This is a genomic window from Thermaerobacter subterraneus DSM 13965, assembly GCF_000183545.2.
GTDB lineage: Bacteria > Bacillota > Sulfobacillia > Thermaerobacterales > Thermaerobacteraceae > Thermaerobacter > Thermaerobacter subterraneus.
In genome coordinates this window covers 1,609,508-1,667,178 of the sequence record NZ_JH976535.1, presented here as the reverse complement: position 1 = coordinate 1,667,178, position 57,671 = coordinate 1,609,508, and the positions used below count along the sequence as shown (strand labels likewise).

Genomic DNA, 57,671 nt, shown 5'->3' with positions numbered 1-57,671 from the left:
GATCCAAACTTCGGGATCTTCCCTGGTCGCGGGATCCGCGAGACCCCGGGATGGCGGGATCTTAGGACCCCAGAGCCTCAAGACCTCAGGGCCTCAGGGCCCAGGGCCCCGGAAGCCTTGCCCCAACCCTGAAGCCCCGGTGCGGCGCCGCAAGGGAGGCGCCCGTTCGCCGTGGACCGTGGTTAGCTTCTCCCCTCAAGCCTTGCCACCGCGCAGGGGAAGAACGGCCGCCGGGCCGCGCGAGTCGCTGCCGCCGTGGCCAGGCGGGCCTACCGGCCCGCAGGGTGCAGGGGAGGCGGCTCGCTCCTGGCCCCTCAAGTAACGCTGCGGGTTGCCCTGCGGTTTGACCTCGCGCCGCGGGCCACGGGGCATCCCCGGGCCATGCGGCAGCGCGGGCGGCCGGTTCGTCCGGCCGGGCCCGGGGCCTGATGGTGGCTCGGCCTCAGGCCGGCCGCGAGGGCGCTGGGTTCCCGGTACAATGCCATTGAGAGGGCGCGCCAGGTACCCGGCGAGCCCGAGGAGGGACCTGCCCGGCCAGAGCCAAGCGGGCGTTGGCCCGCGCCGGGTGGCCCGCCGGCGAGACCCGGCCTGCGCGGCTGGCCCTGGCGGTCGAGGCCGCGGTTCCCGGTCACCCGCGCCGGTTGGCCCGCCGGTTCGCCAGGCGGCTCGCCAGGGCGCTCGCCGGCCCAAGGAGGGACCACCGTGACCCCAGAGCACCCGAATCCCGCTCCCGAGGTGGACGAACCCGCCCTGGCCGCAGCCCGGACCGCCCTGGCGGACCGGCGGCAGGGGATCCGCCCGCTCGGGGGCTTCGACGCCTGGCTGCACCTGCTGGCCGCCCCGGTGCCGCTTCCGCCGGGAGCCGGCGGGGCGCGGGAGGGGGCGGTGCGGGTAGCCACCGCCAGCCTCACGGCTCCCAACGACCCGGAGGATCCCCTGCCCCTGTTCTTCATCGCCCCGGCCCGGGTGGAGGCGATCCTCCGCCGGTGGCTGGAGGAGCTGGCGGCGGAGGGGGGTGGGGCCGGCCATGGGGATGGCAAGCCGGCCGGTGGCCGCGGCCTGGCGGGCCGGCGCCCCCCGGCTGGGCGGCCCGTGCCGGCGGCCGGGACCGCACTGGCGCTCGGGCCCGCACCGGAAGGCCCCCTTCAGCCGGCGGTGGGGGGCCCCCGGGGATGGCTCTTGCAGGTGGGTGCCAGCGGGATGCAGCTCCGGACCTTCGCTGAGCCCCCGGCCGGGTTCGTCCCCCGGTACCGGCTGCCCCACCGGGACGGGCCGGAACCGGTCTGGGCGCCGGGCGAGCCCCTCTGGTGCCCCCAGCCGCAGCTGGCGGCCGCCCCGGGCGAGGCGGCCCGGCGGCTGGCGGAGGCGCTGGTGGCGCAGCTGGGCTGAGCGGGACCCGGCGCAAGGGCCATCTGGGCACCCCCTGGCGGCCACCGGTGGCGTGGTGGCGGCGCCTGAACGTGCCGGCCCGGAATCTCGCGGCCCGGTTCGCCACGTCGCCGGGAGAGGTGCGAAGACGTACAACACCCGCGGGCGGGATGCAAGACCTGCCGCCGGGCGGGCCGTCCCCGAGGCCTCGGGCAACCGGCCCCCGCCTCTGGACGGGTGAGACCGGGACCGCCGCTCCAGGCGGGCCGGCCGCCGGAACCGGCCACGACGTTTCGGGTGACGGCTACCGCCGCCCGCGGCGCCATGGTAGGCTAGGCAGCGGTGAAAGCCCGTGAACCCTTCCTCTGCTTCGCCCCGCCGCTCAGGCCCGCAGGATCCGAGCGGCAGGAAAGGACGGCGCCGGCGGGACGAACCGGCCCGCCCCGTGGCGAGCCCGCGACGCCCTGCCCATGGCACGGCCGCGGCACCGGAGACGCAGGGTGGACCCGTCGGTAAAAAGGCACCGGCCCAGGCCACTGCCGGACCGGTCCGGCCGGCGACCGCCGGTGTTCGGGCCCCGGATCCGGCCCGTGCTGTGCTGGCGACCGCGCCCGAGGCCGGGCCCGAGGACGGGGATGCCGCAGCGGCCGAGGCGGGCCGCATCGCCCGGATCCGCGCCACCCTGGCCCGCATGTACCCTCAGGCGACCACGGCCCTGAACTGGAGCACGCCCTTTGAGCTCCTGGTGGCGACCATCCTCTCGGCCCAGACCACCGACGCCGCGGTCAACCAGGTGACCCCGGCCCTCTTTGCCCGTTGCCCCACCCCCGAGGCGATGCTGGAGCTCAGCGAAGACGAGCTGGGGGCCATGATCCGCACCATCGGCCTGTGGCGGAACAAGGCCCGCAACCTGCTGGCGGCCTGCCGCATCCTGGTCGAGCGGCACGGCGGCCAGGTGCCCCGGACGCGGGAAGAGCTGATGCAACTGCCCGGTGTCGGCCGCAAGACGGCCAACGTGGTGCTGAGCAACGCCTTCGGGATCCCCGCCATCGCCGTCGACACCCACGTCTTCCGGGTGGCCCGGCGGCTGGGGCTGGCCACGGGGACCACCCCCGAGCGGGTCGAGCAGGAGCTCATGGAGAAGTTTCCTGAAGCCGAGTGGTCCCGGGCCCACCACTGGCTGATCTGGCACGGGCGGCGAATCTGCCATGCTCGCAACCCGCGGTGCCAGGCTTGCGCCTTGCGGCCCGACTGCCCGGAGGGCCGGGCGCGGGCAGGGGGCGCGTCCCTGGAGGCGGCAGCGGAGGTCGAGCCCGGCCGGCGGCCGGCCGGCGAGGCGGGCGGCGCCGGCCGCCGTTCATCCCGGGAATGAGGACGGCAAAGGACGGCCGGCCCGGTCACCCCGGAGGGTGCCGGGCCGGCCGGTTCCACCCCAGGCCCGCCGCCAGCCGGCGTACGGGTCCGGCCGCCAGGCGGCGGCGCGCTGTCGGGTGACAGCTGCTGCGCTGCTGCTGGCCGGTTCTTTAGGCAACGGCCGCGGCGGCGGCGCAGGCGGGCCGGTTGCCGCGGGCCGCGGATCCTAGCGGGCCACGGCTTCTGGCGGGCCGCGGATCCTAGCGGTGGTCGTCCTGGTCCTCGCCGGCCTCGCAGACGAAGCACCTCACCCGGAAGGGCCGCTCGCCCGCTGCGCCCACGAAGCTGGTGATCCCCTCCAGATAACTGGCCAGGGTCGTGCCGGTGAACTCCCCCTCCAGGGTGAGGGCCAGCCGCGGCCGGCCTTCCCCGGCTTCGAAGGGGACGACCGGGTCGGACGGCTCCACCCCCCGCATCCGGATGGGTTCCAGGTGAACGTTGCCACCCCGGTCCTTCTTGATCCCCAGGCGGTAGCGCAGGTTGCGCACCTGCCACTGGCTCAGGCCGAACATCTCACCGATTTCCTCGTCGTTGCGGCCGTCCCGCACCAGTTCCAGCAAAGCCTGGCGTTGCTCCTGCGGGCTCAACCGGTGGAAGTCGACCCGCCCGGGAGCGGCCCCGGCCGGGCCGGGCGAGCCGGCTCCCTGGGCGCCGCCGGGCATCGAGCCGGCGGCCACCGCCGTCGCCGGGTGACCACCGGGTGCGGCGTAAGCGGGTGTACCGGTGTGGGTCACGGGTTCCTGCATGCGTCCTCCTCCTCCCGCAGCATGGAATCCTGAACCGGCAGCCGGGCGGACCCGATGGGCGTGGCGGGCTTGCGCCGTCCCTACCGTCCCCGCCTGCACCTGGGCATGGCCGGCCGGGCGTGGGCTGCCCGGTTCCTTGCCGCCCGCCGGGGGCCCCGCGGGCGGGTCCGCCGACGGGCCGGCGGCCGGTGGGGCCGCCGCCAGGGCCTGGTCGTCGAGGCGGTAATGGATGACGGGGCCCGACCGCGGCCTGCTGGGTCCGGCCTGGCCCACCAGATCGGACGGCATGATGACGCGACGCGGCCTGATCTTGCCGACCAAGCTGCTTCCTCCTTCTGGTGCCCGGGCACGTTCCAGTATGGCCTGTACGCTGGCGGCTCATACATGCCCGATACACGCCCCAGGCCGCAGCCGCGGCTCATCTTTCCGTTGCATTCCGTCAGCAGCCGGTGCCTAGCCGCCCGCGGCGGAGAGCGGGGGGTGTCGCGGCAGCTGCGGGCCGGTGGGAGCGACCAGGAAGGGACGGGCGCCGCGCTGCGGGGTGCGGGAAGAACGCAGCGGCGGGTGCGAGGCCGGCAGGCGGCAGGCCTGGCGGTGGGGACCATGGGGCCCGCCTGGGAACGCTGCGGACCGGGCGCCGGGCCGGGAGCCGGCCGGCCGCGACGACCAGCGCCCCGCGGGAGCCGCCGGCAGGGTGGCGCAAACTAGGGCCGCAGGCCATTGCAGAGGGGGCGACGACCGTGGACCAGAGGATGGAGGAGGTTGCCTCCAGGATGGGGGAGGTCGCCGGAGGCCGCCGGGACCGCCCGCAAACCGGTACGGGGATCCCCGCGGGTCCCGGCGGGGACGCAGAGACCGTCGCCGGCCCCGGGACGGGGTCCGGCACCGGCCCCGGTGGTGGGACCGGCCGGCGGGCCCTGGAGATCCTTCGTGATCAGCACCGGCGGCTGTCATCCCTGCTGGACGACCTCCGCCGTGGGGACCTGCGCGGGGACCGCCAGGCCCCCGACCCTGGCCTGGTGACCCGCTTGCTGGATGAGCTGGACGCCCACCGCCGGCTGGAACAGGAGGTGTTCTATCCCGCCCTGCGCCTCCACGGCGGCCACGACCTGGCTGGGACCCTGCAATCTCGCGTGGCGGAACACCGCCGCCTGGACGAACTGGCCCAGCGCCTGGGCAACGCCCTGGAAAGGATGCAAGGGCTGGAGGGGGAATCGCCGCCGTCCTCCGATGGCAATCCCGGCGCCGCCCGCCTGGCCATGGCGGCCGGCGGGCTGGCGACTCCCGCTCCTGCCGGGGCGGGGGGCCGGTACGCGGCGGGCGGTGGCCCCGGGGACGAAGGCACACCGGCTCCGGCAGTGCCCGCGGAGGTTCACGGGCCGTGGGCAGGGACCCAGCCCGGGGGGGATGCTGGCGCCGCAGGTGACGCCACGATGGCGGGCGTCGCAGCGGGTGGTGCGGCGGCGGCAGACGGCACAACGGGCGACGCCAGGGCGGGGGCGCCCGGGCTGCAGCGGCTGGTGGCCGAGCTGGCGGCCGCCTTCGAGCGCCACCGGCAGGCGGAGGAGGGCGAGCTCCATCCGCTGGCCGGGCAGCGACTGCACAGCCACCTGGGTGGCGTGGCGGCGGAACTGGTGCGGGGCATGGAGGAGTTCCGCTTCGACTACGACGACGTGGTCGAAGGGACCTTCCCCGCCAGCGATCCCCCCGCCACCATGGCCGCTCCGCGGGTACGAACGCCCAGGCTCTACGCCCGCAGCCGCCACTGAGCCCGCTGAGGCCCTTGGAGCATGGCCCGGTACGGGACCGCGCGCCCCTGCACTCACGTCGCCGGGCCGGAGGGCATAGAGTACGCCTAGCCCGGCGGGATGAACGCCCAGGCAATCCGGGCCGGTGACCCGATGGGCCGGCCGGCCCGCGACGGCCCTTAGGGGCTGCCCGTCGCCCAGGGGCCAGGGGCCGGCCTGCGGGCCCCGGCTGCGAACGGCACCGGACAGGTGCCCCGCCGGGCGGGGAGGAAGGCACCATGGGAAGCGGGATCCGGACACAGCCGCCCGCCTGGGGGGCCGGGCCGGCGTCCCTGGGACCGGCGCTCCCTCCGGCAGGAGAGCACCGCCGCCGGTGGCGGCGTGCGGGGTGGCGGAGGCTGGCCGGGCTGGCGGTGCTGGGCCTGATCCTGGCCCTGGCGGGCTGCAGCGCTGCCGGCGGAACGGGCGGTGCGGCCCCGGGTGGAGGAGCCGCCGCAGCCGGTTCGTCCCCGGGCGGCGGGGGCGCCGGTTCGGGCGGTGAGGCCGCGGGCGGTGCCGGAGCGGGCGGCGCCCGCGGGCCCCTTACCTATCTGGTCTGCTTCGATCCCGGCGGCCAGTCGGACATCGAGGCGCGGCGCCAGCAGCCTCACCTGGAGCGGCTGCTGGGACGCCAGGTGGCCATCGAGTACAAGGTGGGCGGCGGCGGCGCCCTGTGCTGGAGCGAGCTGGTCCGCAGCCGGACCGACGGGTCGGTGGTGGCCGGGATCAACCTGCCCCACATCATCCTGCAGCCCCTGCAGCAGCAGACGGGCTACCGCACCGAGCAGATCGAGCCCGTGGTCCTGTTCCAGTCGACCCCACTGGGTCTGGCGGTACCGGCCTCCAGCCCCTACCGGACCCTGGACGAGTTCATCGCCGCGGCCAAGGCGAACCCGGGGGCCATCACCGTGGGGGGATCGGGCACCTTCTCCGGCCACCACGTGGCCACGGTGCGGCTGGAGAAGCTGGCCGGGATCGACCTGACCTACGTGCCCTTCAGCGGGGCGGCGCCCCAGATCACGGCCTTCCTGGGCGGCCACGTGGTGGCGGTCTTCGCCAACTCCAACGACCTGGTGAGGTACCGCGACCGCATCCGCGTGCTGGGCATCGCGGCGGACGAGCGGTTTCCCGGGCTGCCCGGTGCACCCACCTTCAGGGAGCAGGGCATCGACCTGGTGGAGCGCATCGACCGGGGCGTGGGGGTGCCGGCGGGAACGCCGCCCCAGGTGATCGCCGAGCTGGAGAAGGCGTTCTTGACCATCGCCCGCGACCCCGCCATCCGGGCCCAGATGGAGGAGCAGGGTTTCGTGCCGCTGGCCATGGGCCACGCCGAGAGCAAGGCGTACATCGAACAGGTGACCGCGACGTACAAGGCGCTGGTCCAGGATCTTCAGCAGTGAGCAAGGTGATCTCCAGCACTGAGCGCGGCCGTCGCCGGCAGGGGGCAAGGTGGCCGTGCCCCTGACCCCCGGCCCCCCCGCCCCTCCGCCACCCGCCCGCGGGGCGGACCATGAGAGGCTGGGACCGGCGGGGGCCGGGGGCCGGGCGGCGGCCACGGTCCGTTGGCGGGAAGGAGGAACGGGCGATGAAGCGGGATGGGGCGGCGGGGATCGTCCTGGCCCTGCTGGGGCTGGTGGCTCTGGCCGGCGCACCTTCCCGGGAACCGGTGGCCGGTGTGATGGGGCCCGGTGTGCTGCCGTCCCTGGTGGCTCTGGGGCTGGTGCTTACCGGCCTGGGGCTGGTGCTGGTCACCGCGGTTCAAGGCCGGGCCCGTTCCCGGGCGGGAGGGGCTCGCGGCCCCGCCCAGGCGGCAGCGATGCCGGCGACCGTCACCGGTACTCCGGCCGGCTCCAGGGCCGCGGCGGGCCCCTGCCCCGGGGCACCGCAGTCTGCGGCGGCCGGGGTGAGGGTGGGTGCTACGGCCGGGGCGCCGGCGGCTGCGGCGGCCGGCGATAGGGCGGGTGTCGCAGCCCGGGTGGCGGCGGGCGGCCTGGAAGCAGCGGGAGAGGGTTCGTCCACCGTGGCGGCGGCTTCGCCCGCACCGGCTTCCCCGAAAGCGGCTTCGCCTGCACCGGCTTTGCCTGCGGCGGCTTCGCCCGCGGCGGCTGTCCGGGAGGGGAGGGTGCGGCTGCTGGTGACCCTCGGGGCCCTGGGCGCCTACACCGCGGCGCTGCCGGTGCTGGGCTTCCCCGTGGCCAGTGCGGTGCTGGTTTCTGGACTCACGTGGTATCTGGGCGAGCGGCGGCCGCTGGCGGCCCTCCTCTGGGGTGTGCTGCTGGCCGTGGCCCTGTGGGCCGGGTTCGTCCGGGGGTTGGGGGTGCCCCTGCCCATGGGGGTGCTGGGCCGTTGACATCCTTCGAATGGCTGGTCCGCGGGCTCGATCTGGCCCTGGACCCCCAGACCCTGCTCTGGGGGCTGGTGGGTTGCCTTTTGGGGACCCTGGTCGGGGTCCTGCCGGGGATCGGTCCGACTTCGGCCATCGCCATGCTGCTGCCGCTGACGGTGGTGCTGCCGCCGGGGCCCGCCCTGGTGATGATGGCGGCCATCTACTACGGCGCCATGTACGGCGGGTCGACCACGGCCATCGTGGTCAACATCCCCGGGGAGGCCTCATCGGTGCCCACGGCCCTGGACGGGTTCCAGCTGGCCCGGCAGGGCCGGGCGGGCCCGGCCCTGGGCATGGCGGCCCTGGCGTCCTTCGTGGCGGGCACCCTGAGCCTGGTGGGGCTGACCTTCTTCGCCCCGGCGCTGGCGGAGGTGGCGCTGGCCTTCGGGCCGCCCGAGTACTTCACCCTCACCGTGCTGGCGGGCGCGCTGGTGGCCAGCCTCTCGGGCGGGCACGGGCTGAAGGGCGTCGCGGCGGCCTTGCTCGGGCTGCTGGTGGCCATGGTGGGCCTGGATCCGGTGACGGGAGCGGCCCGCTGGACCTTCGGCTGGCTGCCCCTCATGGCCGGCTTCCCCTTCGTGGCGGTGATCATCGGGCTCTTCGCCGTCAGCGAGGTCCTGCTGGCGGCGGAAGAGCGGGTGACCCACCTGTACGGGACGCGGATCCGGGGCCTTTTGCCCACCCGGCAGGACCTCCGGGCGGCGACCCCGGCCATGCTCAGGTCCAGCGTGATCGGCTTTTTGCTCGGGCTTTTGCCGGGATGCAGCCCCTCGGTCACCACCTTCGTGGCCTATGATGCCGAGCGGCGGCTGAGCCGGCACCCTGAGCGGTTCGGGAAGGGCGCCATCGAGGGGGTAGCGGCGGCCGAGGCGGCCAACAACGCCACCTCCACGGGCGGGTTCGTCCCCCTGTTCTCGCTGGGGTTGCCGTCCGGGCCCGTGCCGGCGGTTCTGCTCGGCGGGCTCATGATGTACGGCCTGGATCCCGGGCCGGGGCTCTTCCAGGAGCACCCCGACCTGGTCTGGACCATCATCGCCAGCATGTACGTGGGCAACGTCATCCTGCTGGTGCTGAACCTGCCCCTCATCGGCCTGTGGGTGCGGGTGGCCCGGATCCCCTTCGCGCTGCTGGGGCCGGCCATCCTGGTGCTCTCGGCGCTGGGGGCCTACAGCCTGCGGTACTCGCTCTTCGACGTGGGGGGCGCCATGGTCTTCGGCCTGGTGGGCTACGGGCTCCGCAAGCTGGATTTCCCCATGGCGCCCCTGGTGCTGGCCAACGTGCTGGAGCCCATGCTGGAGGAGTCCTTCCGCCAGTCCCTGACCATGGCGGGCGGCTCGGCGGCCATCTTCTTCACCCGGCCGCTGGCGGCGACCTTCCTGGTGCTGGCCGCGGCGGTGCTGGCCCTGGGCATCCTGCGCCGGCCGGCGGCGCCGGCCGGCCGGGCGCAAGCAGTAGGGCAGGATGCGGTGGCCGGCTAGGGCGTCTGGAGCCTGGGGATGCAGGCCAGGGCCCCGAGTCCTGCGGCTGGCGGGCTGCGGTTTGGGCGGAAGGACGCCGTCCGCAGGCGGGGCGCCGTCCGCAGGCGGGACGCGGTCTGCAGGGACGGGGCCCGCAGGCGGGACGCAGTCCGCAAGCGGGACGCGGTTCGCAAGCGGGACGCCGGTGCCGGACCCTTCAGGGCCGGCACCGGGCGGGGTCACTTGCCTCAGCCAGGGCCCCGCGGGCCGGGGGTCGATCTCCGGCAGCCGCCCGGCGGGAACTGGGCCTTGGCCGCCACCGTGGCAGGGGGCGAGGGAGTCTGCAACAATGATAGGTGTGTCCCGCCGGGCCGGCGCCGGGCCGGCGGGCGGGGCGCCCTCCGGTCACCCGCGCCGGGCGGCGCGGGTTCTTACTGGGCGCGGGGTCCGGATGAACAGGAGGGTCCGGCATGCTGGATGCGGAGTCGTTGCGCAACGCGGTGGTCGACGTGGCCCTGCGGGGTGGGGAGATGTTGCGGCACCACTTCGGCGCCGCCCGGGGCGTGCGGGCGAAGACCTCCCGGTATGACCTGGTCACCGAGGCCGATGAGGCCATCGAGGCCGAGCTGGCCCGCTACATCCAGCGCCAGTTCCCGGGGCACGCGGTGGTGGGCGAGGAGGACATCTCCCGCCGTGTGCTCTCGGGGCAGGCGGGCTCGCGGGAAGGGGCCGTGGCCCAGGCCGCGGGGGAGCGGGAGTGGGAATGGCTGATCGACCCCATCGACGGGACCACCAACTTCATCCACGGCCTTCCCATCGTGGCCACCTCGGTGGCGGTGATGTACCGCAATGAGGTGCTGGCCGGGGCCGTGTTCAACCCCATGCAGGACGAGCTCTACGTGGCCGTGCGCCGGCATGGCGCCGCCCTCAACGGCAGGCCGTTGCGGGTGTCGGCGGAGGACGAGCTGGCCCAAAGCCTCCTGGCGACAGGCTTCCAGTACGACGCCGTGGAGGGCAAGCGGGTGAACCTGGATCTGTTCCGGGCCGTGCTGGCCGAGGCGCGGAACGTGCGGGCCATCGGTTCGGCGGCCCTGTCGCTGTGCTACGTGGGGGCCGGCCGGCTGTCGGGCTTCTGGGAGCTCCGCCTGGGGCCGTGGGACCTGGCGGCGGGGACCCTGGTGGTCCGGGAGGCGGGAGGTCGCGTGACCCGCCTCGACGGCGGCGCCTTCGACGTGTGGCAGCCCTCGGTGGTGGCCACCAACGGGCGGATTCACGACGCCCTGGTGACCCTTCTCAAGGAAGCCGGCCGCGGGCTGTGACGCCGGGCTGGCGGCGCCCGGGCCGCACCGGCCGGCGGCGAGGATCCGTTCTACCGGGCGAACCCCGCCTCCTGGGCGGCCCGCCACGCCGCCAGCACCTGGCGGGTGCCTGGGACCAGCCGGAAGCGGTCGACCTCCTCCCACGGCACCCAGGCCGCCTCCGCGGCGTCGTCGGCCGCCTGGAGGGTGCCGCCGACGGGACGCGCTGCGAAGAACAGGATGACGTAATGGAAGCGGATGCGCTGGGCCTCGTCGCGGTTGACCGCATCCTTGTAGGTCAGCAGTCCCTGCACCTCGACCTCGAGCCCCGTCTCCTCCCGCACCTCCCGGCGAAGGGCCTCTTCCACCGTCTCGCCCAGCTCCACCGCACCGCCGGGCAGCCCCCACCACCCGCGGAAGGGCTCGCCGCCCCGCCGGACCAGGACGACCCGCCGGCCGTCGCTGACCACCGCGTGGCACGAGGGCCTGGGGTGGCTGGGATACTGGAAGGTCGCCAAGCGGTCCACCTCCCGGGTCGGCTTGCCTTGCCTGGGTGTAGCATACGCCCCCAGCTCGGGAACGGCAAATCACTCAATACGGCGCGAGATTTCGCGAAATGCGGTGATTCCTGACGACAATCCGCGGACAAGCCCCAAAACAACCTCTAGTGAGTCGAAACTCTGTCACGGGTGGGGGAAGAACCGGCCCCGTGGCCCTGGCGGGCGCGGGCCGGCCGGCCGGGATCCTCCGGCCGGGCCGCCGGCACCGGCCCCGGCCTCGCCGCGATCCGGGGAGGGGGCGGCAGGTGGGGGCCGGTGCTGGGTGGTGGGTTGCGAGGGCAGCGGGGGATTCGGGCCGGGGAGGGACAGACAGGAGGTGGGTTCCAGCGGATGCGTCTCCGGCCGAAGGCGAAGGGATCCTCGATCTTGTTGACGGTGGCGCTGGTGCTGGCTGGCGCCCTTGTGGCGACGCCCCTGCTGGCTGCGCCGGGAACCGGTACAGCGGCGGGGACCCAGGGGCAGGTGGCCCCCCGCGCCCAAGTGCTGGCCGAAGCGGCCGCCGTCTTCACAAGCCAGGGCGTCGAAGCCGCAGCGGAGGGGAGCGGGGAAGCCCAGGTTACGGCGACAGGCGCCGGTTCGGGGTCACCAGCCTTTGCCGGCGGGGTGCTCCAAGGGGAGGGGCGCCTGGCCGCGACCGCCGGAGAGGGTGCTGCCGGGCAAGGTGGCCCTGGACCGGTGGCCGGGATCTGGCAGGCCGTGCGCGGCTGGTTGACCTCCCTCTGGCAGCGGGTCGAAAGGGTGCTGGCCCCGGGCTCCGGTGGGGCGGAGGGGACTGCCGGGCGGGCTGGACAGGTGCTGGGAGCGGCTGCTGGTACCGGGAGCGGGCACGTCGCCGGGCGGGCGGCCGGCAATGCGTCGGCGGCCGTGGCGGGCCAGGGGCAGGCGGCCGCCACGGCGGTGAGCGCCGGCGGCCACGGCGGGGGCCGGGCTGCCGAAGGGGGCGGTGGCTCCTCGGAGCCGGTGGACCTGCCGCCGGAGCTGGGCGGCAAGGCGAACCTGCTCCTTGAGGGGACCTTGCTGGAGAGTCCGGGGCTCGAAGCGCTGCTGGCCTCGCTGGAAGGCTTCGCCGGGGCCGGTGCAGGTGCCGAGGGCGAAGCCGACGCCGGCGGTTCGAGCCGGGCGGCCGGCCGGGCGGGGGGCAAGGTCCAGCTGCGCTTGCGGCTGGATGACGGCCGGGTGGTGACCTTGCCCGTCGACCCGCGCCACCTGGCGCTCCAAGGAGGCAACGGGCTCTTCCTGGGCATCGACCTGGCGGGCCTGCTGGGCCAGCGGGTCGAAGTGGTGGTCCAGGGCGGGTCGATAACGGAGATCCGGCCCGGATCCTGAGGCATCCTGAGGCCCTCCCCAGGGGCCGGCGGGCGGCCGGGCCGGCCCGTTCGAAGGCCGGGCCGGGGGTCGACCGGCTCTGCGGCCGGCGGTGTGGTTTGGCGGTCGGTTCAGCGGGCGGTTCCGGCGGAGCGGGCGGCCCGGCCCGTTGCGAGCCGCATCGGAAGCCACCGGGGCGGGCGGCGTCGACGCCGCCCGCCCCGCCCTTACTGGGGTACCTGCCGTCGCTGGGATCCCGCCCCGGCCTGGGGCACCTTCCGCAGCCGGGCCCCCCGGCCCGAGGCACCTTCCCGTCCTCGGGTACCTGCAGCCGGGTCCTCCGCCTGAGGAGCCCTCTTGGCCTGGACCCCGCCCCCACCTGGGCCCCTTACCTGCGACACCGGACGGCAGGATATATTCGCAGTAGAATGACCTTTCACCAGCGGGCGGTTCGCCGGGGGACCGCGGGACCCTGGTGGCCGGGGATCACCGGCCCCCTTCACGGTCCCAGGCAGGTGGGCGTCCCGACCGCCCCGCGGGAAGAAGGAGGCGGGCGCCCTTGGCGGAGATCCTGCCGGAACTGTTGTGGATCGCCGTCCTGGTGCTGGTCAACGCGTTCTTTGCCGCCAGCGAGATCGCGGTGATCGCCGCCCGGGATGCGCGCATCCACCAGCTGGCGGAGGAGGGGCACCGGGGCGCCCGGGTCGCCCAGCGCCTGATGGCCGACCCCAGCCGGTTCCTGGCCACCATCCAGGTCGGCATCACCCTGGCCGGGTTCCTGGCCAGCGCCTCGGCGGCCGTCACCCTGGCCCAGCCTGTGGCCGCCTGGCTGCGGACCCTGGGACTGGCGCCGGGGGTCGCCACTTCCGTGGCGGTCACCCTGGTCACCGTGGTGATCTCCTACGTCACCCTGGTGCTGGGCGAGCTGGCGCCCAAGCGGCTGGCGTTGCAGAACCCGGAGGGCCTGGCCCTGAGGGTGGCCCGGCCCATCGCCATGCTTGCCCGGCTGGCGGCGCCCTTCACGGCGCTGCTGGCCCGTTCGACGAACCTGGTGGTGCGGGCCCTGGGGGGCCGTGCCGACGTGCAGGAGCGGGGGCTGACGGAGGAGGAGATCCGCTTCTACGTGGCCGAGCACCAGGACCTGCGGTCGGAGGAGAAGCAGCTGATCGAAGGCGTGTTCGACTTCGGCGACCGCATCGTCCGCCAGGTTATGGTGCCCCGGCCCGAGATGCACACGCTGCCGCGGCACCTGCCCCTTTCCCAGGCGGTGGAACGGGCCCTGAGGGCGGGGTTCGAGCATTACCCGGTGACGGGGGAAGGCCCCGACGACATCGTCGGTCAGGTGAGCACCCACGACCTCCTGCGGGCCATGGTGGAAGGGGATGGCCCTGACACCGTGGAAGGCTTGCTGCAACCGGTCCGCTTCGTCCCGGAGACCAAACCGGCCCTGGATCTGCTCAAGGAAATGAAGCGGGACCGGTTTCGGCTGGCCGTGGTGGTCGACGAGTACGGCGGGGTGGCGGGACTCGTCACCCTGGACGACCTGCTGGACGAGATCGTGGGCGAGATGGCCGGCGGGTTGCCGGGCAGCCGGCAGGTGACGGCCAGCGAATGGGTGCTGGAAGGGGACACGTCCATCGAAGACGCCAATGAGCGCCTGGATCTGGACATCCCGGCCAGCCCCCACTACGAGACGGTGGCCGGGTTCCTCCTGTACAACCTGGGCCGGCTGCCCGAACCCGGGGAGGGATTCGAGCACCGGGGCTGGTACCTGTCGGTGGAACGCCGCGAAGGCCTGCGCATCGCCGCCGTGCGGGTGCGGAAGCTGGCGGGGCCCTTGCCGGCCTCCGGGGGGCCCGCGGCCGCGTCCGGAACGGGAGGTGCTGGAGAGGCCGCTCCGGTCCCAGGGAGCGGCGAGGGGGCCGGGACGGGATCCGGGGGTGCCGGTGATGGGGGGCCAGGCGCCGGCGGGCGGTCCGGCTGGCAGACCACGGGGCCGGCCGCACCGGGCCCGGCGGACCATTGAGGGCAAGGGACCTGCCACCGGAGGAGGGGTTCCCGGGCGAAGGGGTTCCCGGAGGAGCAGGCGAGGCGGCCGGTGGCGGAGGGGAAGGGGAAGGGGAGAGGTATGGGCCGGGGGTTCGCCATGGCCTGGCCGGCCGAACCGGCCGTGCCGGCGTGGATCTGGGTCGTCCCCCTGCTGGGGTATCTCCTGGGCGGGGTGCTGCCCGCGGAGTACCTGGTGCGGTGGCGCCGGGGCGCCTCGCCTCGGGAACTGGGGGACGAACCCGGCACCGCGGGCACCTGGCGCCAGGCCGGCCCGGCAGCGGGGCTGGCGGTATTCGCCTTCGATTTCGCCAAGGGGTTGCTGCCCGTGGCGCTGGTCGACCACCTGGCCGGGGAGGGATGGTGGCTGGTGGCTGCGGCGGCGGCTCCGGTGGCCGGCCACAACTGGCCGCTGCAGCGGTGCCTGCGGCCGGGGGGCCGGGGCCTGGCCAGTGCCATCGGCGCCACCGTGTACCTGGCACCCGGCGCCCTGATCCCTGCCCTGCTGGCCGGCTGCGTGGTGGCCTTGTGGCGCCGGCGGACGCCGTGGGTCGGCATCGTCGGCTTTCCCCTGGGCCTGGCGTTCATGCTGGCCGGCCGGTTGCCAGGGTGGAGGGTGCTGGCCGCGGTGGCGGCCATGGTGACCGTGGGGCTGCGCTACCTGCAATGGACCCGGCAACGGGGCCGCTGGATCTAGCCGGAGGGAGCCAGGTGCCGCTTCCTGGGAGGCGCCCAGGCTGTGGTTCCGCAACCGGCCGGCGACGGCTTGAGAAGGGCGGCAGTGGGACCGGCGGCGCCGCCTTGGTCACATCGGGGCTTGACCCACGGAACACGTGTTCTGTAATCTATATCCAGTTGGTCGATCTACGGGCCGGCGGTCACGACACCGCCGGCCGGCCTCGTGTGCGCGGGGGACCGGCCGGTGGGAACCTGAGACCTGCGTTTGCCCGCTGGGGGGACAAGCCTTGTTTCGCATCCTGCACCTGGCGGATCTCCACCTGGGATGGGAACCGCGTTTCATGGCGCCGGACCGGGCCGCCGAGCGCCGGCGCCGCCGGGATCGCCTGCTGGCCCGGGCGGTGGATTACGCCCTTGAGGCCAGCCATCAGGTGGGCCTGGTGCTCATCGCCGGGGACCTGTTCGAAACCCACCGGCCGCCGGAGTCGCTGGTTCAGGAGGTCATCGGCCAGCTGCGGCGGCTGGAGGCCGCTGGGGTCCCCGTGGTGACCGTGCCCGGCAACCACGACGAGATCACCTACCATGACTCGGTGTACCGGCGCTTTGCCGCCGCCTGGCCGGGCGTGCTGGTCCAGAACCCCCTGCCGGAGCCCGTGGCGACCCTGGCCGTAGCCGGCTTTCCCGTCCACATCTACAGTCTTGCCTACACGGGCGGGGTCACACCGGCGGGAAGTCCCTTGACGGCTTTCCCTCGGCTGGACGAACCGGGCCTCCACGTGGCCGTGTTCCACGGCACCCTGGGGCACTGGGGCGGCGACCGCAGCCTGCCCCTGGACCGGGAGGCCCTGGCCCGGGCGGGGTACGACTACGTGGCCCTCGGCCACATCCACCAGGCCCTCGAGGAACGCCTGGGACGGACCCCCGCGGTGTATGCCGGCGCTGTGGAGGGCAAGGGGTTTGACGACCCTGGGACGGGGGCCTTTACCCTGGTGGAGGTGGAGCCGGGGCGGGGAGTGGTGGCCGTCCGGCGGGAGCCGGTCCCGGTGCAGCCGGTGGAGACCCTGCGCATCGACGCCGGCACCTTCGGCAGTGCCGCCGAACTGGGTTCCTACCTGGCCAGCCTGGCCGCGCCCGACCGGATCCTGCGTCTCGAGTTGCATGGCACACCGGCCTTCGCCGTCGACGGGCCCGCGCTGCAGGCCGAACACGCCACCCGGTTCTTCCACCTGGAGATCCACGACGCCACGGAGCCCGTCAGCTGGGACGACCTGTTGCAATGGTCCCGGGAACCGACCATCACCGGGCTGTTCGTGCGGCGTTTGCTGGATCAGCTGGAGGGCGAAACCGAACCCCGGCGGCGCCGGGTGGTGGAGCGGGCCTTGCGCCTGGGGGTCCAGGCGCTGATGCGGGAGGGACAGGCACGGTGAGCCAGGTCTTTGAGCTGCCGGCCGGAGCCGGTCCGGAAGGCCACCGGCCCCTGGAGCAAGGGTCCCCTGGGGAATCCGGCCCCGGTGGGCAGGGGGGGGACCCGGCGGCGGGCCGGGCGGAGGCTGCGGAGGTGCCCGGGGCGGGCCCCGGCAACGGGCATCCGGTTCGCTGGCACCGCCTGGTGCTGCGCGGCTTCGGACCCTTCCGCGACGAGGTGGAGTTCCGCTGCCCGGAGGGCCTGTCCCACTGGGTGGCGCCCAACGAATCGGGCAAGTCGACCCTTCTGGCAGGCCTGGTGGCGGTGCTCTTCGGGCTTCCGGGCTCCAACGACCCCACCCGGTACGGCCAGGCCCGCTACCGGCACTGGGCGGGAGCCCGCCGCTTCGAGGGCGAACTGGAGTTCACGGCCGCCGATGGCCACCGGTACCGCGTCGTACGGGATTTCGAGCGCCACCGGGTCCGCCTGCTGCACCTCGACGGCGGGCGGGCGGTCGAGGTATGGACTGGCACCCACAACCCGGCGGCCAGCCGGCCGGCCGAGGGGTACGAGCAGGCCCTGCGGCGGCTTTTGGGGGTAGCGTCCCGCCACGTGCTGCTCCAGGTCTACTGCCTGGAGCAGCCGCTGCCCGCACCGGAAGGCCAGGGGCAGCGCCCCGGCCTGGCCCAGGAAGTGCAGGAGATGCTGGCCGGCGCCGGGACCCGCTCGCCGTCGGCCGCTCTGACCTGGCTGCTCGAAAGCATCAAGGGGCTGACCCGGGCCACCCGGGACCTCGGCATCACGACCCACAACCAGCGGCAGGACCGGGCCATCGAACAGCTCGACGCCCAGATCCGCCAGCTGGAGACGGCCATTCGCCGTGACCGGCTGGCGGCCGACGACCTGGAACAGGTGCGGCAGCAACTGGCGGAGCTGGAGCAGCGCCGCCAGGGGCTCCGGGACGAGCTGAACCGCTGCCGGCGACGCCAGGAGGCCTGGAGGGAGTGGCAGCGGCGGGTTGACCGCTACCGCAACCGCCTGGAGCGACGGTTGCAGATGGAACAGGCGGCTCAACAGGCCGGGCGGCTGCAGGCCGACATCGCCCTGCTGGAGCGGGAGGAGACCCGCCGCTGGCCCGGCTGGGATGCGTTGGACCGCGGCGGGGACGGGAATCCCCTCTCGGGCCTGGACCGCCTCCAGGAGACGGAAAGGCAGGTGGCGGCCCTCCGGCAGCAGCAGCAGGAGGCCAGGGCCCGCCAGCGCCAGGCGGCGGCCCGCTCGCTGCTGGCGGCCTGGCATCGCCATCACTTCCTGACCCAGGTAGGCCAGGCGGTGGTCCGCCTTGCCGGCCGGGTACCCCGCCTGGCCGAGGCCCCGGCGGCCGATCTGGAGCGACTGCGGGACCTGCCCCGCCAGGAGGCGGAGCTGCAGCGCCAGATCGCGGTGTTCGAGGCGGAGGAGCGGGCACGGCGAGAGGCGCTGGACGCACTGGAGGCCGATGAGGCGGCCGTCGCCGATGCCTACGCCGACGTGCGGGAGTGGAATGTCGGCGTAGCCGCCGCAGCGCTGGAGATGCTCCAGCTGAAGGCGGAGGAGCAGCGCCGGCAGGCTGAGGCGGAGCACCTGCAGGCGGAAGCGCGGCGGCGGCGAGGCCTGGGGATTCGGGTTGGTCTTCTGGCGGCCGGCGTGACGGGAATGCTGGCGGCGGTGGCCGGTGCAAGGAGCAACCTCCCAGGCGGGGCCGTAGCGGCCCTGGCCGTGGTGGTGGCCCTGGCCGCCGGGGCTCTCGCCTGGCGGCTGGTGGCGGGTGGCCGGCCGCCTGTCGACCCGGCCGGTGAGGAAGCTTTTCGCCGCCGTCTCGAGGATGTCAGCACCCGGCTGGGCGTCTGGGCCGGCCTGCCGCCGGAAGAGCTGGCGAGGCTGGAGCGGCGCTACCGGGAATGGGAGGCCCGACGCGAAGAGCTGGCCAGGCGCCGCGCCCAGCTGGCGATGCGCCAGCCCGGCGAGGTGAGCCGGCAGCTGGAAGAAGCTCGGGCCCGCCTGGATGCCATGCACCGGTGGGCAACCCCCTTCCTGGCAGGTCGCCCCTTGGCCGATCTACCCCGGGTGCTGGCCTGGTGGGAGGCGGTGAGCCGGCTGGGCCGCCAGGCGGAAGGCGAGGCCCGGACCCTGGCCGGCCGGTTGTGGGGCCGGGAGGGGGGGCCGGGTGGCCCGGACGGCGTTGGAACCGGGCCGGCTGGTTCAGACGGGCCGGGAGCGTGGTGGCGGCTGGCGGCCACGGTTGCCGCCCCCGGCGGCGGCGAGGCGGCGGGCCAGGTGGCGGCCGGGCTGGCCGCGCCCCTCCCGCCCGGTCGCCCGGCGGCCGCCACGGTCCAGGCGGGAAGCGGCCCGGCCGGGTCCGCGGAGGGGGCCGGGACCGGGCCCGAAGCCGGCCCTGGTACGGGAGCCGGGGCGGAGCCGGTTCCTCCCGAGAGCGCCCGGATCCTGGTGGAATGGCTCACTGGCTGGGACCCCCTGTTCTGGGAGGAGCCGGCCCTGGAGGCTGCCCGCTGGCGCCGCATCAATGAGCGGATGGCGGAATGGCTGGCCGTTCTCGAGGCCAGCTGGGATGCCGGGGAAGGGCCCGATCCTGCGGCCGTGCCAGCCTGGCCGCCCGCCGTGGTGGAGCAACTGGAGCGCCTGGAGTCCGAGGGCGAGCAGGAGGCGCTGGCGGCCGGGGGCAGGGCGGAGCGCCTGGGCCGGGACCTGGAGGCGGTCGAGGCGGAGGTCGGCCGCCTGCGCCAGCAGTGGCGCGTTCTCCTGGAGCCTGCGGGCGGGGATCCCGGGCGGGCCCGGGAGGAGTGGCTGGAGTATACGCGCCACCGGAGCCGGCGGCGGGAGAGGGAAAAGGAGCTGGAAGGGCTGCTCTCCGCCTGGGAGGTGCCCAATGAAGAGGCCCTCCGGGTGCGGGCGGCCGAGGAGCGGGATGCCGCCCTCCTCGATCTGAAGGCCATCGAGGAGCTGGCGCGGCAGGATCCCGACCTCGAACTGAAGGACCTTGACCCGGACCGGGCCAGGGAGGCCCTGGCCCGGCTGGCGGCCGAAGAAGCCAGGCTGGAGGCGGCGCTGGAAGCCGCGAACGGCACGTACCGCGACCTGGCCTCCAGGGAGCAGTCTTACCTGCGGGACGAGCCCATCAACATCGCTCAGGCGGAACTTGAGCTGGCGGAACTGCGCCGGCAGCGGGACGCCCTTCAGGACGAGCTGGATGCCCTGGTACTTGCCTATCGCCACCTGGAGGCCGCGGTGGAGGCGTATCACGGGGCCTACCGCCAGCGGCTTGAGGATGCAGCGAGCCGCTACTTCAGCCGGCTGACCGGCCGGCCGGGCCGCCGGGTGGTCCTCGACGGGGGATTCCGGGTCTCCGTCCAGGAACCCGACGGTACGCCGGTGGTGCCCGAGCAGCTCAGCCAGGGAACCCGCGACCAGCTCTACTGGTCCTTGAGGGTGGCCGTTGCCGATCTGCTCGCGGGCGACGTGAACATCCCCTTCATCCTGGACGACCCCTTCGTCCACTGGGACGACGGGCGCCTCGGTGAAGCCCGCGGGATCATGGACGCTCTCGCTGCGGACCGCCAGGTGATCCTGCTCTCCCACCGCCAGATCCTGGCCACCTGGGGCAAGGCCGTCGAGGTCCGCGGCGGGGCGCTGGGACGGGACGGCGGGGTCGACACCGCAACAGGCAGGGGAGGGTCGGGCCTGTGAGCCTGCGGCTGGTCCTGGGCCGGGCGGGGTCCGGGAAGACCCACTACTGCCTGGAAGCGGTGGCTGCAGCCGAAGGCGGGCATGTTTCCGGACCCGCCCTTGTGCTGCTGGTGCCCGAACAGGCCACCTTTCAGATGGAGCAGGCCCTGCTGGCCGCGGTGCGTCACCGGACAGGACGCGCCGGCTTCGCACGGGCGCGGGTCGCCAGCTTCCAGCGCCTGGCCTGGTGGGTTCAGCAGGAGACGGGCGGTGCCACACGCCCGGCCGTCAGCGAGCTGGGCAAGCGCTTGATCCTGCGGGCCCTTCTCTCCCGCGAGGCGCACCGCCTGCAGTTGTTTCACCGGGTAGCCGACCGTCCGGGCTTCATCGACCGCATGGTCACCACTCTGGCCGAACTGGCCGCCTTCGGTATCGACGCCGAAGCGCTGCGCCGGCAACGGGAAGCCTGGCTGGCGGAGGGCCGGGAGGGCCTGCTGGCCGTGAAGCTGCACGACCTGGCTCTCCTGTTGGAGGCGTATCAGGGCTACCTGGAGGACGAGGGCCTGGCCGATCCCGTCCATGCCTTGGACAGCGTGGCCCGGCGACTTGGCGACTGCGCCTGGTTGCGGGGGGCCCGGATTTGGGTCGACGGTTTCACAGGCTTCACACCGGGTGAGCTGCGGGTCCTGGGGGCCTTGCTGGCGGTGGCGGACCGGGTCGAGGTGACCCTTTGCCTGGACCCGGCAGAGGCAGCGTGGGCGGTCAGGGGGCAGCCGCCGGGGGGACCCGGTGCGGGCGCGACGCCGCATGGAAGCCATGACCCGGATGCGGCGACCCTGTTCCACCCCACCTGGCAGACGGCCCGCCAGCTGCTAGAACTGGCGCGCCGCCAGCGGGTGACCGTCGAGCCGGCCGTGACGTTGCCGCCGGAGGGCGCGGGCCAGAGGCTGCCCCGCTTTCGCAACCCGGCGCTGGCCCACCTGGAGCGGGAACTCTTCCGGTTCCCGGGACGCCGTTTTACCGGTGCACCGGATGGGATCACGGTGGTGGCGGCGCCGGACCGGCGGTCCGAGGTGGCAGCGGCGGCCCGGGAGATGCTGCGCCTGGCCCGGGAAGAGGGGTACCGGTTCCGGGACATGGTGGTCATCGTCCGGGACCTGGACGCTTACCACGATCTGATCAGTGCGGCTTGCGCCGAGCACGGCATACCCCTTTTCATCGATCGCCGGCGGCCGGTCGGCCATCATCCCCTGGTCGAACTGGTCCGGGCGGCGGTGGAGGTCGTGGCCGCGGACTGGCCCTACGAGGCGGTGTTCCGCTACCTCAAGACGGACCTGGTTCCCGTGGCCCGGGGTGCGGTGGACCGCCTGGAGAACTACGTCCTGGCCTTCGGGATTCGCGGTTCGCTCTGGTACCGCGGCCAGCCGTGGCGCTGGCGGCGCCGCTTCGCCCTGGACGAGGAGGAGGCGGACGATCCGGCCTGGCAGGCGGAACTCGAGGCGATCAACCGGATCCGGGAAGAGGCCACCGCGGCCCTGCGCAACTTCCACCACCGCGTCGCCGCGGCCCGGCGCCAGCCCGTGCCGGTGAAGACCCTGGCGGAGGCGGTTCACCAGCTGCTGCTGGACCTGGACGTGCCCGGCCAGATCCTGCGCTGGAGCGAGGAGGCGGAACGAGCAGGTGATCTGGAGGCCGCCCAGGAGCACCTGCAGGTCTGGAACGGGATCGGCGACCTGCTGGAGCAGGCGGCCACCAGCCTTCCCGATCTTCCCCTGACCCTGGCGGACTTTCTGCGCGTCCTGGAGGCCGGCATGGAGGGGTTACGGGTGGGCTTGATCCCTCCCGGCCTGGACCAGGTGGTGGCCGGCAGCGTGGAACGGTCGCGCCACCCCAGTGCCCGGGTCGCCTTCTTGCTGGGCGCCACCGACGACGCCTTTCCGCGGCGGATCGACGACGACGCCATCTTCACCGACGGGGAGAGGGAGGAGCTGGCCCAGGCCGGCCTGGAGCTCAATCCCCCGGGCCGCATCCGGGCCCTGCACGAGCAGTACCACGCCTACGTCGCCCTGACGCGGGCAAGGGACCGGCTCTGGGTCAGCTATCCCCTGGGTGACGAGGAGGGGCGGGCCATCACGCCGGCCTGGCTGACCCGCCGCCTGCGGGTGTTGTTCCCCGCCCTCGCGGTGACGCCGGCGGTAGTGGAGGGGCCCGAGGGTGTGGCCACGGCCTCCCAGGCCGTTGACCAGCTGGTGCGGATGCTGGGACGCCAAGCCGGTTCGCCCGCAGCCGGCGAGCCGGCCGCAGCGGGGTGGCGAATCCTCTACCAGTGGGCGGTGACCGAGCCGGAGGCCCGCCCTCGGGCTTTGCAGGCCCTCCAGTCCCTGGTCCATTCCAACCAGGTGGAACCGCTGGGCCAGGATCTGGCCCGCCAGCTCTATGCGCGGCCCCGGGGCCCGGAATGGGAGGTCCGGACCAGCGTCAGCCGCCTGGAGCGGCTGGCCGCCTGTCCCTTTCAGCACTTTGCCGCCCACGGCCTGGGGCTAAAGGAGCGGGAGATCAGCCGCCTGGACGCGCCGCAACTGGGCCGGATCTACCACGCCGCCCTGAGCCTGCTGGCGCGGCGGGTGTGGGAACGGGGTCTGGACTGGGCTGACCTGGATGAGGAGGCGCTGGAACAGCTGGTGGGAGAGGCGGTGGAAGCCCTCCGGCCCCGCCTGGCGGAAGAGCTTGCCACCAGCACCGCCTACCAGAAGCACCTGCTGGCCACCGCCCGGCGGACTCTGGTCAAGACGGCCTCGCGCCTGGCCCACCATGCGCGCCAGGGTCGCTTCCGGCCGGTGGCCGTGGAGGTGGATTTCGGGCCCGAGAGTCCCGTGCTGCCGGCCGCGCCGTGGAGGGTAGGACCCGGCGAGCACCTGGCGCTGCGGGGCCGGATCGACCGGATCGACGCGGCCTCCAGCCCGTCGGGGCGCTGGTTCCTCCGCGTCATCGATTACAAGAGCAGTTCCCGCGACCTGCCCCTGGACCGGGTCTACTACGGCCTGTCCCTGCAGCTGCCCTTGTACCTGCTGGTGGCCACCCGGGCCGGGCGGCGCCTGCTGAGCAACATGCCGGGCGTGCGCGGCCCCACCGCCGGTGCGCCGGCCTCCGACCCCGAGCCGGCGGGGCTGCTCTTCTTCCCCGTCCATGACCCGTACCTGGACGTCAAGGGCCCCCTCGACGCCGGGGAGATCGCCCGGCTCCGGGCCGTCAAGCAGTTGCGGCCCCAGGGGTGGGTGCTGGACGACGACGAGGTCTTCGATGCCCTGGGGCCCCGCGATCAGCTCGATACCCTGGTGCCGGTCCGGTTCCGCAAAGACGGGCGGCCCGAGGCCCGCTCCCGGGTGCTGGGCCCCGAGCGGCTTGACGCCCTCTTCCGGCACGTGGAGGGCCGCGTGCGGGCCATGGCCGGCGCGATGCTGGCGGGGCGGGCGGATGTGGCTCCCTACCGTCTCCGGGACGAATCGCCCTGCAGCACCTGCCGCTTCCGGGCCGTGTGCCAGTTCGACCCGAGGGTCCCCGGAAACCACTACCGGTCCATCCGGCCCCTGAGCGCCCGGGACGTCTGGGAACGCCTCGAGGGGGCCGGCGGGACGGAGAGGGACGGCCGGGAAGGAGGGGAAGGTGGATGAGTCCGGCGGCCGGTCAGGCGGCTTCCCGCCGCCGCTGGACGGATGCCCAGCTGCAAGCCATCTGCCTGCGGGGACGGAACCTGCTGGTCAGCGCGGCGGCGGGTTCCGGCAAGACGTCCGTCCTGGTCGAGCGCATCCTTCGCCGGTTGCTGGACCCCGCCAGCCCGGTGGAGATCGACCGGTTGCTGGTGGTGACCTTCACCGAGGCGGCCGCCGCGGAGATGAAGGAGCGGATCCGGAACCGGCTCGAGCAAGCCCTGGCCGAACATCCCGGCGACGCCCGGCTGAGGCGGCAACTGGCCTTGCTGGGGCGCGCCAGCATCTCCACCGTCCACTCCTTCTGCCTGCGGATCACGCGGCAGTACTTCTACCGCCTGGGGCTTGACCCCGCGACCCGGGTGGCCGGCGAGCACGAGGCCCAGCTGCTGCGCTTCGAGGTCCTGGACGAGGTGTTCGAGCGGAGGTATGCCCAGGCCGCTCCCGATTTCCTGGCGCTGGTCGAGGCGTACGGCGGCGGCCGCGGTGACGAGTCCCTGCGGAAGCTGGTCCTCGACCTGTACGATAGCGCCTATGCCCGGCCGTGGCCCGAGGCGTGGCTGGACGGGCTGGCCCGGATGTACCGGGACGGCGCCTCCGCCCTGGAGCAGAGCACCTGGTTTGCCGTGGCCCGGCAGGGGCTGGTGAGGGCCTTCCAGCGCCACGCCCGCCGCCTGGCGGGCCTGGCCGCCCAGTGCCGGCAGCCCGGCGGCCCGGCGGTGTGGGCCGAAACCCTGGAGGACGATGCCCGGCGCCTGGAGGCCCTGGCGCGGGAACTGGAGGGGGCCGGCTGGGAGGCTGCCGGCCGGCTGGTGGCCCAGGCGGCCGGGGACTGGCCGCGCTTGCCCCGCAACCCCCAGTCCCAGGATCCGATGCATGCTCGCATCCAGAAGGGACGCAACCAGGTCAAGGACCAGGTCCGGGATCTGGCCCAGGGAATGTGGAGCCGCGCTCCCGCGGAGGTGGCCGCCGACCTGGCGCGGCTGCAGTCCTACGTCCAGACCCTGGTGGACCTGTGCCGGGATTTTGCCCGGTCCCTGCAGGCCGCCAAGCGCGACCGGGGTCTCATGGACTTCGCCGACATGGAGCACTATGCCCTCCAGGTCCTGGCGGATCCGGAGGCGCCCGCCGGCATCCTCCGCCCGTCGCCCGTGGCCCGGGAGCTGCGCCGGTTCTTCCAGGAGGTCCTGGTGGACGAGTACCAGGACATCAACCCGCTGCAGGACGCCATCCTCCAGCTGGTGGCCGGTGATGGCGAGGAGGTTCCCTTCAACCTCTTCATGGTGGGGGACGTCAAGCAGAGCATTTACGCATTTCGCCAGGCCGAGCCGGCCATCTTCCTGGCCCGCTACCGGGCGTACCCGCCGGCGCCGGGGCCGGGCGATGCCGCCGGAGGCGGTGCCAGCGGAGGCGGAGCGGCCCCGGCCCGCGGTCCGGAAACGGCCGGCGGGGCGGCCGGGGTGGAACCGCCTGGCGCCGGGGACCCGGAAGCGGCCTCGGGCCGTGGCTGGCGCATCGACCTCAACGCCAATTTCCGCAGCAGGCCGGCGGTCCTGGCGGCGGTCAACGACCTCTTCCGCCGCATCATGGTGCCGGAACTGGGCGGCCTGGCCTACGACGAGGAAGCCCGGCTCAACCCCGGTGCCCCGTACCCGGACCTGCCTCCGGGGGCTTCCGGCGGGGAGGCGCCCGTTGAGGTCTACCTTCTCGAGCGGAAGCCCGAGGCCCTGGATGAGGACTGGCCGGACCGCCTCGAGGGAGGGGCCGGTTTCGACCCTGCCGGGTCCCTGCCGCCCGGCACCGCCGGCGCCAGGACCGGCGGCACCGGGACCCGCAGGGCCGACCCGGAGGAAACCCCGGCCGAGCCGCCGGCCGGGGACGAGGATGACGGCCTGAGCGTCGAGGAAGCGGCGGACCTGACGGCCCTGGAACAGGAAGCCCGGCTGGTGGCGTGGCGGATTCGGGAGCTGGTCGAAGGCACCGGCCGGCAGCCGCCGCTGCTCATCTGGGATCCCGAACAGAATGCCTATCGCCCGGTCCGGTATCGGGACGTGGTGGTCCTGTTGCGCAGTGCCCGCCTGCGGGCCTCGACTTTCGTCGAGGTGCTGGACCGGGAGGGTGTACCCGTCTATTCCCGCTCCCGCACGGGTTACCTGGTGGCTCCCGAGGTCGAAGTCATGCTGGCCCTGCTGCAGGTGCTGGACAACCCGCGGCAGGACATTGCCCTGGCGGCCGTCCTGCGCTCGCCGGTGGTGGGACTTGGCGCCCGTGATCTGGCCCGCATCCGCCTGGCTGGACCCGGCCTGTCCTTTTATGAAGCAGCTTGCCGGGTGGCCGGATGGGATCCCGAAGCTGAGGCTCCGGTGGGCGCGGCGGGGCAGGACCTGGAGGGCCTCTCCCCGTCGCAGGACGCCGGCAGTGCAGCCCACGGCCGCAGTGCCGCTGGGGTCGACGCCGGTGCAAGCACCACGGTCCGGGAGGCCGGCGGGGATGGGGAAGCGGCTCAGGACCCGCTGGCCGCCCGCCTGCGGCGGTTCCTGGCCGACCTTTCCCGGTGGCGATCGGCTGCCCGGCGGTACCCGCTCTCCCGGGTCATCCAGCAGCTGTACGACGAGACGGGCATCCTGGCCTACGTGTCGGGCCTGCCCGCAGGGGAGCAGCGGCGGGCCAACCTGGAGGCGCTGCGGGATCGGGCTCGCCAGTTCGACCAGTTCGCGCGGCAGGGCCTCTTCCGCTTCCTGCGGTTCATCGACCGGCTGCGGGAACGGGGGGACGACCTGGGTACCGCACCGGCCCTGGGCGAAAACGACGACGTGGTCCGCGTCATGACCATCCACCAGAGCAAGGGGCTGGAGTTCCCCGTGGTGGTCGTGGCGGACCTGGGGGTCGAGTTCCAGTTCGACCGCGGCCACGCCCTGATCCACCGGGACCTGGGGCTCGGCCTGAAAGTGGCCGACCCGGACCTGCGCATCCGCTACCCCAGCCTGGCCTATGAGGCGGTGCGGACCCAGCAGCGGCTGGACACCCTGGCGGAAGAACTCCGCATCCTCTATGTCGCCCTGACCCGGGCCCGGGAACGGCTCATCCTGGTGGGGTCCGCCCGGGACCTGCCCGCGTCGGCCGCACGGTGGTGGGCCGCTGCGGGCGGCGCACTGGCCGGTGGCGACCGGCCCCTGCCGGCGGAGGCGGTCGAAGGGGCTACCCGCTACCTGGACTGGCTGGGTCCGGCCCTGATCCCGCACCCCGATGCCGCGCCCCTGCGACAGCTGGCCATGGCCCCCAGCCCGCTGGAGCCGGCTGCGGGCAGCGAGGGGCTGGCCAGGGAGGGGTGGACCTCGCGCTGGCGCTGGACCGTCTGGCTGCGTCCGCCGGCGACGCCGGGTGCGGCGGCGGGACCCTCGGCGGTTCCCGGCCCCCAGGACCCGGAGTCGATTCACGCGGAGAGACCGGCGGACGGGCAACGGGACGAACCGGTGGCGCCGGCGCCACCGGGCACCGGGCAGGGGACCGGTGGCACCCCGGCCCCCAGCTGGCTGGAACCGCTGGTCCGCGGGCAGCCCCTGCCCGCCGGCGCCGTCGACGGCCCAGCGGTCGAGGCCCTGCGCCGGCGGTTGCGCTGGCGGTATCCATACGCGCCTCTGGCCAACCGGTTTGCCAAGCGCTCGGTCAGCGAGCTGAAGGGGCAGGACGATCCGGAGTGGCAGGCATATGCGCTCCCTGCCGACCTGCGGCGGGGCCTGCGCCAGCCCCGCCTCCATTGGAATGGAACGCCCCCGGGGGCGGAGCCCGCCCGGCCGGACGAACCGGCGACGGCTGCCGCGGTGACGGGGGCCGCCCGGGGCACCGCCACCCACCGGGTCCTGCAGCACCTCGACCTGGCCGGCCCGATGGACCGGCGGTCCATCGAACGGCAAATCGAGAGCCTGGTCGCCCGCCGGCTGCTGGCGCCGGCGGAAGCCGCTGCCGTCGACGTCGCAGCCCTGGCGCGGTTCTTTGCCGGCCCGCTGGGCCGGCGCCTTCTGCACCGTCCGGACCGGGTCTACCGCGAGTGGATGTTCACCCTGGGCGTGCCGGCGGTGGAGATGTACCCGGATCTGGTGCCGGCCCTGGAGGCGGCCGCGCAGGAGACCGGTGTGCAGGAGGCGGGTGCAGAGAAGGCCGGCAGGATGCCCGCAAGGTCGGTCCCTGCGGGCGATCTGGTGGTGGTCCAGGGCATCGTGGACTGCTTTGTCGACGAGGAGGACGGCCTGCTCCTGCTGGACTTCAAGACCGACGAGCCACGGCAACGGTCCATCGAACAGCTGGCGGCCTTTTATGCCGGTCAGGTGCGCTTCTACCGGCGGGCGCTGGCGGAGATCACAGGCCGTCCCGTCAAGGAGGCTTACCTTTGTTTCCTGGCCACGGGGGATGCCGTGCCCGTCGGGTGAACCGCCTCCGGCGGGGACGGTTTGCGGCGGCCTCGGAGGGCGGCTGCGGCGTCGATGCCGGCCGGCCCGGGCGGCAGGGACCGGCCGTCCGGGAGCCATACTAGGCCGGGGGTGAAACCATGCCCGCAGCGCCTCAGGACCGGGAGTTGCCGCCGGCCGCACCGGCCCGTCCGGACCGTCGCCGGAACCATCCGCCAGCCCGCCCCGAGGCAAGGCGGCAGGGGGAGGGGGTCCAGGGGATCGAGCAAGGGGAAGGCGGTCCCGTGGTCCCTGTGGACGGCGGCGTCCCGGGACCGCAATCGGCCGCTGCCGCTCGGTTGTGGGGAGCAACCTACGGGCCGGCGCCGGGCGGCGGCACGGACGATGAAGCGACCCGCCAGTCCACGGAAGCCCTCCGCCGCGCCCACCGGGTCGCCCGGGGACCCGGCAACCCGCGCCGGGAAGGACAAGATCGCCGGCCGGGTCCGTAAGCTTGGGGATCCCGGGACGGACGGGGCCGCCGGAGGTGCCGGCGGCGGGCCTCGCCTGCCGGCAGCTCCACCGGGGACGCGCCCCGGGAGGGTCCCACGCACACAGACGGAACCGAAAACGGAAGCGCATGCTGCAACAGGTCGCTCTCCGGGCGGGCGTGGGAACCCGTAGCGTAGCGCGTGCTTCCTACTTGGCTTGACGGGTGGCCGCATGGTGGTCGTGACACGTGGCTTCACGCGGGCGCGCCGTGTCGCAGGGGAGCAGGGGCGCGAGCCACCATGGCCGTGCCTGCGGCCAGGACGGCCCATTCGGCCCCATAGGCGGCAAGCAGGGCCGCGGCGGCGATCACGGTGCCCGGTAGGGCCGGGGCCAGGAGCCGGACCAGGAACGCCGTGGCCGTCAGCACGCCCACATTGGCCAGGGCGGCCAGGTGGATGAAAACGGTCCGCCGGGTGCGGACCAGCCGCCCGGCCTCGCAGGAGGCAAGAGCCACGACCAGGGGAACGGGGATCATCGCCAGGAGACCCCAGCGCGCCGCTGCGGCGACCTCCCCGGAAACGGCCACCACGCCGGCGAGATACGCCCCGGCCGCCGGCGTGGCGCTCAGCAGGGCCATGACCAGCACCCCGCCCAGCCCGGTCCGCCAGGCAAAGCCCCGGACGGCCCGCCACGCGCCGTCTTCGCCGTGGGCGATGGCCACCTGCTCCACGGTGCGCATGGGGAGCATGAAGAGCAGCACCGTGCTCCAGGTCACGGGCCAAGCGGCCAGGGCCACGGTGGCGTCGGCGGCCCGGGCCAGGAGGCCGGTGAGCACGGGGCGGGCGGCGAAAGTCGTCACGCTGGTAAGGGCCAGGGGGATGTAAAAGCCCAACAGGCCTCGCCAGCTCAGCCCTCCGGCCTCGCCGGCCGGGTGGCCGCCTGCCCGGACGGCCGCCCCGGGGGCGGCGTGCTGGCCGCCCGCGTCCCCCGCTCCCGTACCGTCGCACGCTTCCCTGACGCCGCCTGGCGGCCAGTGGCGCCGAAGCCAGCTCCGGGCGCAGGCATGCACGTATGCGGCCTCGGCGGTCACGGCCGCGGCCAGGCCAGCACACCCGGCCAGAGCGCCCGGCATGCCCAAGGAACCGCCGGCAGCCAGGACGGTCCCCAGGGTGGCCAGCCGGATCACGGTGCCCCGGCTGGCCACGGCGGTGTGGCCGTGGCGAATCAAAAGCCCCTGATGGAGCCGCCGCCAGGCGATGGCCGCCGTCCAGGGCAGCATCACCGCGAAGGCCGGTCGCACCAGGGCCAGCAGCTCGCCGTCCAAGCCCAGGGTCCGCCCAAAGTACAGGTCGAATAGGCCCGTGAAGGCCAGGGCCCCGTGGAGGAGCGTCAGGGCCCCTGCCAGCAGCAGGGTGAACCGCTGGAGCCGCCGCAACGCCTGGGGATGGGTGGCGAGGGCATTGCCGGCATGAAGCAGCATGATCACCGGGCTTTCGATGAGCAGGCACGTGGCGATCACGGCGCCGTAGGCCGCCAGGGAGAGGTCCGGCGCGGCCAGGCGGGCGATGCCGGCGTTGACCGCCGTCTCGGAAGCGCCCATGAGCAGGTCGCTGGCAGCCAGGGGCAGGTAGAACCGCCAGAACCGGCGGAACCCGCCGGCCGGCTCATCCTGGCCTCCGCGGGCTGCCGCCGGCCGGCGGCCCGCAGCAGCTTCCTGGCCGCCGGGCCCGGTTCCTCCGGGGCGGGTGCCCTGGGCGCTCCCGGTGCCCCCGGCGGGGGTGCGGCCGCCGGCGCGCGGACCTGCTCCCTCCTGGGGGAAGGGGAGCGTCGCCGTTTCGTGCGGCTTGGAATGGGTTGCCGGCTCCTGCCCGTCCGTCACAGCGCGTCGCCGTCCTTTGCCCGGCCCGCCGCTTCGCGGCCCGGATCGACTGCCTCGACCCGTTCCACTGCCCGGGATTGACGGCTCCAACATTAGCACCGCGATCCCACCTGCCACAACCCCGGGCGGCGGTCGGGATCCAGGGGGCCCCAGGCCGGCAGCAACCGGGGCTCTTGCGGCCCGCCTGATCCTTCCGTCCTGCGGTAAGATGGAACCGCACAGCCGTATGCTTGGGATCGCACATGGCCAGCAGGCCCGGGTCGCCGGGCGGTGGCAGGGTCCAGCCCCGGCCGGTGCACGCTGACGCCAGGCGCCTGGCGGGGCACGCCGGGGGTGCACCCCGGCCGGTTCGGCTTCACGCCACCCATCGACCGGAGCGCGGTCGCGGGCGCGGCTCGCGGGCCCGCGCGTCGCCGGCGCGCGCCTGGCGGGGCGCGGTGGCGGGCGCGCCTTGCCGGCCCGCGCGTCGCCGGCGCCCTCTGGCCGGCATCTTCTTGCTGGTTGCTGGCGGGGTGTGCGTTTCCCCTGCGGCCCGCGGCGGGACGCGGGCCGGGGCCCGCCACGGCAAAGGACGGAGGACCTGTTGCGGCATCTTTTACGGCGGGAGGGGCATCCATGCCAGGACGACTGCAGGACAAGGTGGCCATCGTGACAGGGGCCAGCCGAGGGATCGGCGAGGCCATCAGCCGCGGGTTTGTCGCCGAGGGGGCCAGGGTCGTGGGTGTCGCCCGGTCGGCCGGCGTCCTTGAGGCCCTTGCGCGGGATCTGGCGGCGGCCGGCGCCGGGGGCCGGTTCGTCCCGCGGGTGGCCGACGTCACCTCGGCGGCGGCCGCCCGGGAGGTGGTGCGGGAGACCCTGGAGCGCTGGGGCCGCATCGACATCCTGGTGAACAACGCCGGGGTGGGCCATTTCGCGCCGGTGGCCGAGCTGGACGAAGCGGCCTGGGACGAGATGATGGCCGTCAACCTCAAGGCGCCCTTCCTCTGGAGCCAGGCGGTGCTGCCCCATATGATGGAGCGGCGGGACGGTCACATCATCATGATCTCGTCGGTGGCCGGGACCACCACCTTCGTCAACGGCGCCGGGTACTGCGCGTCCAAGTGGGGCCTGATGGCGCTGGCCGATACGCTGCGCCAGGAGGTGCGTCCCTACGAGCTGCGGGTGACCGCCGTCTGCCCGGGTTCGGTGCAGACCCACTTCGGCGGCACGCCGCCCCGGGATTATTCCCTGCGCCCGGAGGACGTGGCCCACACCGTCCTGGAAGTGGCCGCGGCCCCGCGCCGGGTGGTCTACGGCACGGTGATCGTGCGGCCCCTGGTCCCGGCGGACCGCCAGTGACGACCCGGGCGGGGAGCCAACATCGGGATAACATGGAGGTCACATGGTGAACACGGAGGAACCGGCGATCGGCAGCGGGAGCCCGGCACCGGCGGGAGCCCCCTACGATCTGGTGATCATCGGCGCCGGCCCCTGCGGGCTGGCCTGCGCGGCGGCGGCCCAGAAGGCGGGCCTGCGTTACCGCGTGCTGGAGAAGGGGGCCATCGTCAACTCCCTGGTCCACTTCCCGCTGCAGATGAACTTCTTCAGCACCAGCGACAACCTGGCCATTGCGGGCATTCCCTTCGTCATCGAGCGGGCCAATCCGACCCGCCGGGAAGCGCTGGACTACTACCGGGCGGTGGTCCAGCACCTGGGCCTGCAGGTCGACACCTTCACCGAGGTCGTCGACGCCCGGCGCGAGGCGGACGGCACGTTCCTGGTAACCGCCCGGCCCGCCCCTCGCCTGGTGGCCGCCTGGCCGCCTCTGGAGCCGGAGGCGTCAGGCGCCCTGGAGGCCGTGCAGGAGGGCGGGCCGGAGCCGGCGCCCGCCCAGGGCCGGGAGGGCGGCGAAAGCGGAGAGGGCCGCGGGGCCGCCCGGCGGGGAGGCCCCCTGTGGACCTTGCGGGCCCGGAACGTAGTGCTGGCCACGGGCTATTACGATCGCCCCAACCGCCTGGGCATCCCCGGGGAAGACCTGCCCCACGTCAGCCACTACTACCGCGAAGGCCACGCGTTTTACGGGCGGCGGGTGCTGGTGGTCGGCGGGCAGAACTCGGCCGTGGAGGCGGCGCTGGACCTGCACCGCTGCGGAGCCCAGGTGACCCTGGCCCACCGGGGGCCGGCCCTGTCCGAGCGCATCAAGCCCTGGGTGCTGCCGCCCTTCCGCAGCCTGGTGGACAAGGGGCGCATCACGGTGCTCTACAACACGGAGGTGCAGGCCATCGAGCCCGGCCGGGTGCGGGTGGCGGTGGCGGGCGAGCCGCGGCAGCTGGAAGCCGATTTCGTCTTCCTGCTGGTCGGCTACCGTCCCAACCACACCCTGGTGCACCGGCTGGGGATCCCGGTGGACCCGGCCACGGGCGAGCCCCGGCACGACCCGGAGACCATGGCCACGCCTGTGCCCGGGGTCTACCTGGCCGGGGTGGTGGCCGCCGGCTACGACGCCAACAAGATCTTCATCGAGAACGGCCGCTGGCACGGGGAGCGGGTGGTCCGGCACATCCTGGCCCAGCGGCGCGGAGCAGCAGGTTGAAACTGAGAATGGTCATTCCAGGACACGGGAGAAGAAGACGGCGCTGACGGTTTCGTCCAGGGAGACCGGGCGGTCGTAGATCCGTTCCAGGAAGCCCGCCAGTTCCCCGGGGCTTTTCAGGTTGGGGTCTTCCGCCGCCAGCTCCGCCGCCGTCAGCTGCCCCAGGGGCTTGACCACCACCCGGTCGATCACCGCCGTGAAAAGCTTCTGTCGGGGTTCGAAGCGGTTGCCGTAGGTCACCCAGACCAGATCGCCTTCGCGGTACTTGTCGCGCTTGTCGCCCAGGCGGATGGTGCAGCGCTTTTCCGCCGCCAGCAAATTGGCCTGGTAGACCGTGGAGTAGAAATTCAGTGCCTTCAAGGCAAGCCCTCCCGTACTCATGCTCCGGCGCGGCTTCAGGCCGGCGGGGTGCGGCGCCGGGGCGGCGCACCCCGCCGGGGGCGCTACGGCGCACACCCGGCGCCGGGGCGGTACGGCCCGCTGCGGCGCGGCGCGCCGCCAGGTCGGTCCGGCGCGCTCCAGGAGGTGCGGTTGCAGCGCCGTCCGGCGCGGCTCCGGTTCCCCGCGCCGCCCCCGGCGGGCCGTCGCCTGGCGCCGGCCCCGCCCGTAACCGCCCGCCCGTCGCCGCCCGCCCGAGCTCTTTGCCGCCGGATCGAGGTTTGATTACCCGCTATTCGTCCAGGCTTCTGGGTATTCCTTCCGAAAAGCGCAGCGTTGTACCAGGATTCAGCAGGTTTTCGGGCAGCGGGGGTGGCGGCTCTCCGGCACCCGCGGCGGGCGGGCTTTCGGCAGGTGGGCAGGTCCGAGCGGGTCTGGATCGAGGGCGGGCGGCGGGGGGTGACGGGACCGGGGCAAACGAGGGGGCGCACCCGCCTGGGGTGCGCCCGTCCGGTTCTTGGCGTCGCTTGTGGCCTCGCGGGCGACGGCTTGCTTGCAACGGCTTACTTCTTCAGCTTGCTTCTTCGCCTTACTTCTTCGGGTCCGGCGGCAGCGCCTGGCCACTGGCCAGCGCCTGCTCGGCCAGGGCGATCATCCGCCGCACCATGTGGCCGCCGACGGCACCCGCCTGGCGGGCGGGAATATCACCCCAGTAGTCTTCGGAACCCTGGTGAACGGGCAAGCCCAGCTCGGCCGCAATCTCGTACTTCAGGTTGTCCAGGGCCGGGTGCGCTTCCTTGATCAGCAGCCGGTTGGTCTTCTGACCCAACGCCATGGGAATCACCTCGGTGGTCGAACTCGGCCCCGCACGCCCGCTGCTCCGGTACGTCCTGCGCGGCCGCCGCCACCGGCCAGCCCATGCCCGGTACCCCGGCCCGACGGTTCACCCGGCCGGGTTCGCCGGCCCGCTGTGCCGTCCTGCCGTACCGCCGGCCGGCTTTTGCCTGCCTGAACCTGGCTGGTTTTTGCCTCGTCCGGTCGACCTCGTCGACCTCGCGTCGCGTCCCGCACCGGTCCTGGAAGCGGTTGCACCAGTCGCTCCACCCGCCCGGGACCTCCCGCCGGTCCGTACCCCGTGGAGAGGGCTGCCATGGCGGCACAGGCGCTCGTCCCGAGGCCGTACAGCGGGTACGCGGCAGGTGGCGTTCCCGATCATAATTTGCACGGCCGCAGGACCTTTCAGGCTTGCAGTTTCGGGGCGGAGAGTGAATCCCGGGGGGCGGTGTGAATACCCGGCGGCGCCACCGGCCACCGGCATGGCTGGACCGCGAGTCGAAGCGCGCGCGCCGCGGCTGGCGGCCACCCGTCGCGCCGGCCGAGCCGCGCTCCTTCTCATTGCCATCACCCCGGGTGGCGCCGCAGCCGCACCTAAGGTGCAGGCCGCATGGCCGCGAGAAGCCGGCCAGTCAACGTTTCTAAACAATAAGAAAAATATCCTTTCGTTCGTTCGAGATGATACGAACAACCTTTGTTGATTCGCATGCAACGATATGATATCCCGGAGTTGCAGGCCTCGCCGGGGCGGGAGCCGGAGTTCCCCACGATCTCTCCGGGACCCGGCCGCCCGCGACAGCGGCTGCAGAGGCCGGAGCCGGCCCGCCGGGCGACCGGCCGGGTTCATCCAGAAGGGGGTTCACGATATGTCGGTGGCGGTGCGCCAGCAGGTGCAACCCGCGCCGGTGCCGCGCCGCAGCGGCGGCTGGCTGGACCGGTTCTTTGCCATCCAGGCCAGCGGGTCCGACCTGCGGACGGAGATCCTGGCCGGGGTGACCACCTTTGTCACCATGGCCTACATCCTGTTCGTCAACCCGCAGATCCTGGGGGCGGCGGGGCTCGATCCCAATGCCGTGCTCATGGCCACGGCCCTGTCGTCGGGCTTCGCCACGCTGCTCATGGGCCTGTTCGCCCGCATGCCCTTCGCCCTGGCGCCGGGCATGGGGCTCAACGCCTACTTCGCCTACACCGTGGTACTGGGGCAGGGCATCCCGTGGCAGACGGTGCTGGGTGCGGTCTTCATGGACGGCGTCATCTTCCTGCTCATCAGCCTGCTGCCCATCCGGGAGCGGATCCTGCGCGACATTCCGCTCAACATCCGCCTGGCCACCAGCACGGCCATCGGCCTCTTCATCGCCTTCATCGGGCTGCGCTCGGCCGGACTGATCGTGGCCAACGAGGCGACCCTGGTGTCGCTGGGTGACGTGCGCTCGGGGCCGGCGGTGCTGGCCCTGCTGGGGCTGGTCATCACGGCGCTCCTGATGGCCCGGCGCGTCAAGGGCGCCATCCTCTGGGGCGTGCTGCTGACCACGCTGCTGGGAGCCTTCTTCCACGCCCCGGACGCCAGCGGCGCCATGCAGCCGCTGACCCGGCTGCCCCACAGCCTGGCCGACGTGGTGCGCGCGCCGGACTTCGGCGTCCTGGCCCAGGTGGCGGGCCAGCTGGACGTCCGCAGCGCGCTGCAGCTGGGCCTGCTGACGGTGATCTTCACCTTCACCTTCGTCAACATGTTCGACACCGCGGGCACCCTGGTGGGCCTGGGCACCAAGATGGGCGTGATCGACGAGAAGACCGGGACCTTCCCGCGGGTCGGGCGGGTGCTGGTCAGCGACGCCCTGGCGACCATCATCGGCGCGGGCCTGGGCACCTCCACCGTCACCACCTACGTGGAGAGCGCCGCCGGCATCGGCCAGGGCGGTCGAACGGGCCTGACGGCCGTGGTCACGGGCCTCCTGTTCCTGCTGGCCGTGTTCTTCTGGCCGCTGGCGGGCGTGATCCCGGCCGCGGCCACGGCGCCGGCGCTGGTCATCGTGGGCCTGCTGATGATGGAGCCGATCCGCAAGCTCGACCTGGACGACATCACCGAGGCCCTGCCGGCCTTCCTCACCGTGCTCGGCATCCCGCTGACCTTCAGCATCGCCACGGGCATGGTGCTGGGGATCGTGTCCTATGTGGTGCTCAAGCTGGTGACGGGCCGTATCCGCGAGGTCTCGGTGACCATGTGGATCCTGGCGGCGATCTTCATCGCCCACTACGCCTTCATGGGCTCCGGAGCCTGAGGCCCGGTCCGGTGCCTGAGACCCGGTCGTGAGACCCGGTCCGGTACGCGAGACGGGGTCTGGTGCGTGACCCGGCAGGCCCCGGAAAGCCTGGTGTGGGTGACGGATCAGGGACGGACGAAACCGGCGCAACGAGCCGGCGGGGCGGGCGTCAGGGCGCCTGCCCCGCGCTGTTTTGCGGGGCCCGCGGGCGCTGTCCGGGGCGCAGGCCGAGGCACGGCCGGTTCGCGGCCGGTCGCAGGCCGGACCGGCGGCCGGTCCACCGCCCGGCGGCGGTGGGATGGCCGGCGCGGTGAATGGCCGGCGAGCCGGCCGGTCAGGAGCCCGGCTGCCCTCCCGGCCCGGCGGGCGGGACCGGGAGGAGCTCGAGGCCGCGGGCGAAGCGCTGCGCGTTCTCCCGGTAACGGGCCGCCGCGGCGCGGATTTCGGCCTGTTCTTCCGGCGTCAGGGAGCGGACCACCCGGGCCGGCACGCCCAGCACCAGGCTCCCCGGCGGGACCACCATGCCCTCGGGAACCAGGGCGCCTGCTCCCACCAGGCTTCCGCGGCCGATGCGGGCACGGCTCAGCACCACGGCCCCCATGCCGATGAGGCACTCGTCCTCCACGGTGCAGCCGTGGACGATGGCGCCGTGGCCGATGGTCACGTCCCGGCCGATGCGGCAGGGCTCCCCGGCGTTGACGTGGAGAACGGCGTTGTCCTGCACGTTGCTGCCCGCACCCACGTGGATGAGGTCGAGATCCGCGCGCAGGACGGCGCCGAACCAGACGCTGCTGTGCTCGTCCAGGACCACGCGGCCGATCACCCGGGCACCCGGCGCCACGTAGGCGGTGGGGGCCACGTGCGGCACCTGGTCACCAAGCCGGTACAGGCTCATGGCGATCCCTCCCCGGTGCGGGCAGGCCCGTCCCTGGGCATCCTTGGATCCCGCAACGGCGTTTCGATACAATCGTAACGTGTCGTCGACAATGGTGGCGTGTCGCGGCACCGGGTGCAGCGCGGTGCCCGGCCAACCCGGAGGGGAAGGGGTGGGGTGGAGCCGTGTGGAGCGTTGAACCCGCCGCGCCGGCCGACGCCGTCCAGGTGCTGGAGGTCACCCGCAGGGCCTTCCGGCGGTACGAGGGCAAGTACCCGGTGGCCCCCGAGCCGCTGCAGGATGACCTGGCGCGGGTCCAGGACGACATCGGCCGGGGCCGGGTGTGGGTGGCGCGCAACGGCGGGCGGGTGATCGGGGTGGTGCGGGCCCGGCCCCTGGCGGGCCGGCAGGAGGCCTGGGAGATCTACGGGCTGGCGGTGGACCCCGAGTACTCCCAGCTGGACGTCGGCACCTCCCTGGTCCGCGCGGTGGAAGACCGGCTCCGCCCGCAGGGGGTCCGGGCCCTGCACCTGCAGACGGGATTGCGCGACGCGCCGGCCATCGAGTTCTGGTACCGGGTCGGGTACCGCCCGTACCGGCTCGATGCCGATCCGGATCCCGCCGGCGGGTACGACCGGGTCTGGTTTGCCAAGGAATTCGCCTAGATGCCTGTGCTCGGGCCTCGCGGGCGCGGGGGTCCGGTGCGCTCGCCCGGACCGGCCTGCCCGCAGTGGGAGCGCGCCGGGCCTGGTGGGAGGGGGGAGATGCCGTGGAGGCGCTGCGGCTGACGCAGCTCACCGGCAAGGCCGGCTGAGGGTGCAAGCTCGGCCCGGCCGAGCTGGCGCAGGTCCTGCGCCACCTATCCCCCGAGCAGGTCGACGATCCCCGCCTGCTGGTGGGGCTGGAGAGCGGCGACGACGCCGGGGTGTACCGGCTCTCCGACCGGATCGCCCTGGTCCAGACGGTGGACTTCTTCACGCCCATCGTCGATGATCCCGTGCTCTTCGGCGAGATCGCCGCCGCCAACGCCCTGAGCGACGTCTACGCCATGGGCGGCCGCCCGCTGACGGCCCTGAACCTGGTGGGCTTTTCCGTGAGCCGCTACGGGGCGGACACCCTGGCGGCCATCCTGAGGGGTGGCGCCGCCAAGGTGCGCGAGGCAGGGGCGGTGATCGTCGGCGGGCACACCATCGACGACGCGGAACCCAAGTACGGCCTGGCCGTCACCGGCGTGGTCGACCCGGACCAGGTGTGGACGAACAAGGGCGCCCGTCCCGGCGACGTGCTGATCTTGACCAAGCCCATCGGCACGGGCGTCTTGAGCACCGCCCTGAAGCGCGACCTGGCGCCCCCGGCGGCGGTGGAGGCCATGGTGGAGACGATGCGCACCCTGAACCGGGCCGCCGCCGAGGCCGGGCAAGCGGTGGGCGGCATCCACGCCGCCACCGACGTGACGGGCTTCGGGCTTTTGGGGCATGCCAGCCACATCGCCCGGGAAAGCGGCGTGGCGCTGGTCATCGAGGCCGAGGCGGTGCCGGTGCTGCCGGGCGCCCGCGAGCTGGCGGAGCGGGACGTCTTCCCCGGCGGCAGCCGGGCCAACCGCCAGCATTACGGCAGCGTGGTGGAGTTCCGGCGGGCCCTTCCCCAGTGGGAGAAGGGGCTGCTGTTCGACGCCGTCACCTCGGGCGGCCTCCTGCTGGTGGTCGAACCGGCCCGCGCCGGTGCCCTGCTGGAGGAACTCCACCGCCGGGGGGTCCGTGCGGCCCGGCGCATCGGCCGGGTGGAAGGGGAACCCGCCGGGCGGGTCGTGGTGGAGTAGCCGGCGCGGAGCGCACGGGCCCGTCGATTCAGGCGCCGCGATGGCGGAGGAGCGGCGGGTGCCTGAGGGCGCCGCGACTTGCGAAGCAGAAGGCGCTTGAGGATGGCGGAGGAGCAGCCGGCGCTAGAGCCGCGGCGATGCCGCAGGAGCGGCAAGCGCTTGCTCCGAGGCGATTTTCGCTGGAGCGGCCGGCCCTTGCGCCGCGGTGGTGTTCGCAGGAGCAGCCGGGGTTTGCTCCGTGGTGATGTTCGCAGGACCAGCCGGCGCGGGTCACGGCAGGCGCCCGGGCGGGAAGGCAGGCGACGGGAATGGGCAAGACCGGAGGGCGCGCGGGGCACCGGCGGGGGCCGGTGCCCCGCGCGCTGGCCTGGGCCGTGCTGGCCGGGGGGCTGGCGCTGGCCTGGGTGGGCATGCAGCGGCAGGCACCCCCGGTGGCCGCCACGGCGGAGGCCGTGGCGGCCACCGGGGCGCTGCTGGAGGCCTGGCGGGCGGGCGAAGCCGCGGCCGCCGGGGCCTGGGTGGCCCCGGCGGCCGCGGGGCCGGGGGGTGCCTGGCTGGCCGGGCTCTCCGCAGGCCTGGAGGGCGGCGTACCGGCCCCGGCCGCGGAGCCGGAGGGCCTGCCGCCGGCGGGTTCCTCCGCCGGGGAAGGGACCGCCGGGTTTCTCCAGGTGCCGGTCACCCACTATACCCTGGGGGCGGCCCGTCCCGATGCCCTGGGCCGCGTCCACGTGGCGGCGGCGGTCGACGTGGCCGGCCCGGCGGACGGCGGCGCGGAAGGGTACGCGGCCCGCCTGGTGCAGGACTTCTTCTGGCGCCGGCTGCTGGAAGGACCGCGCCTGGTCGGGGCGCCGGCCCGGGTGGTGCTGGAGGTGGCGGTCGCGGGAGATCGCCTGGTCTGGCGCCGGGACGGCGGCGCCTGGCAGCCGGGGCTGGGCCTGGCCGACCTGCCCTCGCGGGCGGCTCCCCCGGGGGGCCCGCCGGGGGTGGAGGTCGAGGTCTCCCGCGAGGGCTTCGGCCCGCTGGCCCTGGCCGGGGAGCGGGGCGTCCTGCTGGTGACCCGGGGACCCCGTCCCCTGGTGGCCCTCTGGCGCTGGTCCCTGGACGACCCGGCCGAGGAGCCCGGCCGGGACGTGCTGGTGCTGGACGTGCTCTACCACGCCCGCGGCCTGGGGTGGCAGGCCGGCGCCGCCGGACGGCGGGCGACCCTGATGGTGGAGGCCGAAGACGGGTCCCGCCTTCCCGTGGTGTACGACCTGGAGGCCGGCCGGCCGGCGGATATCGCGTCCCCGGGCGGCGGCGAGTGACCGCTGCCCACCGCCTGCCAGGGACTCGGGCCGCCAGGGCATCCGGGGTGCTCGCCACGGGCCTGGGGCCCCGGGCGTCCACCCGCATCCACCCTCTGCGGCCCGGCCGGTTCCGCCAGGCCGGGGATCCCGGCCGTTGCTCCCCGTGACGGCTTTCGCTACTTGGGCGCCTGCCGCCGGTCCCCCCTGCGGCCGACTTTCGTAGGATGGGATGACATCACCCGGGTGGCCCTGCAACCTGCCCGGGCAATGCAGGGGAGAGGCCGATGTTGAAGATCCTCGTTGCAACGGGCCGGCCGCTGGTCCGGGAAGGCCTGCAGCGCATCCTGGAGGGCGCCCCCGGGCTGCAGGTGGTGGGGCACGCCGCCGGACCTGAGCCGCTGCTCGACCGGGTGCGCGAGCTGGTCCCCGATGTGGTGCTGCTGGATTTGAGCCTGGCCGCCGGCGACGCGCGGGAGCTGGTGGGGCGGATCGGGCGCATGCCCGGTTCGCCCGTGGTGGTGGGCATCACGGACCGGGCCGACCCCCACGCGCTGCTGGGGCTGGTGCAGGCCGGTCTGGGCGGCTACCTGCTGGCCAACCGGGAAGCGGCCGGCCTGTCCGAGGCCATTCGCGCCTGCACGGCCGGGATCTTCGTGATCGATGCCGAGATCATGTCCGAGCTGGCCAGCGACTCGCCCCTCTACCGTTATGTTCCCGCCCCCGAAGAAGTGGAGCGGGCGCGGCTTTTGAGCCAGCGGGAGCTGGAGGTGCTGAGCCGCATCGCCCGCGGCAAGACCACCGCCCAGGTGGCTCGCGAGCTCTTCATCAGCCCCAAGACGGTGCGGAACCACCTGAGCCACATCATGCAGAAGCTGGGGGTGCGCGACCGGACCCAGGCGGTGCTGTTCGCCCTGCGGGTGGGACTGATCCGCCGCCACGACCTTCTGGGATAGTGCCGGACCGCGGTGGCGGGCGGTTCCGCCAGGCGAGGCGCGGAGGCCGGGATCTCCCGGCCTCCGCCTTTCTGGAGGCCGGCTTCCCCCGGGGGCGCTTGTCCCCGCTGCCGGTTGCCGGAGGATGCTCCAGAAATTTTCTCTTCAGGGCAGTCGTTCCTCTTGACGGCCGGTGTCGTCCCCTCCTACAATGGCCTCACCATGGGGAACACACGTTCGGTATCGATCCCGTGGATGGCTTATGCCCGCCTCGAGGGGGCGTGGGCGGTGGCGGCCGGCGTGCAGGACCGGCCGGCGGTGGTGGCCGACGGCCCGGTCGTGGCCGACGTGTCGCTGCCGGCCAGGGCGGCGGGCCTGCGCCCTGGCATCCGGGTCCAGAGCGCCCGGCGGCTCCTCGGCAGCCTGGAGGTGGTGCCGCGGGATGCCATCGACCCCATGGCGGCCCTGGAACCCTTCTATGAGGCGCTGCTGTCCCTCTCGCCCCGGGTGGAGCCGGTGGTTGACCAGCTGGCGGCCTTTTGCGAGCTGGATCCCCGGCAAACGGTGGACGGCGTGGTGGCCATCTTGCAGGCGGCAGGCCTGGGGCGCTACGGCCACCGCCTGGTGCTGGGCCTCGGCCACGGCCGGCTGGTGGCGCGGATGGCCGCCCGGGTGGCGGCGCGGTCCCCGACCGGCGGCGGCGCAGGGGCCACCGGCCGGCAAGCTTGCGGTTCCGGTCCCGCATCGTCCCGCACCGGCCCCTCACCGGTCACCCGGCCCCCGGCCGGCCCTGCAAAAGGGGCGGCCAGGGTTCCCCGGTTCCGGGATGGCAGCCGGCCGTGGCCCGGGAGAGGGGCGTGGCGGGATGCGGAGGCGATGGGCAGGGATGCAGCGGCGCAGCCGGGCCCGCAAGCCGGCTTCCCGGCGGGACGGGGCGGGGCGGCGGGCGGGCACCCGTCCCGTGCCCGGCCGCCCCGGGAAGCCTGTGGCGCAGCGGGGCTGGCGGTGGTCAGCTGCTGCGTTCCGCCCGGCCAGGAAGCGGGCTTTCTAGCCCCCCTGCCCGTGGCCGCCCTGCAGGAAGAGGTGCCGCCGGCGGCTCGCCGCCAGCTGCAGCGCCTGGGCCTGTACACCTTGGGGGATGTGGCCGCGGCGCCGCGGCAGGTGGTGGCCCGGGCGGTGGGCGACCAGGCTCCCCTCCTGCAGGCGTGGTGCCGGGGGGACGACCGCCGCCCTCTCAAGCCGGGCTACCCGCCGCCGGGGGTCACCGCCACCCTGACCGCGCCTCCCGAACTGGGGGAGGAGCTCCGCGCCGGCTGGTGGCCGGCCCAGCTGCCCCGCCTGGCCCGGGAGGTGGCCGCCCGGCTGGCCGCTGCCGGGCAGGCGGGCCGCCTGGTGATCCTGCAGGGGGAACGGTCCCGGGTGGGGCGCTACCTGCCCGTGGCCGCCGCCGGGCAGGACGTCCTGGCCCGCGCCGCCCTGGCCCTGTATCACCGCCTCGTACCGGCCGAACCGGCCCCGGCCCGGCTGGACCTGACGGTGACGGCCCTGGAGCCGGCGGCCCGGCAACTGGCCCTGCCGGCAGCCTTTGACCCCGGTGCCGGCCCCGGCGGCCGGCGAGCCGTCCCCGGTGGTGAACGGCCCGGCACCGGCCGCCAGCGGGCGGGCCGTGCCCCGTTCCCGGCCGGGCAAGAGGTCGCCGGCCCGGAGCTGCCGGTTCTCCTGGATGAGCTGGTCCGCCGCTATCCGGGGCGGATCTTCTGGGGCCGGGAGCGGCCCGCCACCCGGCGGGAACGCCAGCTGGCCTACTGGGATCCCTGGCGCGGGGCACCCGGCCAGCCGGGCAGGTGAAGCGGTCCGAACGTCCTGCCCACCGCCCGGATCCGGCCCAGGAGCGCCTGGCCTTGGGGCGGCGGTCCCTTGAGGCAGCGGTCGCGGAGGCACGGGAGCATGGCCCTGATCGGCAAGCCGGTGCCGGTGGAGGTCGACGCCAGCGGGCGGCCCAGCCGGTTCTTCTGGCGCCGCTGGCACCGGGTGACCGGCATCCTCGACGAGTGGCGGGAAGCAGGGGCCTGGTGGGACGGGGAAGAGGAGCGGCGGGTGGTGCGGGTCCTGGTGGAAGGGGGCGGGGTCTTCGAGCTGGAGCGGGTGGCGGGAAGCTCCCGGTGGGTGCTCTACAAGGTCTATGACTGACACCGCCGGGTGCCGCCGGCAGCCGGCCTGGCCGGTCGCCGTGCAGCGAGCGGCCCGGCAGCGAGCGGCCCGGTGCACCGGCTCGCAGGCCGGGTTGGGCCTCCGGCCGGTCCCGCTTGTCTTGCCGGAGGTCGTGGCAGGGCAGGCCTGACCAGGGTAGAGGGGGGCCGTGGCATGTTCGTCCACCTGCATTGCCATTCCGCCTATTCCTTTCTTGACGGGGCAAGCCCGGTGCAGGCGCTGGTGGAACGGGCCGCAGCGCTGGGCATGCCCGCCCTGGCCCTGACGGATCACGACAACGTGGCGGGCGCCGTGGAGTTCGACCGGGCGGCCCGGGCCGCGGGGATCAAGCCCATCCAGGGGGCCGAGGTCACCCTCCTCCTGGACGAACCGGCCGGGCCGGCCGGCGTCAGGCCCGCCCGTCCCAGGCCGGCCGCCGGCGCCGGGCCCGGCGGCGCCAGGCCCGCCGGTGGCGGGCTCGGGACCGGTGGCAAGCCCGGAGGCGGCGGTCCGGGTGGTCCTGGGGACGCCGCCCCCCGGCCGGCCGCGGAGGGCAGGCCGGAGCCGGTGACGGCCCATCTGGTCCTCCTGGCCACCGGTCCCCAGGGCTATGCCCGCCTCTGCCGGCTCCTGACCCGGGCCCACCTGGACCGCCCCCGGGGCAGTCCGGCCCTTCCCTGGACGGTGCTGCTGGAGGAGGTGGCGCCCGGCGGCGAGCCGCTGGCCGGCCACGGGCTGATCGCCCTGTCCGGCTGCCGCCAGGGACCGGTGCTGCAGGCGCTGCTGCGGGGCGACCGGGCCACGGCGCTGGAGCGGGCCCGGCAGCTGCGGGACGCCTTTGGCCGGGAGAACTTCTTCCTTGAGCTGCAGGGCGGCTGGCTTCCCGGCAACCGCGCCCTCAACCGGGCCCTGGCCGATCTGGCGGAGCACCTGGGGGTCGGGCTGGTGGCGACCAACGACGTCCACTACGCCACCCGCGACCGCTTCGCCGTCCACGACCTGCTGGCCTGCGTCCGCCTGGGGATCCCGGTGGACGAACCCCATCCCCAGCGGCACCTGAACGCCGACAACGACCTCAAGTCCCCCCGGGCCATGGCCCGGATGTTCGCCGGTTACCCTCAGGCGCTTGAGGCCACGCTGGCCATCGCCGAGCGCTGCGCCCCTGCGCTGCCCGAGGGGGGCGTGCCCCGCCCGGCTTTCCCCCTGCCGCCGGGAGTCCGGGCCGAAGCCTACCTGCGGGAGCAGGTGGAGCGGGGCGCCCTCTGGCGCTACGGCCGCATCACTCCCCGCATCCGGCAGCGGCTGGAGCACGAGCTTTCCATCATCGAGAAGCTGCAACTGGCGGACTACTTCCTGCTGGTCTGGGATGTGGCCCGCTATGCGCGCCAGCAGGGCATCCGCTGTGCCGGTCGCGGCTCGGCGGCCGACTCGGCGGTGGCCTACTGCCTGGGCATCACCGACGTGGACGCCATCGAGCGCGGCCTGCTCTTTGAACGCTTCCTCAGCCTGGAGCGGGCGGAACAGCCGGACATCGACATCGACTTCGACGCCCGCTACCGCGACCAGGTGGCGGATTACGTCGAGCAGCGCTACGGCCCCGAGCACGTGGCCACCGTCTGCACCTACCAGACCTACCATGCCCGCGGCGCCCTGCGGGACTTCGGCAAGGTGCTGGGTTTTCCGGAGGCGGTGATCGACCGCATCGCCAAGCGCGTGCCGTACTACCTGTCCCGGCAGCTGGGGCGGGCCCTGGCGGAGGTACCGGAGCTGCGCGACCTTGACCTGCCCCGGGAGCGGTTGAAGCGGCTGGTGGCCCTGTGCGAAGCGGCCGCGGGGCTGCCCCGGCACATGGGGACCCATCTGGGCGGCCTGGTGATCAGCCGCCGGCCGCTTTCGGACCTCTCCCCGCTGCAGCGATCGGCCAAGGGACGCCGGATCCTCCAGTTCGACAAGCGGGGCGTCGAAGAGCTGGGCCTGGTCAAGCTGGATCTCCTATCCCTGCGCACCCTGGGCGCGGTGGAGGAGGCGGTGCGGGTCATCCGCCGGCGCAACCCCTCCTTCGACTACGACCACATCCCCCTGGACGACCGGGCCACCTACCGGCTGCTGGGGACGGGGGAGACCGTGGGGGCCTTCCAGCTGGAGTCCCCGGCCCAGCGGGCGCTGCAGCCGCGGCTCCGGCCCGAGAACCTGGAGGACGTGGTGGCCAGCGTAGCCATCATCCGGCCCGGCCCCATCAAGGGGGACATGGTGGAGCCCTTCCTGGCCCGGCGCCGGGGGCAGGAGCCCGTCACCTACCTGCATCCCAAGCTGGAGCCCATCCTGCGCAAGACCTGGGGCGTGGTGCTCTTCCAGGAGCAGGTGATCGAGATCGCCACCGCCATCGCCGGTTTCACCCCGGGTGAGGCCGACCGCCTGCGCCGGGTCATGACCCACGCCCGCTCCCCGGAGGAGATGGAGGACATCGGCCGGCACTTCCTGCGCCGGGCCCGGCAGCAGGGCGTCGGCGAGGAGGTGGCCCAGGCCATCTTCCGCATGATCCAGGGTTATGCCAGCTACGGCTTCTGCGAGGCCCACGCCGCTGCCTTCGGCGTCACGGCCTACAAGACCGCCTACCTGCTGGCCCACTACCCGGCGGAGTGGTATGCGGCCCTGCTCAGCCTCCAGCCCATGGGATACTACCCGCCCAACACCCTGGGCGTGGAGGCGGCGCGGCGGGGAATCCAGATCCTTCCATTAGACATCAACACCAGCCAGGTGGCCTTCACCGCCACCCCCGGCACCATCCGCATCGGCCTGCGGGCCGTCAAGGGCCTGGGGGACGAACCCGCCGCCGCCATCGTGGCGGAACGGGAGCGGGGCGGCCCCTTCCGCCATCTCATGGACTTCCTGCTGCGGCTGGCGGCCCGCGGCGGTACGGCGGCCGGCCCGGTCCTCGACCGGGAGCAGGTGGCCGCCCTGATCCGGGCCGGGGCCTTCGACGGCCTGCACGCCAACCGCCGCGCCCTGCTCTGGGGGCTGGACGAGGCCCTGGCCACGGCCCGGCAGGCCGCCGGCGGTGGCGACCTGGCCCAAGGACTGGCGGCGGCCTGGTCGCCGCCTGTTGTGGCCGACTTCCCCGATCTGGAGAAGTGGGCCATGGAGCGGGAGGTCCTGGGCATCGACGTCCACCGCCGGCACCTGCTGGCCATGCTCCGGGAGGTGCTGGAGGCCCGGGGCTACCGGCCGGCGGCGGCCCTCCGCGGGTTGCCGCCGGGTGTGCCGGTGCGGGCGGCGGGGATCCCCGTCCGGCCCCACCGCCCGCCCACCCGCAGCGGCCGGGTGATCGTGTTCCTGACCCTGGAAGACGAGACCGGGCTGGTGGACGTGACCGTCTTCGAGGAGGTATACCAGCGTTACGGGCGGTGGATCTTCACCGACCCGCCCGTGCCCCTGGCGGTCGAAGGTGTCCTGCAGGACCGGGACGGAGCCCGGGCCCTGCTGGCGCGGCGGGTGATCCCCCTGGCCGCCGCCCTAGTGGAAGGGGGGCGACGGGCCAGGGACCGCAGCGCCGGCAGGCGGGAAGGAGCGGTGGCGCGGTGGAGCGCCTCAGCGTCTATTACGACGGCTGGTGCCCCTGGTGCCGCCGGGCCGCCCGGTGGTGCCGGCGGCTCGACTGGCTGAACCGCCTTGACCTGTGTTCCTTCCGCCCGCACGGCGCCATCCCGGACGCCACGGGCGCCGGCGGGGAACCGGCAGGTCGTCCGGCGGCCGGCTCGCCGGTGCGGCTTCCTCCGCCGGCCGAGGGGCCGGAGGGGCCGGAAGCGTGCCCGCCCCTCAGCCCGCAACAAGCGGCCCGGGCGGAACAGGCCCTGCTGGCCCGGGGCCGGGACTCGGGCCGGTGGTACCAGGGCTTTGCCGCCGTCCAGGCCGTCACCCTGCGGCTTCCCCTGCTCTGGCCCGCGGTGCCGGTCCTGGCGCTGCTGGGCCGTCTGGGAGCCGGACCCGCCCTCTACCGGATGCTGGCCCGGCACCGGCCGGTCCTGCTCCCCGTACCGGGTCCGTGCCCGCTGCCTCCATCCCGGCCGGCAGAAGGGGCCTCCTTTCCTGCCGGGCTTGCCCGTGGCCGGGTCAAGAGGGCCGCCGCGCCGCCCTCGCGACCCGGGCTGCCCGCCCCGGGCACCACCCCGGACCACCAGGGCCGGCGACAAGCCCGGCGACAAGGACCTGCTTGCTTTCTGGCGAAGAGGGCACGTGTTTCCACGGTGTCCTGCCGCCGTTCCGGCAGGAGGTAGCGGGATTCGCATGTTCGACGTCGTCCTGGTGGCGCCCGAGATCGCTCCCAACACCGGCAATGTGGCCCGTACCTGCGCCGTCACCGGCGCCAGGCTCCACCTGGTGCGGCCCCTGGGGTTCCGGTTGAGCGACCGGCTGCTCAAGCGGGCGGGTCTGGACTACTGGGCTCACGTGGCATGGCAGGTCCACGATACCTGGGATGATCTGCTGGCTGCCCTGCCCGGTGCCCGGTTCTGCTATCTGGACCCCCGTGGCAGCCTGTGGTATAGCCAGATGGATTTTGCACCGGGAGACGTCCTGGTCTTCGGCAGCGAGTCGCGGGGCCTGCCGCCCGGCCTCATGGAAGAGCGGCCGGGCCCGGTCCTGCGGGTGCCCATGCGCCCGGGGCTCCGCTCTCTCAACCTGGCCAGCACGGTGGCCCTGGTGCTGTACGAGGCCTACCGGCAGCAGGGCTTCCCCGGGATGACGTAAGCTCCCCTGGAACGGGAATGCAAGGACGAGCGCTGCAAGGGGGAGGGCCCATGCGGGGATTGCGGGTGGTGGCCGTACCCATTCGGGTCGAACCGGTACCCCATCTGGAGGCTGCGCGGGAGCGGCTCCTTTCGGCCCTGCTGGCCGGCTACCGGAAGCTGGCCGCCGCCGGGGCGGTGCGGCCCCACCCGCCGCGCCTGCTCCACGGTGCCTCCACGTCCCCGCCGGCCGGGGCACAGGAACCGGAGGGCCGCGAACCCCAGCCCGGGGACGCCGCCGGACCCGCGCCGGTGCCGGGCGGCGGAGGGACGGGGGGACCGGGGATCCGCCGTCCGGCACGGGCAGCCTGGGCCCGCCCCCGCCGGCCGGCGCCGGCGTTTCCCGCACCTCCCGGGATGCCGCTGCTGCCGGTGCGGCCCGAACCACCGCCAGGCGGGCGGGCACCGGCGCCGCGGGAGCGCGGCTCCGTTCGACGCCGCGGCCGGCGGGACTGGTGGTCCTTTCCGGCCTGGGCGGGCTTTTGCCCCTAAGCGCCCTGGCGGGGGAGCCGCCCCGCTGGGATGGGCGGCTGGCCGCCCTGGCCCGCCGGTTCGGTGACGCCGCGGCGGAGGTCTGGTCCGAGTGGGCGGCCCAGGCCGCCCGGACCCTGGGGATCTACCTGTGCCCGGGGACGGTGGTGGTTCCCCAGGGCGAGGGTTTTGAGCACGTGGCCCTGTGCTTCGGACCCGACGGCCGGCTCCTGGCGCGCCAGGCCCAGCTGCACGCCACGCCCGAGGAAGCGGCCCTGGGGCTTGTACCCGGCGACGACTGGACACCCTTCACCCTCGGCGGCTGGACGGCCTCGCTGGTGGTCGGCCGGGACGGGTGGATCCCCGAGGTGGGGCGCTGGGCAAGCCTGGAGGGGGTGCGGCTGGTCGTCCACCCGGGCTACGCCCTGGATGCCGCCGGCCGGTGGGACCTGGTGGCAGGTCCCTGGCAGGTGGTCCAGCAGACCCAGGTGTACTGGGTGCACGCGGCGCCGTCGGGGCAGGCGGGCACGCGCGACCTGGCGCCCCAGGCGGCCATCTTCGCGCCTTGCGAGATCACCCCCGCGGGACGCGGCTGGCTGGCCTGGGAAGACGGGGGCGAGCCGGCGGCTGCCACCCTGGAGGCGGCGGCCCTGGCGGCGGTGCGGGAACAGTACCCCCTGGACCGCTACCTCCACCCCGCGCTCTACCTGCGCCAGCTCCTGCCGGCCTACCGCCGGCTGGCCGGAGCCGGAGGATGGGGAATGGCAAATGTGGCAAATGCGGGACAGGCTGCGCCGGGTAAGGGGGACGGGAAGCCGGCAGCGCCGCCTCCAGCCCTCCCGGGCCTTGCCTCCGTCCCGGCTGCGGGCGAGCCAGGACCGGGGGATGCCGGGCGGGCCCGCCCGCGACCGGCGGGCAGGCGGCGCCGGCGGGCCCGCAAGGGGGGTGCCGCCGGTCTCCTCCGGCAGGGCAGAGATGCCGGGCGCGCGGGCGTGACCGGCGCCCCGCCCGCCGATGCGGCGGCCGCCTGCGAACCCGGCGTAACGGCCGCCGTTGCCGCGCCACCGCCGGCGGCCCGGCCCGGGAAGGCGGGGCCGGCTTCCACCAGGGACCCCGGGCCCGGCCCGTCGCCCTGCAACGGGCGGGAAGGAGACGGCGGGCCACCGGCGTCGGGTCGCACCGCTGCCGGGCCGGCGGCTGCACCGGGGGGCGGGCCGGCGGCTGCACCGGCGGGAAGGAAGCGGCGGCGCAGGAAGCGGCGCCCCAGGGCGGCGCCAGCGCCCCACGGGACGGGGCCCGGCAGCGGAGGCGACGGCAACCCGCCAGGTGCCAAACAAGGAGGGAGCCCGGCTTCCAGCCGCGGAGCCCAGCCCGCGGGCGGTGACGGGACCGGGGGAGCGTGAACCATGTCCGGCAGCATCTGGCAGGCGCTGCAGCAACAGGCCTTCCGGTTGATCCTGCGCTGGACGGCGCGGGGTGGTCCCCTGCGGCGGGCGGTGGCGGCCATGGGCATCCGCCGCAGCCCCAACCTGCACCGGTTGGATCCGGCCCGGGTCCGGGTGGCGGCGGTGCAGCTGGAGCTGGACACCTTCCGCCGGCCGGAGGACTTCGCCCGCTGGGTGGCGCGGCCGCTGGGCGACGCCGTGGCCCGGGGTGCCCAGCTGGTCGCCTTTCCCGAGGACGTGGGGCTGGCGCTCCTTGGCCTGCTTCCCGGCTTCGAGCGGCTGGCCGCGGCCCCCTCACCCCAGGCCGCCCTGGCCGGCCTGGGAGACGTGGGGGTGGCCGACGTCTTCCGCTTCCTGGGCCCGGCGGTGGGCCGGATCTACCACACGACCTTTTCGGCGCTGGCCCGCGCCCATGGCGTTTTCGTTCACGGCGGCAGCGTCATGCTCCCCCGGGGCCGCAACCTCTACAACTTCGGGTTCCTTTACGGGCCCGACGGGCGCTTGGTCGGGCGCCATGCCAAGGCCCACCTGCTTCCCATGGAGGCGGAGTGGGGCGTATGCCCCGGCGATTCCTTCGACGTGTACGACACGGTGCTCGGCCGGATCGGCATTCCCGTGTGCATGGACGCCACTTATTTCGAGACCTTCCGCCTGCTGGCCCTGGCGGGCGCGGAAATGGTGGTCGTCCCCATCGCCAACCCGGAGCCGTACAACGAGTGGCATGCCCGGCGCGGCACCTGGGCCCGGGTCCAGGAGACGCCCGTCTACGGCGTCGTCCCTGCCCTCGTGGGGCGGATCCTGGGCATCGAGCTGACGGGGCGGGCGGCCGTCTATGCACCCCTGGCGCTGACCCCGGCCGGCGATGGGGTGCTGGCGCAGGCGCGCACCTGGAACCGGGCCGAGGTGGTGGTGGCCGACCTGGATCTGGTGCGCTTGCGGGAATACCGCCGGCGCGCCGGTTTCCCGGGGTATCTGCGACCGGACCTCTACGAGCGCTACCTGGAGCCGGCCTACCGGCGCCTGCGGGACCGGCGGGCGGCGGAATCCCCCTCCGGTCCGCAGGGCGAGGCAGCCGGCTAGCGGGACGAACCCGGCCCGTCCGCCGGGCCAGGCCCCTGGGGCGCTGGCCGTGCCGCCACCCCGGGGCGCGCCCCGCGGCGCCGGCGAGCGCCCCGGGGCGGCCCAGGTGGGTGGCCGCGCCAAGCTGCTGCCGGCGGCCCGGCAACGTAGGGATCCGGCGGCCCCGGCCGGCCCAGGCGCTCGGGCAGGCAGCAGGCTGCAGCAGGCCGTTCCCGCGCGTTCCCCGCCCGCCAGGCCGGAGGGGGCAATCTTCCCCACGGCGCACGGCGCATACTTTCCCCCGCCGGAGAAAGGTTAGAACCGGTTCAGTCTGGTCACCGGCAACCCATGGACACGGGGTGGGACCCAGGCGGCCGGGCCAGCGCGGTGAGGGGGGACGAACCCGCCGTGAGGGCAGGGGCAAGGACGGCTTCGCGCAGCGGGGGACGGACATGGGACCGGCAGGCCAGTCGCCGGGGTGGGCTCGCCGGGCCAGGGGGCGGGCCGGCCGGTCGCGGGAGCGGCAACGGGTCAGGGAACGGGCAGGTCCTGGTGCGGCGCATCCCCCCGCCGGGCAGCTTCCCGGCCTCCCGGCGCCGGGCCACGGCGGCGGCCCTCCTCATTGCCGGCGGGCTGTGGCTCGGCGGCTGCGCCATGGGGGGCGGGGGCGGTGGCGGGGGCCAGGCCAAGCCGTCCCCCGAAGAGGTCCGCTATGCCGTCCGCCAGGAACTTCAGAGCCCGGAGATGCAGGCCCAGATTCAGCAGATCATCACCCAGCAGGTCCAGATGCTGGCGGCTCAGCAGGTGCTGCTGACGCCTGAGGGCCAGAAGCAGCTGGTCCAGCAGTTGAAGACAGTGGCCAGCTCGCCCCAGGGCCAGATGGCGATGCAGACGGGCGTGCAGGAGTTCCTCCGCTCCCCCCAGGGCCAGCAGATGATCCGGCAGGCCGTCACCATGCAGCTGCAGCAAATGCTGAGCGGTGCCGGTGGCGGCGGCGGTGGCGGCGGCGCCGGCGGTGGAGGCGGCGCCGGCGGCGGTGGCGGGGGCGGGATGGGCGGAGGCAGCGGTGGGGGCGGCGGGGGCTGAACGGCTCACGCAACCCTCCAAACATCCGCTGCAGCCGTTCCGGAAGCCGCTCGTGGCGAAGACGGCGCTCGTGGCGGAAGCGGCGCAGGAGGGCGCACGCAGGAGAAGGGAGAACAAGGGCCGGCTCCACCGTCGCGGAGCCGGCCTGATGCTCTTTTCATGCCCCGCCTCGGGAATCCCCGCCGTCAGGACCCTGGCGAGCCCGGTTGCGGCCCCCTGCGGCATCCCGTCGCCGGGCGGCATCCCGGCCGTTTCCTTCGCCGCCGGGGCGGCCTTGGAGCGGCTGCGGAGCAGGCGGGGTCGTCAGCGACGGTGTCACCACCCCAGCCCCGGGCGGGTCGTTCTGCACCGCTTGGGGCGCCGACCGGAACTCCTCCGGGTGGGTCGCGAACTGCTGGAACCCCACGCTGTTCGACAGCGGATTGTAAGGTGCGGGGGTGTCGACCCCCTCGCCCTCGCCGGTGTGGACCCAGGCGGGTCCAAAGTGGCCGGCCGCCGCGGTGGTCAGGGGGTTGAGCCCGTCGCCGGCGGCCGGGTTGGCCTGGGCGTCCCCAGGGCCGCGGGTGCCCTGCGGGGGACCGGACCTCCCCTGGCCCGGCTGCCGGCGGGTGCCCGCCGGGCCTCCCGGCGCCGGGCCTTCCTGCCCGGGGAGAACATCCTGGGGCGTGGTGCCGGCCGGTTCGTCCCGGTGCTCGTGCTGGGACACAGGATCACCTCCTGCCCCTAGGCTTCCCGGGAAGCGGTCCGGTCCGGCGGCCACTTTCCCGGTGTCCTGACCCCAGGCGGTGCCGCTCCCGCCCCGGGCCGGCGCCGCCCGGGACGGCCCCGTCCCGGACCCGGGCCGGCGCCACCCGGCATGACCCCGGCCCCACGGCTTCGGGAGGGGCTGGGCCGGCTCCCGGGCCTGCGGGTCCGGGATCACCACCCGGGCGGTGCCCGGCCGGCGGCTCCGGGAGGCGCTGCGCCGGCTCCGGGCCTGCGCCGGCCCGCGGGGCGGTGGGTTGAACCCGGCGCCTCAGCCGATGCCGAAGCCCGGTCCCAGGCCCCGGGGAGCGGACCAGTGAACTTCCAGGCCGTCGACCCGGCCCGCGGGCGGCCCCTGGCGCAGCGCTTCCACCAGGCGCTGGAGGGCCCCGGGTGCTCCCTCCGCCACCACGGTGACGGTGCCGTCGGCGTTGTTCCGGGCGAAGCCGCGCAAGCCCAGGTCCAGGGCGCGGGACCTGGCGAAGGCCCGGTAGCCCACGCCCTGGACCCGGCCGTGCACCGTGACCTCCAGGCGGGCCGCAGCTCCCGCGGGTGCCCCGGCCCGCCCGCCCACGGGATGGACAGGATCCATGTTCACCACCTCGCCTTCCCTTTGCCTCCACTTTGCCATAGCGCGCCACCACGCGCCCCCGGTGGGCCCGCGGCCGCCCCCGAGACCCCTCGCCGCGACGCCATAGCCGACACGGGCATGCCCGGCGGGCGCTCCGGGAGGGCCGGAAAGGGCGGGAGGGCGGATGGGGCTGCCCGGGCCGGCGGCTAACGGCCGGGCGGCGGGGGACACCCTAGGGACGGGCGCGGGACTCGCAGGGAGGGGGAACTGCGTGGACCAACAGGACAGCGCCCGGCGGCCGGCATGGCGCCGCCTGGAAGGCTGGGCGCCCGTTATCGCCGGAGTCCTGACCGGCGGGGTGAACGGCCTGCTGGGGGTGGGCGGTGGAACGCTGCTGGTCCCGGCCCTGGTCTACTGGTTCGGGGTGCCGGATCACCGGGCCCACGGCACGTCCATCCTGGTGGTGGGGCTCACCTCCATCATCAGCGCCGCGGTCTACGCGGCGCGGGGGCTGGTCGACGTCCAACTGGCGTGGCAGGTGGCCGCCGGTGGGATGGTGGGTGCGGCCGTGGGCGCGCGGTGGATGGAGCGGCTCCAGCCCCGGGGGCTGCGGCGGCTGTACGGCTGGTTCCTCCTGCTTCTGGGCCTGCGGATGATGGTGCTCGGCTGACGGGTGGTGAACGGGGCGGGCCGCCTCGGCCCACCGCGGCCTTCTGCGGCCGCCCGTGGCCACCGCCGGGCACCGGCGGCGGGGCGCCCGCTCCGCACCGCCACGTTCCGCGCGGTCCTCGACAGGCGAGCGCGAGAGGGGCCGGAGGGAGGTGAAGCGGGCGTGACCTTTCCCTGGGCCGCTCTGGTGGCGGTGGCGACGGGTATCCTCAGCGGCCTGTCCATCGGCGGCGGATCCTTGCTGGTTCCGGCCCTGGTGCTGCTCCTGGGCGTTCCCCAGGCCGTGGCCCAGGGGGTGGTGCTGGCCACCTTTCCCGCCGTGGCCCTGGTGGCCGCTTGGGTCCACTGGCGCCAGGGGTTCTTGCGCTGGCAGCTGGCCTTGCGGGTGACCGCCGGCAGCGCGGTGGGAGCCTGGGCGGGGGCCCAGCTGGGGACACGGGTGCCCGAAGATCTCCTGCGGCGGCTGTTCGGCCTGTACCTGGTGACCATCGGGGCCTATGCCCTCTACCGCAGCGGGCGGGGAGGGTCCGGCCCTGCCCGGACCGCCCCCGAAGCCGCCGAAGCCGGAACGGCACCAGGGCCCTCGGCCGAGCCGCCGCCGGCGCTAAAAGCCGCGCCGCAAGAGACTCAGCAGTTCCATCAGGACGGCGGCAAACCCTGCCGCCGTCAGGGGGCCCACGGGAATCCCTTGAAAGAAGGCCACGCCCACCAGGGTCCCGAAGATCAAGCCGATGATCACGTGGGGGTTTTGCTCCAGCAGCACGATGCCCCGGGCGCCCAGCACGGCGGCCACGAATCCCGCCACCAGCCCCGCATAGCCCGCCAGCCCGCCGCGGGTGAAGGACTGGACCGTTTGCTGCAGCGTCACCTGCCCGTCGGCGAAGGGGATGAGCACCGCCACGATGAGGAGCACGAGCCCCAGGGACATGGCGTGTTGCTCTAGGGCCGGAAGGAGCGAGGCCAGGCCGAGCAGGCGCAGCAGCAGCAGGATCCCTGCGGCCGCGGTCACCAGCGGGTTGCGGCCCAGGGCGCCCAGGCCGAGGATCGCTAGAAGCACCAGGTCCGGTTGACCCAAGCTGTGACGACCTCCCGCCCACCCGCCTTACCATACGCGCCCGCGGGCGGGGATAGACGGCGCGGGGGCGGCATGGACGGGACGGGACGCGACCGCGGTGCGGTGCCGGCGGGGCTGCGCCGGCTCCAGCCGCGGAGGCGGGAGCGGCGCCGGGAACGAAGGGGTCCCCGGAACGCACAGGTGTGGGGCCCGGCCGGACCTCCGGGGGATCCGGGGCCGCCGGCGGGTGCCGGTGGCCACGGCACCGGTCAGGGGACAAGGCACCAGGAGGGCTGACACGCCGAAGGAAGGCCCGGGCACGAGGCCGGGGGACCGGCGGCCGGCGGCCGGCCCGGTCCCCCGCAACGATCGCGCCCTGGCCACCTCCTAGACCGGCCAGGGACCGCCGGCCCTTGCCGCCGCCGCCGTTGTCACGACGGCCGCGGCGGGAACCATGGGTCCGGGCTGCCCGGCCCGCCAGGGCTGGGGAGGTGCCAGGTGCCCTGCGGCCGGGGAACCGCCCGCCGCGGCCGGGTTCGTCCCCAACCCCGCCGGTGCCCCGGCGGCTGCCCTGGGATCCGGGAACCCGGGTGCAGGAAAGGGGGCGACGGCCGGTTGCGGCGCCGGCGACCGGCCCCCTGGGGCGGAGGGCTGGGCGGGTGCGGGGTGGGCGGGCCCGGGGCGTGCTGCGGCCGTGGCATGCCCGAACCACGGCCCGGGCCAGGGCGACGGGTTCTGGACGAACGGCGGCACTTGCGGTGAGAGGGCGTGCGGAGCCGGGCCGGCCCCCTGCTGGCGCATCAACGGCGCGTCCGGGCGCCCCTCCTGCTGGGCCAGCAGGGCCTCGGCTCGCAGCACCGCCTGCTGGACCAGGCGGCCGCACTCCCGAGCCGGCACGGCACCCCAGCCGTGGCGGGCGGCCAGCTCGTACACGCCCAGCTCGCGGGCCAGGTCTTCCCGCAGGGCTTCCGACATCAGGCGGCGTCTTGCCATGGTGGATCCCCCCGATCCCGCCCGGGCGGGTCGACCGGGCGGGTCCAACCGTAGTGTGCCGGCCTGCCGGCGCCGGGCAACCTGGCAAGGCGTGGAACGGGTCCCCGCCATGGCCGCGGCTCGCCCGGTCTTCTATAATGAGGTCGAGACCATGAAGGCCGGGGCGGCGACGGGAAGCGCCTCGGCCGGCAGCCCGCCACCGGCGGTGCCCGCTTGCCGGGCCCGAGGTGACGGTGCTTCACCGCCCCCGGGCAGAGGACCGCCCGCGCCGCGCGGCGCGGGCCGATGGGAGGGCCCGATCATGCGCGAGCAGGTGGAACAGGCGCTGGAATCCATCCGCCCCGCCATCCAGATGGACGGTGGGGACATCGAGCTGGTGGACGTGGACGAGAACGGTGTGGTGCGGGTGCGCCTCATCGGTGCCTGCGTCGGCTGCCCCATGTCCATCATGACGCTCAAGGCCGGCATCGAGCGCATCCTGCGCGAGCGGGTTCCGGGCGTCACCGACGTCGAGGCGGTGTGACGCGGCGGGCCGGGATAGGAGGGCCACCGTGACCTGGTTGACGGCGGGCCTTCACGCCGCCGGCGGCCTCCTGGCGCTGGTTTTCGCCGGGGAGGTCGGACGCAGCTTCTTGCGGCGGCGCGCGCCCAGTTCCCTGTGCTGGTTCGTCGCCCTGATGCTCTTCGCGGCCAGTGCCCTGGCCGACGCCGTCGCCTCCCTCGCGGGCTGGAGCCCCTGGCTGTACCGCCTGTGGTACGTGGGGGCGGCCTGGCTGGTGGCGGCCTTCGGGGCGGGGACCGCCTATCTGGTCTTCCGCCGGGCGTGGGCCCATGCCATCCTGGTGGTGCTGGCCGTCATCGGCATGGCCATGCTGGTGGCGGCGATCCGTACCCCGGTCGACCTGGCGGCCCTGTCGGGCGGCGGGCCCGTGGGCGGCGAGGGGTGGGCGGACCCCGGCGTCCGCGCCTACTCGCCCCTGCTGACCATCCCCGGTGCCCTGCTGCTCCTGGGCG

43 protein-coding genes and 1 pseudogene (1 of these 44 cut by a window edge) are annotated in these 57,671 nt (G+C 74.3%); 34 read left to right on the top strand and 10 right to left on the bottom strand.

Annotation, left to right across the window (positions count from 1 at the left end; translation table 11 throughout):
• Nucleotides 1–702 precede the first annotated feature (702 nt).
• Both THESUDRAFT_RS06900 and nth read left to right on the top strand, forming a co-directional pair.
• The gene (locus tag THESUDRAFT_RS06900; protein ID WP_006904039.1) at nt 703–1,389 is read left to right on the top strand and encodes a hypothetical protein; all 687 of its coding nucleotides are present in this window, start codon (nt 703–705) and stop codon (nt 1,387–1,389) included.
• A gap of 574 nt (nt 1,390–1,963) precedes the next feature.
• Entirely contained in the window at nt 1,964–2,740 is a 777-nt protein-coding gene (nth, locus tag THESUDRAFT_RS06895) for an endonuclease III (RefSeq protein ID WP_006904037.1), read from the top strand.
• 241 nt (nt 2,741–2,981) lie between these two features.
• Here nth and THESUDRAFT_RS06890 read toward each other — a convergent pair whose 3' ends face one another.
• Nucleotides 2,982–3,848 (bottom strand): transcriptional regulator, encoded by an 867-nt coding sequence (locus THESUDRAFT_RS06890; protein ID WP_040826360.1) that lies wholly within the window; start codon nt 3,846–3,848, stop codon nt 2,982–2,984.
• A 452-nt stretch (nt 3,849–4,300) separates the two neighbouring features.
• On the opposite strand from THESUDRAFT_RS06890, the gene THESUDRAFT_RS06885 reads away from it, so the two are divergent.
• From THESUDRAFT_RS06885 to THESUDRAFT_RS06865, 5 genes are all read left to right on the top strand, one after another.
• Nucleotides 4,301–5,296, top strand: a complete 996-nt coding sequence (locus THESUDRAFT_RS06885; RefSeq protein ID WP_006904035.1) for a hemerythrin domain-containing protein — start codon at nt 4,301–4,303, stop codon at nt 5,294–5,296.
• Between the two features lie 257 nt (nt 5,297–5,553).
• Nucleotides 5,554–6,714, top strand: coding sequence for a tripartite tricarboxylate transporter substrate binding protein (locus THESUDRAFT_RS06880; RefSeq protein WP_006904034.1), 1,161 nt, complete (start codon nt 5,554–5,556; stop codon nt 6,712–6,714).
• Between the two features lie 185 nt (nt 6,715–6,899).
• Nucleotides 6,900–7,664 (top strand): tripartite tricarboxylate transporter TctB family protein, encoded by a 765-nt coding sequence (locus tag THESUDRAFT_RS06875; RefSeq protein WP_006904033.1) that lies wholly within the window; start codon nt 6,900–6,902, stop codon nt 7,662–7,664.
• Nucleotides 7,661–9,178, top strand: coding sequence for a tripartite tricarboxylate transporter permease (locus THESUDRAFT_RS06870; protein ID WP_006904032.1), 1,518 nt, complete (start codon nt 7,661–7,663; stop codon nt 9,176–9,178). The genes THESUDRAFT_RS06875 and THESUDRAFT_RS06870 overlap by 4 nt, the downstream gene beginning before the upstream one ends.
• Nucleotides 9,179–9,627: 449 nt before the next feature.
• Entirely contained in the window at nt 9,628–10,476 is an 849-nt protein-coding gene (locus THESUDRAFT_RS06865; protein ID WP_006904031.1) for an inositol monophosphatase family protein, read from the top strand.
• Nucleotides 10,477–10,526: 50 nt separating this feature from the next.
• Here the strand turns inward: THESUDRAFT_RS06865 and THESUDRAFT_RS06860 are convergent, their stop codons facing one another.
• Nucleotides 10,527–10,982, bottom strand: a complete 456-nt coding sequence (locus THESUDRAFT_RS06860) for an NUDIX hydrolase (protein ID WP_278199612.1) — start codon at nt 10,980–10,982, stop codon at nt 10,527–10,529.
• A 399-nt stretch (nt 10,983–11,381) separates the two neighbouring features.
• On the opposite strand from THESUDRAFT_RS06860, the gene THESUDRAFT_RS06855 reads away from it, so the two are divergent.
• The 7 genes from THESUDRAFT_RS06855 to THESUDRAFT_RS15010 all read left to right on the top strand — a co-directional run bounded on the left by THESUDRAFT_RS06855 (nt 11,382) and on the right by THESUDRAFT_RS15010 (nt 28,306).
• On the top strand, nt 11,382–12,341 hold the full coding sequence (locus THESUDRAFT_RS06855) for a hypothetical protein (RefSeq protein ID WP_156821742.1): 960 nt from the start codon (nt 11,382–11,384) through the stop codon (nt 12,339–12,341).
• Nucleotides 12,342–12,879: 538 nt separating this feature from the next.
• A complete protein-coding gene (locus THESUDRAFT_RS06850; RefSeq protein WP_006904027.1) occupies nt 12,880–14,346 on the top strand; it encodes a hemolysin family protein in 1,467 nt (488 codons plus the stop codon).
• 102 nt (nt 14,347–14,448) lie between these two features.
• Nucleotides 14,449–15,063 carry a glycerol-3-phosphate acyltransferase gene (locus THESUDRAFT_RS12290; RefSeq protein ID WP_242823266.1) on the top strand — a complete coding sequence of 205 codons (615 nt, stop codon included), beginning with the start codon at nt 14,449–14,451 and terminating at the stop codon, nt 15,061–15,063.
• A 268-nt stretch (nt 15,064–15,331) separates the two neighbouring features.
• Nucleotides 15,332–16,471 carry a metallophosphoesterase family protein gene (locus tag THESUDRAFT_RS06840; protein ID WP_006904025.1) on the top strand — a complete coding sequence of 380 codons (1,140 nt, stop codon included), beginning with the start codon at nt 15,332–15,334 and terminating at the stop codon, nt 16,469–16,471.
• Complete coding sequence (locus THESUDRAFT_RS06835; RefSeq protein WP_006904024.1) at nt 16,468–20,193, top strand: AAA family ATPase; 3,726 nt, start codon at nt 16,468–16,470, stop codon at nt 20,191–20,193. Before THESUDRAFT_RS06840 ends, THESUDRAFT_RS06835 begins: the two co-directional genes overlap by 4 nt.
• Nucleotides 20,190–23,843, top strand: a complete 3,654-nt coding sequence (locus tag THESUDRAFT_RS15015) for a PD-(D/E)XK nuclease family protein (RefSeq protein WP_006904023.1) — start codon at nt 20,190–20,192, stop codon at nt 23,841–23,843. Before THESUDRAFT_RS06835 ends, THESUDRAFT_RS15015 begins: the two co-directional genes overlap by 4 nt.
• Nucleotides 23,840–28,306 carry a UvrD-helicase domain-containing protein gene (locus THESUDRAFT_RS15010; RefSeq protein ID WP_006904022.1) on the top strand — a complete coding sequence of 1,489 codons (4,467 nt, stop codon included), beginning with the start codon at nt 23,840–23,842 and terminating at the stop codon, nt 28,304–28,306. The genes THESUDRAFT_RS15015 and THESUDRAFT_RS15010 overlap by 4 nt, the downstream gene beginning before the upstream one ends.
• A 703-nt stretch (nt 28,307–29,009) precedes the next feature.
• Here the strand turns inward: THESUDRAFT_RS15010 and THESUDRAFT_RS06815 are convergent.
• Nucleotides 29,010–30,635 (bottom strand): hypothetical protein, encoded by a 1,626-nt coding sequence (locus THESUDRAFT_RS06815; protein ID WP_006904021.1) that lies wholly within the window; start codon nt 30,633–30,635, stop codon nt 29,010–29,012.
• A 615-nt stretch (nt 30,636–31,250) separates the two neighbouring features.
• Here THESUDRAFT_RS06815 and THESUDRAFT_RS06810 point away from each other — a divergent pair.
• Both THESUDRAFT_RS06810 and THESUDRAFT_RS06805 read left to right on the top strand, forming a co-directional pair.
• Nucleotides 31,251–31,973, top strand: a complete 723-nt coding sequence (locus THESUDRAFT_RS06810) for an SDR family oxidoreductase (RefSeq protein ID WP_006904020.1) — start codon at nt 31,251–31,253, stop codon at nt 31,971–31,973.
• A 43-nt stretch (nt 31,974–32,016) separates the two neighbouring features.
• Entirely contained in the window at nt 32,017–33,207 is a 1,191-nt protein-coding gene (locus tag THESUDRAFT_RS06805) for an NAD(P)-binding domain-containing protein (protein WP_051009256.1), read from the top strand.
• A 12-nt stretch (nt 33,208–33,219) separates the two neighbouring features.
• Here the strand turns inward: THESUDRAFT_RS06805 and THESUDRAFT_RS06800 are convergent, their stop codons facing one another.
• Both THESUDRAFT_RS06800 and THESUDRAFT_RS06795 read right to left on the bottom strand, forming a co-directional pair.
• Nucleotides 33,220–33,567 (bottom strand): ASCH domain-containing protein, encoded by a 348-nt coding sequence (locus tag THESUDRAFT_RS06800; RefSeq protein WP_006904018.1) that lies wholly within the window; start codon nt 33,565–33,567, stop codon nt 33,220–33,222.
• Between the two features lie 607 nt (nt 33,568–34,174).
• Nucleotides 34,175–34,420, bottom strand: coding sequence for an alpha/beta-type small acid-soluble spore protein (locus THESUDRAFT_RS06795; RefSeq protein ID WP_006904017.1), 246 nt, complete (start codon nt 34,418–34,420; stop codon nt 34,175–34,177).
• An 865-nt stretch (nt 34,421–35,285) separates the two neighbouring features.
• Here THESUDRAFT_RS06795 and THESUDRAFT_RS06790 point away from each other — a divergent pair.
• Nucleotides 35,286–36,698, top strand: coding sequence for an NCS2 family permease (locus THESUDRAFT_RS06790; protein WP_006904016.1), 1,413 nt, complete (start codon nt 35,286–35,288; stop codon nt 36,696–36,698).
• A gap of 316 nt (nt 36,699–37,014) precedes the next feature.
• On the opposite strand, the gene THESUDRAFT_RS06785 is transcribed toward THESUDRAFT_RS06790, so the two are convergent.
• On the bottom strand, nt 37,015–37,575 hold the full coding sequence (locus THESUDRAFT_RS06785; RefSeq protein ID WP_006904015.1) for a gamma carbonic anhydrase family protein: 561 nt from the start codon (nt 37,573–37,575) through the stop codon (nt 37,015–37,017).
• Nucleotides 37,576–37,739: 164 nt separating this feature from the next.
• Here THESUDRAFT_RS06785 and THESUDRAFT_RS06780 point away from each other — a divergent pair, with 164 nt between their 5' ends.
• From THESUDRAFT_RS06780 to THESUDRAFT_RS13905, 13 genes are all read left to right on the top strand, one after another.
• Nucleotides 37,740–38,219 (top strand): GNAT family N-acetyltransferase, encoded by a 480-nt coding sequence (locus tag THESUDRAFT_RS06780; protein ID WP_006904014.1) that lies wholly within the window; start codon nt 37,740–37,742, stop codon nt 38,217–38,219.
• A 104-nt stretch (nt 38,220–38,323) separates the two neighbouring features.
• A complete protein-coding gene (gene selD / locus THESUDRAFT_RS06775) occupies nt 38,324–39,373 on the top strand; it encodes a selenide, water dikinase SelD (RefSeq protein WP_006904013.1) in 1,050 nt (349 codons plus the stop codon).
• 308 nt (nt 39,374–39,681) lie between these two features.
• Nucleotides 39,682–40,677, top strand: coding sequence for a hypothetical protein (locus THESUDRAFT_RS15005; protein WP_006904012.1), 996 nt, complete (start codon nt 39,682–39,684; stop codon nt 40,675–40,677).
• Nucleotides 40,678–40,943: 266 nt separating this feature from the next.
• Nucleotides 40,944–41,612: a response regulator transcription factor gene (locus THESUDRAFT_RS06765; protein ID WP_006904011.1), complete on the top strand. Its 669-nt coding sequence runs from the start codon at nt 40,944–40,946 to the stop codon at nt 41,610–41,612.
• A 267-nt stretch (nt 41,613–41,879) separates the two neighbouring features.
• Nucleotides 41,880–43,439: a Y-family DNA polymerase gene (locus tag THESUDRAFT_RS14450; RefSeq protein WP_006904009.1), complete on the top strand. Its 1,560-nt coding sequence runs from the start codon at nt 41,880–41,882 to the stop codon at nt 43,437–43,439.
• Between the two features lie 99 nt (nt 43,440–43,538).
• The gene (locus THESUDRAFT_RS06755) at nt 43,539–43,781 is read left to right on the top strand and encodes a DUF6504 family protein (protein WP_006904008.1); all 243 of its coding nucleotides are present in this window, start codon (nt 43,539–43,541) and stop codon (nt 43,779–43,781) included.
• Between the two features lie 174 nt (nt 43,782–43,955).
• Entirely contained in the window at nt 43,956–47,444 is a 3,489-nt protein-coding gene (locus THESUDRAFT_RS06750; RefSeq protein WP_006904007.1) for a DNA polymerase III subunit alpha, read from the top strand.
• The gene (locus THESUDRAFT_RS12285) at nt 47,360–48,055 is read left to right on the top strand and encodes a thiol-disulfide oxidoreductase DCC family protein (protein WP_051009255.1); all 696 of its coding nucleotides are present in this window, start codon (nt 47,360–47,362) and stop codon (nt 48,053–48,055) included. Before THESUDRAFT_RS06750 ends, THESUDRAFT_RS12285 begins: the two co-directional genes overlap by 85 nt.
• 10 nt (nt 48,056–48,065) lie before the next feature.
• A complete protein-coding gene (locus THESUDRAFT_RS06740) occupies nt 48,066–48,527 on the top strand; it encodes a tRNA (cytidine(34)-2'-O)-methyltransferase (RefSeq protein ID WP_006904006.1) in 462 nt (153 codons plus the stop codon).
• 50 nt (nt 48,528–48,577) lie between these two features.
• Nucleotides 48,578–49,057, top strand: a complete 480-nt coding sequence (locus THESUDRAFT_RS15000; protein WP_006904005.1) for a hypothetical protein — start codon at nt 48,578–48,580, stop codon at nt 49,055–49,057.
• The gene (locus THESUDRAFT_RS06730) at nt 49,021–50,439 is read left to right on the top strand and encodes a carbon-nitrogen hydrolase family protein (protein ID WP_006904004.1); all 1,419 of its coding nucleotides are present in this window, start codon (nt 49,021–49,023) and stop codon (nt 50,437–50,439) included. Before THESUDRAFT_RS15000 ends, THESUDRAFT_RS06730 begins: the two co-directional genes overlap by 37 nt.
• Nucleotides 50,440–50,442: 3 nt before the next feature.
• Nucleotides 50,443–51,561: a nitrilase-related carbon-nitrogen hydrolase gene (locus THESUDRAFT_RS06725; RefSeq protein ID WP_006904003.1), complete on the top strand. Its 1,119-nt coding sequence runs from the start codon at nt 50,443–50,445 to the stop codon at nt 51,559–51,561.
• 531 nt (nt 51,562–52,092) lie between these two features.
• Complete coding sequence (locus THESUDRAFT_RS13905; RefSeq protein WP_006904001.1) at nt 52,093–52,626, top strand: hypothetical protein; 534 nt, start codon at nt 52,093–52,095, stop codon at nt 52,624–52,626.
• A 157-nt stretch (nt 52,627–52,783) separates the two neighbouring features.
• On the opposite strand, the gene THESUDRAFT_RS14995 is transcribed toward THESUDRAFT_RS13905, so the two are convergent.
• Both THESUDRAFT_RS14995 and THESUDRAFT_RS06710 read right to left on the bottom strand, forming a co-directional pair.
• Complete coding sequence (locus THESUDRAFT_RS14995; protein ID WP_006904000.1) at nt 52,784–53,332, bottom strand: hypothetical protein; 549 nt, start codon at nt 53,330–53,332, stop codon at nt 52,784–52,786.
• 309 nt (nt 53,333–53,641) lie between these two features.
• On the bottom strand, nt 53,642–53,962 hold the full coding sequence (locus THESUDRAFT_RS06710) for an acylphosphatase (protein WP_006903999.1): 321 nt from the start codon (nt 53,960–53,962) through the stop codon (nt 53,642–53,644).
• 250 nt (nt 53,963–54,212) lie between these two features.
• Between THESUDRAFT_RS06710 and THESUDRAFT_RS06705 the strand changes: the two genes are divergently transcribed.
• Entirely contained in the window at nt 54,213–54,611 is a 399-nt protein-coding gene (locus THESUDRAFT_RS06705) for a sulfite exporter TauE/SafE family protein (protein ID WP_242823264.1), read from the top strand.
• 3 nt (nt 54,612–54,614) lie between these two features.
• A pseudogene (locus THESUDRAFT_RS15270) lies at nt 54,615–55,097 on the top strand (sulfite exporter TauE/SafE family protein); the annotation flags it as partial.
• Nucleotides 55,098–55,214: 117 nt separating this feature from the next.
• On the opposite strand, the gene THESUDRAFT_RS06700 reads toward THESUDRAFT_RS15270, so the two are convergent.
• Entirely contained in the window at nt 55,215–55,685 is a 471-nt protein-coding gene (locus THESUDRAFT_RS06700; protein WP_006903997.1) for a DUF441 domain-containing protein, read from the bottom strand.
• A 366-nt stretch (nt 55,686–56,051) separates the two neighbouring features.
• Nucleotides 56,052–56,657, bottom strand: coding sequence for a hypothetical protein (locus tag THESUDRAFT_RS14435; protein ID WP_006903996.1), 606 nt, complete (start codon nt 56,655–56,657; stop codon nt 56,052–56,054).
• Between the two features lie 301 nt (nt 56,658–56,958).
• Between THESUDRAFT_RS14435 and THESUDRAFT_RS06690 the strand changes: the two genes are divergently transcribed.
• Together THESUDRAFT_RS06690 and THESUDRAFT_RS06685 are read left to right on the top strand one after the other, a co-directional pair.
• Nucleotides 56,959–57,180 (top strand): NifU family protein, encoded by a 222-nt coding sequence (locus THESUDRAFT_RS06690; protein ID WP_006903995.1) that lies wholly within the window; start codon nt 56,959–56,961, stop codon nt 57,178–57,180.
• Between the two features lie 28 nt (nt 57,181–57,208).
• Nucleotides 57,209–57,671, top strand: partial view of a hypothetical protein gene (locus THESUDRAFT_RS06685; RefSeq protein ID WP_006903994.1) — the 5' portion only. It continues 236 nt past the right edge of the window; 463 of the gene's 699 nt are visible here — the first part of the coding sequence; its start codon is at nt 57,209–57,211; the stop codon falls past the right edge of the window.

Excerpts from the sequence above, each read along its gene's own strand:
- THESUDRAFT_RS06790 (WP_006904016.1), top strand. The coding sequence starts at position 35,286 with ATGTCGGTGGCGGTGCGCCAGCAGGTGCAACCCGCGCCGGTGCCGCGC.
- THESUDRAFT_RS06885 (WP_006904035.1), top strand. The coding sequence starts at position 4,301 with ATGGGGGAGGTCGCCGGAGGCCGCCGGGACCGCCCGCAAACCGGTACG.
- THESUDRAFT_RS15000 (WP_006904005.1), top strand. The coding sequence starts at position 48,578 with ATGCGGGGATTGCGGGTGGTGGCCGTACCCATTCGGGTCGAACCGGTA.
- THESUDRAFT_RS12290 (WP_242823266.1), top strand. The coding sequence starts at position 14,449 with ATGGGCCGGGGGTTCGCCATGGCCTGGCCGGCCGAACCGGCCGTGCCG.
- THESUDRAFT_RS15010 (WP_006904022.1), top strand. The coding sequence starts at position 23,840 with ATGAGTCCGGCGGCCGGTCAGGCGGCTTCCCGCCGCCGCTGGACGGAT.
- THESUDRAFT_RS06765 (WP_006904011.1), top strand. The coding sequence starts at position 40,944 with ATGTTGAAGATCCTCGTTGCAACGGGCCGGCCGCTGGTCCGGGAAGGC.
- THESUDRAFT_RS06785 (WP_006904015.1), bottom strand. The coding sequence starts at position 37,575 with ATGAGCCTGTACCGGCTTGGTGACCAGGTGCCGCACGTGGCCCCCACC.
- THESUDRAFT_RS06875 (WP_006904033.1), top strand. The coding sequence starts at position 6,900 with ATGAAGCGGGATGGGGCGGCGGGGATCGTCCTGGCCCTGCTGGGGCTG.
- THESUDRAFT_RS06710 (WP_006903999.1), bottom strand. The coding sequence starts at position 53,962 with ATGGATCCTGTCCATCCCGTGGGCGGGCGGGCCGGGGCACCCGCGGGA.
- THESUDRAFT_RS15005 (WP_006904012.1), top strand. The coding sequence starts at position 39,682 with ATGGGCAAGACCGGAGGGCGCGCGGGGCACCGGCGGGGGCCGGTGCCC.
- THESUDRAFT_RS06805 (WP_051009256.1), top strand. The coding sequence starts at position 32,017 with ATGGTGAACACGGAGGAACCGGCGATCGGCAGCGGGAGCCCGGCACCG.
- THESUDRAFT_RS06810 (WP_006904020.1), top strand. The coding sequence starts at position 31,251 with ATGCCAGGACGACTGCAGGACAAGGTGGCCATCGTGACAGGGGCCAGC.
- THESUDRAFT_RS06755 (WP_006904008.1), top strand. The coding sequence starts at position 43,539 with ATGGCCCTGATCGGCAAGCCGGTGCCGGTGGAGGTCGACGCCAGCGGG.
- THESUDRAFT_RS06750 (WP_006904007.1), top strand. The coding sequence starts at position 43,956 with ATGTTCGTCCACCTGCATTGCCATTCCGCCTATTCCTTTCTTGACGGG.
- THESUDRAFT_RS06725 (WP_006904003.1), top strand. The coding sequence starts at position 50,443 with ATGTCCGGCAGCATCTGGCAGGCGCTGCAGCAACAGGCCTTCCGGTTG.
- THESUDRAFT_RS06795 (WP_006904017.1), bottom strand. The coding sequence starts at position 34,420 with ATGGCGTTGGGTCAGAAGACCAACCGGCTGCTGATCAAGGAAGCGCAC.
- THESUDRAFT_RS06880 (WP_006904034.1), top strand. The coding sequence starts at position 5,554 with ATGGGAAGCGGGATCCGGACACAGCCGCCCGCCTGGGGGGCCGGGCCG.
- THESUDRAFT_RS14435 (WP_006903996.1), bottom strand. The coding sequence starts at position 56,657 with ATGGCAAGACGCCGCCTGATGTCGGAAGCCCTGCGGGAAGACCTGGCC.
- THESUDRAFT_RS06690 (WP_006903995.1), top strand. The coding sequence starts at position 56,959 with ATGCGCGAGCAGGTGGAACAGGCGCTGGAATCCATCCGCCCCGCCATC.
- THESUDRAFT_RS06740 (WP_006904006.1), top strand. The coding sequence starts at position 48,066 with ATGTTCGACGTCGTCCTGGTGGCGCCCGAGATCGCTCCCAACACCGGC.
- THESUDRAFT_RS06865 (WP_006904031.1), top strand. The coding sequence starts at position 9,628 with ATGCTGGATGCGGAGTCGTTGCGCAACGCGGTGGTCGACGTGGCCCTG.